Source organism: Pseudomonas sp. ICMP 561 (genome assembly GCF_002699985.1).
Taxonomy (GTDB): domain Bacteria; phylum Pseudomonadota; class Gammaproteobacteria; order Pseudomonadales; family Pseudomonadaceae; genus Aquipseudomonas; species Aquipseudomonas quasicaspiana.
Window position 1 is genome coordinate 1 of record NZ_LKBT01000018.1, and the last position, 57671, is coordinate 57671.

Consider the following 57671-nt stretch of genomic DNA (forward strand, 5'->3'; position numbering starts at 1 on the left):
CTTCCTCGAATAGGCCTTATACATAGATGCAACCGGGTAGCAGTGTTCAAAAAGCGGGTTGAAAGTAGGGGCGAGTCCATACATAGGACCGGCTTCAGCCGGGAGGGCGTCGGGATATTTACCCAATATCCTTCGCCAGAAATACCCCCCTCCCGGCTAAAGCCGGTCCTACGAGATTGCAGGCAAACACAGAATCTTCACATAAAAACAGTGCTGTCTCAGTGACATTGGGGCGATATCTAAATGTTTTCCTTACGACCACGCCTGTCCTCGAAAAACGGCTTGTCTGCCGGTATCCGGTCCGACGCCTTGGTCGTATTCACTCCTTCCTTCGCGCTGCCATCGATATACCAATAGCAATGCCGCACGGCCCGGGTGATCGCCACGTAGGCCAGCCGCAGAACCTCGTCTTTCTGCGCATTGTCGAAAGCATCGGTATCTCCGGGATTGCCTAATCCAGCCTGACGGTAAAGCTGATTTTTGTACGGCGAGTGGGTCAGATGCTGACAATCGCCCAGCAGGAATACTGCGTCAGCCTGCAGACCTTTAGCACTGTGATAAGTCAGTTGTTTAAAGCGGCGAGATTGAGGCGGCAGCGCATAATCTGCATTCACTAAAGCTTGTAACTTACTGGATAACATAGCTTTATCGCTGCTCTTTCGGTACAGCAACAGGATCGAATCACCGTCGTTGTAGTGCTCGATCAAACGCTCGGCCAGGGCCTCGTCATCTCTCTCCAGCACCGTAACCGGTAGCAACTCCTGCGCCGCACCGCTGGCTTTGGCTTTCTTGCCCGCAATGGCAGGTGCCGCGCGCACGATGTGCTCGGCCGCATCAATGATGTACTGATGACTGCGGTAATTGTCACTGAGCATGACCTTGGTGGTCGCAGGCGCAGGAAACTCCTTGGGAAACTCCATGAAGAACTTCGGTGAGCTGCCACGCCAGCCATAGATCGATTGCCAGTCATCCCCGACACACAGCAGCGAGGCATGCTGCGCGGTCCGCCCGATATGCAGATCAGACCCGCGACGCCGAATTTCACGCAAACAGGCGCGCACCCACGAAACGATCTGCGGCGAGACGTCCTGAAACTCATCGATCATCAAATGGGCCAATGGCCTGAGCTGATGATCGCCCACCAGCTTCAGGTTTTCCGGCGAGTTCTCGCCAAACAGGGCGAACATCCGGTTATAGGTCATCACTGGCGGCGTCTGGGTCAGCAAGTGATTTTCGAAGGCCTTCCAGAACAAACTTAGCGCTTCAAAGAAATAGCGGTCGGGATCGTTATTGGAAAAGCTCATTTCGGCAACGGCTGCGGGCACATCCAGCCCCAGATTTTCGATAAAACCCGCCGCCGCAACAAAGCTGTCCAGCAACGGCGCGGCGCTCAGATCGCCCTTGACCTTGTAATCGAACCCAGGCCCGGCAACGGCTGCGCCTGACAAGGATTGCAACACACGGCTACCCGCCTCATAACTATCCAGCCAAATCAAAGGCTTGCGGCAGAAAGCTTGAAACAGCGTGCGCTTGATGACCCACTCCGCCCAGATCGGCAATTTCGCTCCCGGGCGTTTCATCTGCTGGTCTTCGGATGGGTCAAAGCCGAGTACCACCCAGGCATCCAGCTCTGCGATATAGCCGTGCAGATGAAAGCCAAAGCCGTTGATCTCGACAGTCTGCCGCATGGGCTCGACGCCTTTGATGGGCCAGGCCCTGGCACGAATCCACAAGTCTTCGATGGTGTCGCACAGCTCTTCATCGCGTTTGGCCGACAACTCGGTGACCGTCACCCGTTTCTGTACATCGGGGTGGTCGCGCTCCAGCTCCTTGAGCTGCAGCGCCTGGCGGTACAACGGTGCCATCACATCGCGGAAACGTTCGTTACTGGCATAGAGGTCGCGATAACACAGGTTCAGTTGCTGACGCTGAGCGTCATTGATGCGCAGATCAAAAGGATTGCTGTCCGCACCCTCCTCCAGTCCCGCCGTGGATTGAGCGCCGAGGTTTTCAAAAGCAGTGAGCTTCTCAAGGCCCGGCATGCTGCGCACCAGCGGCAGAATCCGCGAGTGAAAGGTACGCACCACGTCCCGCGCCTGCTTCTGGTCCAGACTCAGACCCCAGCAGGCAAATATCTCGACCAGTTTATTGACGAAGTCCTTGCGCGACTCGCGGGTGAAGGTCACCACGGTCATGGAGTCCAGTTCGAAACCCAGGTAATGACTGAGCAGCAGGATGCGCAACACCAGCGAAGTCGACTTGCCCGCGCCCGCCCCGGCGATGACGTAAGTCGATGGCGTGTCACTGAAGATCATCTTCCACTGCGCAGCGCTGGGTTGCGCATGGGCGGGTAACTTCTGCCCGACGTCGGCCTTCATGCGTTTCTTGATGTCCGCGCTCAGCGGCAGACGCCAGTCATCGAACAAATGATCATCGACTTTCGGCCCACGATGCTCATTCGGACGCGTGTCGCGGATTACCAGAACCTTGCGGCCCTCTTCGATACCGTCCAGGTGCCCCTCGGCGTAGCCCTCTTCGACACCCTGCAAGTGACCGTTGAGGTAACCGTCGGCATGGCTTTGAGTCCAGGACGGTGGATGTTGCGCGCCCAGACGATTCAACCCGCGCCCCAACAGTCGCGAGAGCAAGCGTTTGATCAGAGACAGCTGGTTGGGTGGCGTCAGATCGGATTCGGTATGGGCGGGAACATCAACAGGCAGATTGTCTGGCACGCAGGCTCCAGGGCACAGGTAAAACAAAAGTGGCCTATGGTCGCGCGATTCGACTTTCAGCTCCAGTAAATGCTTTTCGATCAGGCAATTAGCCGATCAAGTGCAGGTCAAGTAGAGAATAACTGCCACCTTAAATATCGAATTAACAGATAGCTTAAAGCGAGTATTTACGCTTTTTATCGATACATATTTGATCAATCATGGCTGCCATCGATAACCGAACAACGTTCAGCAGCCCGGGCCTACAATCATGCCCGCTTCTGCACAGGAGGCCACACCATGCTGCAATTACGACCTTTCAACACTCTGGGCGGCGCCAACCACGGCTGGCTGGACGCACACCACCATTTCTCGTTCGCTGAATATTACGACCCAAAACGCATGAACTGGGGTCAACTGCGAGTCTGGAACGATGACGTGATTCAAGCCGGTACCGGCTTCCCGAAACATCCACACCGGGACATGGAAATCATCACCTACGTTCGTGAAGGTGCCATTACTCACGAAGACAGCCTTGGCAATAAAGGCCGAACCGAAGCAGGCGATGTCCAGGTGATGAGTGCCGGGACCGGTGTCGCTCACAGCGAGTACAACCAGGAATCGACAGCGACCAAAATCTTCCAGATCTGGATCATGCCGAATGAAACCGGCGCAGCGCCTTCCTGGGGTGCCAAACCGTTTCCGAAAGGTGATCGCGAAGGTTTCGTGACCCTGGCAAGCGGCAAATCGGGTGATGACGTAAGCCTGCGTATTCGAGCGGATGCACGTCTGGTGGCCGCCAACCTGAAAGCCGGCGAAAGTGCCGAATACCAGATGGATGCCGGTCGACGCGCTTACCTGGTACCGGCGACCGGCAGCATTGAGGTCAACGGTTTACAAGCGAACGCCCGGGACGGCGTTGCCGTTGAAGACGAGCGCGTACTGCGAGTGACGGCTATCGAAGACAGCGAAATCGTACTGGTCGACGTGGCTTGAGTAATCGCTGCACATGAAAAAGCCCGGACTCTCGCGAGTCCGGGCTTTTTTGTGGAAAGTTTCAGCTTGAAACGCAGCCCCGTAGGACTGGCTTCAGCCGGGAGGGCATTATTTCTGGCGAACGATAATTGCTGAATGTACTGGCCCCCTCCCGGCTAAAGCCAGTCCTACAGATCACCTGAATGCATCAGGCAATCGCGGCATCCACCAGTACCTGAGCTTCTGCTACCAGACGCTTGAGGTGCTCTTCACCGATAAAACTCTCGGCGTAGATCTTGTAGATGTCCTCGGTACCCGATGGCCGCGCAGCAAACCAGCCATTTCCAGTCATCACTTTCAAACCGCCAATCGCCTGATTATTGCCTGGCGCATGGCTGAGAACGCTCAGGATCGGCTCGCCCGCCAGTTCCGTTGACTTGACCTGATCCGGCGACAGTTTGCCCAGCGCCGCTTTCTGCTCAGGGCTGGCTTTGGCTTCGACGCGTGTCGAGAACGGCTCGCCCAGTTGCTCAGTCAGTGTCTGGTAAATTTCGCTGGGATCGCGACCTTTACGAGCAGTGATCTCTGCAGCCAACAGCGCAGGAATCAGACCGTCCTTATCAGTGCTCCAGACCGTGCCGTCCTTGCGCAGGAACGACGCACCGGCGCTTTCTTCGCCGCCGAAACCCAGCGAACCATCGAACAGGCCTTCAGCAAAGAATTTGAAGCCGACTGGCACTTCGTACAGGCGACGACCAAGACGCGTAGCGACACGATCAATCATGCCGCTGCTGACCACGGTTTTGCCAACCGCTGCGTCCGCACGCCAGCCCGGACGGTTCTGGAACAGATAGTCGATAGAGACTGCCAGGTAATTGTTAGGAGCCAGCAGACCACCCGTTGGGGTTACGATCCCGTGGCGGTCGTGATCAGGATCGCAGGCAAATGCAACCTGATACTTGTCTTTCAGGCCAATCAGGCCCTGCATGGCAAAGTTGGATGACGGGTCCATACGAATGCGGCCGTCCCAGTCAACGCTCATGAAGCGGAACGTCGGATCGACGAACTGGTTGACGACATCCAGATTCAGACCGTAGTGCTCGCCAATAGCCGACCAGTAACGCACCCCGGCACCGCCCAACGGGTCTACGCCCAGGCGCAGACCTGCGTCGCGAATGGCGTCCATGTCGATGACGTTCTTCAGGTCAGCCACATAGGTATTCAAATAATCATGACGATGGGTGGTGTCGGCACGCAGTGCTCGTTCGTGAGTGATACGGCTGACGCCCTGAATTTTTTCCGCCAGCAGTTCATTGGCCTTGGCTTCAATCCACTTGGTGATATGGCTGTCTGCCGGACCGCCATTGGGAGGGTTGTACTTGAAGCCACCGCTTTCCGGCGGGTTGTGCGACGGCGTGATGACGATACCGTCTGCCAGGCCGGATGTGCGGCCACGGTTGTAGCAGATGATCGCGTGGGAAACCGCCGGGGTTGGCGTGTATTCGTCACCTTCGGAAATCATCACTTGCACACCATTGGCGGCAAGGACTTCCAGTGCGCTGGCAGCGGCCGGCGTGGACAAGGCGTGTGTATCAGCCCCCAGAAACAACGGTCCGTCGATGCCGTTGGCCTGACGGTACAGGCAAATCGCCTGACTGATCGCCAGAACGTGCCACTCGTTGAAGCTGAGTTCGAACGAGCTGCCACGGTGGCCGGAAGTGCCAAACGCTACGCGCTGGGTCGAAATCGATGCATCAGGCTGGCCGGTGTAATAAGCGGTAACCAGTCGCGGAATATCGACCAGCAACTGAGGTGGTGCCAGCTTGCCGGCGAAGGGACTGAGACTCATACAACCTCCATGAAAAGCAGAATAGAAATAATGCTGGCTGCTGTACGACACAAGAAAACGATCAGCGGCGCGGCAGTTTACTGGCAGTTGGACCTTGTTGCTCGGCTATCGATCCCTAAGTCGTTGAACGTTCATAGCTGCCACCAGCGCGGGAGTAACTGACGCACCTTCGGCTCGGCAAATCGATCATCGATCAGCATGACCACGCCTTGATCCTGCTGCCCTCGAATCACTCGCCCCGCCGCTTGCACGACCTTTTGCACCCCTGGGAAGAGGTAGGTGTAATCGTAGCCCGCGCCGAACAACACAGCCATGCGTTGCTTGATCTGCTCATTGACGGGGTTGAGTTGAGCCAGCCCCAGCGTCGCAATGAATGCACCGATCAATCGCGCGCCCGGCAAGTCGATGCCTTCGCCAAACGCGCCACCCAGTACGGCGAAGCCGATGCCCTGACTTTCCAGGGTGAAACGATCGAGAAAGCCCTGACGATCACTTTCGCTCATGCCTCGCGCCTGCTGCCAGATCGGGATTTTTGGATGGCTTTGCTGCATCAAATCCGCGACTTGCTGCTGATAATCAAAACTGCTGAAGAACGCCAGATAGTTGCCCGGTCGAGCCTGAAACTGTTCAGACAAAAGCTCCACGATGGGCGCCAGTGACGCCTGACGATGGGTGAATCGTGTGGAAATACGACTGATGATCTGCACGTCCAGCTGTTCGCGACTGAAAGGCGATTCCACATCAATCCACGCGGTATCCGTGGGTAAACCCAACAGATCAGCGTAATAGTGGCGCGGACTCAGGGTTGCCGAGAACAACACGCTGCTCCGGGCCGCTGTAAGCCTGGGTCGAATGAAACGGGCAGGCACTACATTGCGCAGGCACAATCTGGAATAGCTGCGCTTGCTGCTCAGCGCCCTTTTGCTGATATCGAACACAAAATGCTCGTCGAACAACTCGGCGATGCGCACAAACGCAATCGCCTCAAAATAAAAGTTTTGCAGCGCGCCATTCATTGCATGAGGGTGATCATTGAAATAATCCCCCATGGATGCGACGCACAGGTTCAGGCTTTGCAGAAATTTGCCCGGGGTTTCGGCATAGGCCTGATACGGAGCAACCTGCTCCTTGTGCAGCGCATTCCATTCACGATTCAAGCGTTGCAGGGTTTTCTGCAACGCTTCGGGTGCCGTCTGGCGCAACGTGCTCAGGTTCTGCTGATCCAGGCTGGCGCTGTACATCTGCCTGGCTCGCTCGACCATGTTGTGGGCTTCGTCAACCAACACCGCAACGCGCCACTGATTGAACTGGCTGAGCCCGAACAACAAGCCGCTGAGATCGAAATAGTAGTTGTAGTCAGCAATCACCACGTCCGCCCAGCGCGCGATCTCCTGACTGAGGTAGTACGGGCAGACCTCATGAGCAAGTGCCACATCACGCATACCGGCCTGGTCCAGCCACGGAGCGTACAACGCAGCACTGCGCGCCGCCGGCAAACGGTCATAAAAACCCTTGGCCAGCGGGCAGGAATCGCCATTGCAGGCTTTATCCGGATGCTCGCAAGCCTTGTCCCGGGCGACCAGCTCCAGCACGCGCAATTTCAACTCCGGCGCACTCGTACGGATCACTCTCAACGCATCCAGCGCCAGCTTGCGGCCAGGCGTTTTGGCGGTCAGGAAGAACACTTTGTCCAGCTTCTGCGTCGGCGCAGCCTTGAGCATCGGAAACAAAGTGCCAATGGTTTTACCAATACCGGTGGGCGCCTGCGCCATCAGGCAACGGCCGGTGCTGACCGCCTTGAAAACCGATTCCGCCAGATGACGCTGACCGGTACGGAAACTCCCGTGAGGAAATTTCAGCTGGTTTAACTGTTGATTACGCCCACTGGAGTGCTCCAGCTCCTGCTCTGCCCAGCGCAAAAATATGGCGCAATGTCGCTGAAAGAATGCCTGCAGGGTCGGCGCGGTAAAGCGCTCACGAATTAACGTTTCCTGTTCGGTGACAATGTTGAAATACACCAGTGCCAGATTGACTTCGTCCAGCTGCAATTGCTGGCAGAGGAGCCAGCCGTAGACCTTCACCTGCGCCCAGTGCAACTGCCGGTGATTGTCCGGCATCGTTGACAATTCGCCGCGGTAAGTCTTGATCTCCTCCAACTGGTTCAGTGCCGGGTCATAACCATCGGCCCGACCACGAATCCTCAGTTGCTGATATTCACCCGACAGTGAAACCTCTGACTGATAACCGGGACCGCGTCGCGCCGCAACACTGCGATGCCCCGCGATGCCTTCCTGTGCGGTAGGAGATGGCGTGAAGCGCAGATCAAGGTCGCCTGCTTTGGCGGTGAACTCGCACAGCGCACGCACCGCGACAAGATAACGAGCCTGATCAGCGGGATCAGGCGCCAGGGAGCGCAGCTCTTGAGTGCTGATCCCGGTTCCTGTTTCAGAGCTGATGGATGAAGAAATGACGGTCACAACCTGAAATGCCGGTACTGGATGGGCATACAGATAACAGCACCGGTTATATCTGGCAAATACAAATGGATCGGCGGGGCCTGGATGATTCAGGTTATGCAAGGATCTTTGGGGATTGCTCTATGCCCTGGCGCAGCGCAATTCCCCAAGCAAACACTGGACTGTAGGAGCTGCCGAAGGCTGCGATCGCGGTTTATCAGGAGAAATGCTTCGCAGCCTTCGGCAGCTCCTACAGAAAATGCATTTCAATCCAGCAGTTTGCACGTTGTTTGACGAGAGCCGCCCCGGTGTCACTGACACCGCGCTGTCGCGCAGCAAACATTGGATCTGTAGGAGCGCACGAGCACCGCGAGGCCGCGATGGCGGTGTATCAGACAGGACGCAATCGCTGCCTCGCGATGCTCGTGAGCTCCTACAGAAAATCATTCCAGGTCAAGTGATTGCATTTTGTTTGATAGGAGCAGCTTCAGCCGCGAGAGCGTTTCACGGCCAGGCGACCGCGCGGTCAACGCCCCGAAAGCACCTCAACGACATTGCTACCCGTTTGCGGGTCGACGGTCATGACCCCTCTCTTGTCGGGATCGGAGGCGCGCACCCGGGCAATGATGGAGGTCGGGTCGTTGAAATCCACGCGTTTTTTGCGGTACAGGCTCTGCAAGCCTTCAAGGGTCAGCCCGCTTATATCAACCAGCCATTGCAGAACCTGATCGGGTGCGGCCATGCCCTGCAAGGCTTTATGCAAGTCCGGCAAGGCGACCAGCATGCCGGGATGCAGACGCCGCAGGAAACCCTCTAGCTCTCGCCCTTCATTGACGAAAGGCGAAAACAGCAGGCAAATCAGCTGTGCTTCGCTGACCCCAAAACCTTCCTGCGCAAACGTGGCCGCCAGCTCGCGACGGGACGCAATGCCCTCCTCGCTGGCATAGGCGCTCATGGCCTGATCGATCAGGCGTTGAGGCATGCCTTTACTACGCATCATTGCTTTGGCCAGTTGCAAATACTCCTCGACACCCTCGGCATAACTACGCCCCTGGACATACTGCACTTTCAACCCGCGCATGTGCGCCATCAACAACGGGTTTGCGCAATCGGATTCACTAAAACTGAATGCAAGGTCCTCAAAGCGGAACCCCAGGAATTCGGTCAGCAGCTTCCAGTGCTCTTCGGCATTGCTGACGATCAGGTCAGAGATGGCAATGAATGCTGGCGCCCCCGCTTTGTTTGTAACGCTAACGGGAGCGATCAACTGGTCCCCTGCCTCATCATTTGTCCCGTACAGCTCCTGCTGGTAGGACTGGCTGATGCTGCCAACAACACTCAACATCGTGTTGAAATTCTGGTTTCCCGAATCGCTGAAACGATGCGCAGTACCGGGCGCCAGGCGCATGACCCACGTGACGTACTGTTTTTGCTCCTTGCGCGAATCGCCACTCACCACCGCATCGACCCCGCCGCCCCAGGTGGTAGCCAGCTCAAAGAACTCGGCGATGCCCAGGTAACAGCTGTTGCAGAACGTGGTCCGGCCGTCCCCGGCAGAAACATGACCATTGACCAGCATGTCCGAACGATTCTGCTCCCGTCCGGCACGGGACATGGGCACATCGGGCTCAAAGACTCTGACCACCTGATGATCAACCTCCAGCAGTTCCACTCGAGGGTCGTCATGCAGAAACAGTGCTGAATAGGTCCGCTGGATATTCTCCATGACTGCCGGGGTAATGCCGGCATGGCGCATGTTGGCGACACGCAGGTTGAAGGTGGCAGGTGCGCGCCCGGCAATGCTCAACTGGGCGGCTCGCAGCAGCGCCACGGTATAGGCGCTGTCCTTGCCGCCACTGAAGGGCACCAGCACATTGAAACTTGAAATACGCTCAATGCCGCCTGCGGCCACGATCAATCGCTGAATCAGCAACTGCAGCGCCGTGCGCTCTGCTCGTCGAAAATAACCCAGCAGCCGCTGCAGCACTTGCTGATAGACGTAGTTCATCGCCTGTTCGTGAATGGAGCTCATGCTGATGCACTCCTTTGCATTCCCCAACGAAGTGCGTTGCAAGAAAGGAGTTTAAAATCGGACAGCCTTGAAAAATCATAATTGACCATGACTCATTCCCTGAGTGGTAAAAGCACCCAACTATTATCGATATTAATTTGGTAATTACAAGATGTGAAACAGGAATTAAAGAGGCGGGATTAGTGCGTTTAAGTTTGCAAACATTAAACGTGTTAGTTTAATTTTCTGTTTATAAAATTTTATTATTGAGGTGCTTCATAGAGCCTTTGCGCAAGGCCGCGGTGCTGCAATGGCAGCCTTGAGGGCGTCATTTCACTCGGGAATGCGGTGTCTCAGGGCTGCTGCCTTCGCGAATGAATTCGCCCCCACAGAACATCGGGTTTCAAACCATGCACTTGCGAGTTTTCGATAAGCAGGTATTCAACTCCAGCGAGACGCGACAGATAACACACACTCAAACGCATAAGCATTGCCGCGCTTTCGCAGATTCGTTTAATGATTGCCTGCACATACGAGCAATAGCGCACTGAATGTTTAAACGCTGTGAAATAACGCTCGCATTAAGGACTAAAACCAAATATCACACAGCAAAATGCCCTCCATCGTGGAGGGCATTTCAAGGGTGAAGCAACCAGCGTGATCAGGCCTGAGGCTCTTCCACTTCCAGCACTGCACGGCCACCAATCGGGCAACCATCCATGTAGCGGTGCGCCTGAACCACATCACTGAACGCGAAAACCCGGGTTTTAAGGGGTTCCAGCACACGGTCGGCCGTCAGCTGATTGATGTCACGCAGCGCACGTTGCAATGCCGCGTCATCCTGAGTGATCCCCAGTTCCGGCTTGCCCGTGAAGTTACCCAGGCAATGTACGAAGAACTGAATGTTTTTCTGGAACGCTGCACAGGCCGGGAATGGCGTCTGATTACCGCCTTGCAGGCCGTACAGCACCAGACTGCCACGAGGAGCAAGCACATCGCCCATGATCGACATCTGTGGACCGCCCAGACCGTCGAGCACGACATCGACACCGCGATTGTCCGTGTACTTGTTGACGGCCATCAGAAGGTCCTGCTCTTCGGTGACCACGACTTTGTCGGCGCCCAGAGACAACAGGTACTCGCGAGCGTCGTCGGTCTTGGTGACCGCGATCACTTTCAAACCCAATGCCTTGCCCAACTGCACAAACGAAGGTCCCGCACAGTGGCTGGCGTCTGTCACCAAGGCTGTTTGCCCAGGCTTGATCCGCGCCAGATCAACATATGCGAAGTACGCTACGAGCAACGGCGTGTAGTGCACGCTGGCCTCAATAGGGGTCAAAACATCGGGATAACGCGTCAATGAAGTACGCGGCATAACGATGGTTTCACCGTAAACCGGATGCTGATTCGGATCGGCCGCAGGGAAACTGGCAACCTTGTCACCGACCTTCAGGTCATCGACGCCCTCACCCACTGCAGTGACAACACCGGCCATTTCCTGACCGATACCTGCGGGGAGCCGTGCCTGTGAAGGCGCCAGGTTCTGCCGCCATAGCACGTCGTACCAGCTGATACCGATCGCCTGGACACGTACCTGAACCTCGCCGGGTGCTGGCAACGCGACCGCATGCTCTTCGATCTTGAGCACCTCGGCTGGACCAAACTGATGAAAACGGATCGTGCGGGACATTTCGAACCTCGCCTAGAAAACCTTGATGCCATGAACTCTATCCGGGCTCTGCCGGTAACACTATCAGTGGCTATTAATAGTCGACATGTCTGTCATCGATTGTCATAGGTTTCGCATGGATATTCCCAGGCCAATCGTCAAACGCTCATGGGCGGCCATTGTTCGCATGTCAGCCGGACAATGCAACCCGCAGCGTTGCCGGGCGTCTGGCGCGCCGAAAATTTATGAATGCGCAAAGGTAGCGTTTGCTCGTACTATTCACGCCCGAGATGTGTCAGCTAGATCCACCCTGCTTCACCAGACAGCTGCAAGTGTTCCGCTGTTTGCACACCATCGCATTGATCAACGGCCGAGATCTCCCGCCATGAACCGCAACGACCTGCGTCGCGTCGACCTCAATTTGCTCATTGTCTTTGAAACCCTGATGCATGAGCGCAGCGTGACGCGTGCGGCCGAAAAGCTTTTTCTCGGCCAACCGGCGATCAGTGCTGCCCTGTCGCGCTTGCGTGGCCTGTTTGACGATCCGTTGTTTGTGCGCACAGGTCGCAGCATGGAGCCAACGGCTCGGGCAACAGAGATCTTCGCCCTGCTCTCGCCAGCCCTTGATTCGATTTCCACAGCCGTCAGCCGCGCTTCGGAGTTTGACCCGGCGACCAGCACCGCAGTCTTCCGCATCGGCCTGTCGGACGATGTGGAATTCGCCCTGCTGCCGTCCCTGCTCAAACGCCTGCGTTCCGAGTCACCGGGTATCGTGCTGGTCATCCGCCGGGTCAACTACATCCTGATGCCCCCACTGTTGGCGTCCGGCGAGATATCCATCGGCGTCAGCTACACCAGCGACCTGCCGGCCAACGCCAAACGCAAAGTCCTGCGCCGCAGCAAACCCATGCTGCTACGCGCCGACACCATGCCCGGCGCATTAAGCCTCGAAGACTTCTGCTCCCGCCCCCACGCACTGGTTTCCTTTGCAGGGGACTTGAGCGGCTTCATCGACGAACACCTCGAGAAGCTCGGCCGCAAACGCCACGTCGTCCTCGCTGTCCCGCAGTTCAACGGCCTGGCCACCCTTCTCGCCGGTACCGACATCGTCGCCACAGTGCCCGACTATGCGGCCGCTGTGCTGACTGCCGCTGGCGGAGTAAGAGCTGAGGCACTGCCTATCGAGACTCAAACCTTCGAACTGCACATGGCATGGCGTGGGTCGCAGGATAATGATCCGGGTGAAAGGTGGTTAAGGTCGCGGATTCAGATGTTTTTTGGGGATCCTGAGAGTCTTTAGAAGTCTCAGGACAGGCTATTTATCTGATTATTTCTGACTTTTCATAGACCACGGAGCTCGATTCACTTCCAGTGCATTGCTATATTGGGGGCATATCTGAGGGCATGCTTGGGATGGTTTGAAAAGGATGCCCCCAGCCTTAGGCTGAACAATCTTTGTCTCGAAAAATCACCTGCGACAGTTCCCTACCTTCGTTGAATACTCAACGTCGAGACAAAAGTCTCTCCAGATTAGGCACCAGGCGTTTTATCAAGCCTAAAGTACTGCCGCCTGATGTTAGGTAGCGGCCCCTGCCATATAATCGACTTTTGAGTTTCGGAGCACGGACAAAAATATCGGGACGTTTTGATATTTAGCAGCTTGGGCTACCAAACCCCGAGACGGGAAAATCCAGCATAATCAGTGTGTTGACGTAGCCAAAATGGCGAAAGCATAGAGATTCTAACTCTCGGACATGTTACATGTCGGCAATTTCCAACTATAAAATTTTTCTTTAAAACAATCAGATACATATTTATAAGCTCTACAACACAGCACTTGTACTGCCCTATAAATCGCATTCTCTCGCCCTTAGGCACCTTGTTTCGGAACGTCATTTGCGTGGTCATCAGGCGGGTCGTGGCTAAAACTACGAACTCCGCATAGCGACCAAGCGAATGTCACGATGTTCGAACCTCTTAGCGAGTTTTCTATTAGGTGCTGGCGCATTTACACCAGATTGACATAATGCAGACCGGCCATCCGGCCGCATGCTTCTTTCTACACAGGTACACCCATGGCGCTTGAGAGTGATCGCCGGCTTACAGAGGGTCCTTGGAATGCCCGGTACAGCCAAGATTTGATAGAACATCTTCCCGTCGGGCTATACATCTGCAATCAAGATGCCGTCGTGGTCGCCTACAACATAAAGGCGGCGGAAATCTGGGGGGAAACCCCAGTCAAAGGTGATCCAGAAGTGAAATTCTGCGGTTCCCACAAGCTTTACATGGGCGACGGCACTTATTTGCCCCATGATCAGACACCAATGGTCAAGGTCCTTGCTACCGGCGAGCCGGCCCTGAATTTAGATGTCATAGTTGAACGACGTGACGGCAGCCGGCGTAATGTTATGGCAGACGTTACTCCTCTATTTGATGAGTACGGCATTCAGATCGGTTTTTTGAACTGCGTACAAGACGTCACTGTTCACCGCCAGCGCGAGGAAGAGCGGATCAGGATGGTAAGCGATCGCTTCCAGGCCCAAAAGATGGAAATCGTTGGGCAGCTGACAACCGGCATTGCCCATGACTTCAATAATATGCTGACAACCGTAACCGGCTCGGTAAGTCTTGCGGAGCACTACCTCAAGAACGACAAACCAGAGCACGCTGAGAAACACCTCGGCAACGCTATACGCGGCGCTCAAACCGCAGGGGCTATGACTGCTAGGCTTATGGCTTTTTCGAGACGCCACGAACTGAGTTCACAGGTGCTCAATGTGAATCCGTTGATCCTATCGTTGATCGAACTTGGTAGGGGCAGCCTGGGATCAAAGGTCAAGTTTGCAACTGAGTTAGCATCCGATCTTTGGCTGATCAATGTGGATCCGCATCAACTCGAAAGCGCCCTGTTTAATCTGATGATCAATGGCAGGGACGCCATGCCGACCGGTGGGACCATATCAATCCGTACCTGCAATCTTGAGGTCAGCGAGCTTATGGCTGCCAAAGGTGCCCTCCTGATTACCGGGCAGTCATGTGTCCAAATCCAAGTATCCGACACAGGGACGGGAATGCCGGCCGGTCTCATTGAGCGGATTTTTGAGCCTTTCTTTACAACCAAAGCAGAGGGCAGAGGAACAGGGCTTGGACTGTCCATGGTCTATGGATACGTCATTCAGGCAGGCGGGTTCATTACCGTCGACAGCGAGGAAGGCAACGGCACAACGTTCTCGCTGTTTCTACCCAAGGACAGTCACCCAGATGCCGCTTGAGTAATGAGACCCAGCTAAATCCCACGTAATAAGCATCGGTAGGCGCACCCCGGAAGGGGCTCTACCGATGCGCTACGTAATAGAAAAATCTTTAACCCATTGATCTATATAAAGCAACTTGCTTGTCATCAGTTACTCTCGAGCCCGCCTGTTCAGGCCGAACGGATCTCTGCCATCTAGTAACCCCTGATGAGTGGCCGCAGCGGGAATAGCGGTGACACCAACATTGGTCTGCTCCACATGAAAGTCATCATCTTCTATTTTATCGACCGGCCAGAAAGAAAATGTCAGTTGGAGATTTTTTCCTCTACTAGGGTAGCTTCCTATCGGAGATGTTCTTCAAGTAGTTAGAAGCCTGAATGCACGCGGACTAAATCGGCCGCCCGATGTGCAGCACACACCGGGTGACCAAAGTTTATTCAAGGACGAATGCCAACTTCGGCTTCTTGCGCTGTCCACGGTTTGACCTGCTCGCTGAGTGTCAGGCCCAAGCCCGGACGCTTAGGAACCAGCATGCGGCCGTCACGGGTTTCCAGGCGCTCGTTGAAGAGCGGCTCAAGCCATTCGAAATGTTCGACCCACGGCTCGGTGGGGTACGCAGCCGCCAAGTGGACGTGTAACTCCATGGCAAAATGCGGAGCCAACATAAGTCCCGCTTGCTCGGCCATTGAGGCGACCTTAAGGTAAGGGGTAATGCCACCTACTCGTGGTGCATCGGGCATCAGGAAGTCAGCGCCGCGATGCTTGATAAACTCGGCGTGCTCGGCAACGCTGGTAAGCATTTCACCCGTGGCAATAGGCGTATCGAATTGTTGAGCCAGAGCAGCGTGGCCCTCAGCGTCATAGCAATCCAGCGGCTCCTCAATCCAGATCAGGTTGTACTCTTCGAATTGGCGGCACATTCGCTGGGCAGTCGGGCGGTCCCATTGCTGGTTGGCATCAACCATCAGAGGGAAGTTGTCTCCTAGATGTTTGCGCACGGTGCTGACACGCTCTATATCGATGGCACAATCCGGCTGTCCGACTTTCAGTTTGATACCACCAATGCCCTTTTCACGTGACAGATCAGTGTTCTTCATCAACTGGTCAAGCGGAGTGTGAAGGAAACCGCCCGAGGTGTTGTAGCAGCGTATCGAATCACGTTCTGCGCCAAGCAATCGGGCTAGCGACAAGTTGGCGCGCTTGGCTTTCAAATCCCACAGTGCCACGTCGAAGGCACCAATGGCCTGAGTGGACATGCCGCTGCGGCCTACCGACGCACCGGCCCAGCAAAGTTTGGTCCAAAGCTTGGAAATGTCACTTGGGTTCTCCCCAATAAGCGCCGGGGCGATTTCCTTGGCATGGGCGAATTGACCCGGCCCGCCTGCACGCTTGGAGTAGCTGAAACCAAGGCCACGGTGACCATCAATGGTTTCGATTTCAGCGAACAGGATGGCGATCTCGGTCATCGGCTTTTGCCGTCCCGTTAGCACTTTGGCATCGCTGATGGGGTTGGCCAGAGGCAGAATTACCGAAGATACCCGAACCCAGGCAATACGATCCTCGTCGGAGGACTTGATAGATTCTTGTTGTGCAAGCATGGAGCTCTCCTTAGCAGTGATGAAGTCTTGAAAGAGATCAAGTGCGCAGAATCTCGTCGATCGCACTCTTCTTCGGACGCATGGCGCTGTAGACCTGCCAGATGATGAAAACCAGCGCCAGACCCAGGAACGAGGCAGCGATGGGGTTGGCAAGAAATGCCAGGAAATTGCCATCCGACAGCATCAGTCCACGACGCAGGTTGGTTTCAGCCATAGGCCCCAGAATGAAACCGATAATAAAGGGTGCTGCGGGCATGCCCGCCTTGACGAAGCCATAGCCAAGGACACCGAACAACAAAATCGACCAGACATCGAACAGGCGGCTGGACAAGCCAAAAGCTCCGACGACACAGAGCACCAGAATGATCGGCAGCAAAATGTGTTTGGGCACATCCAGCAGTTTGATGAACAGGCGCAGGCCGTAGAATTCCATGAATAGCATCATGAAGGTGGCGACGATCAATGCAGCAAAGATCGTGTACACCAGCGGACCCTGACTGATAAACAGCAGCGGCCCTGGCTGGATACCGTGTATCAGAAAACCGCCCAGCATGATCGCGGTAACGGTGTCACCGGGAATACCCAGAGTCATCAAAGGCATCATGGCGCCGCCGATACCTGCGTTGTTAGCCGTTTCACTGGCTACCACCCCACCGATGTTGCCTTTGCCGTAGGACTCTGGATCCTTGGCGCGCTTCTTGGCGATGATGTACGCCACCAGGTTTGAAGTGCCCGCACCAATGCCCGGCAAAATGCCAATTCCCAAGCCTATTAGCCCCGAGCGAAAAGCATTGGGAATCTGCTGGCGAAACTCTTTGAGTGAGAAGCCGAAGCCTTTGATGTTTTTCATGCTCACAGAGCGTGCCTTGCCCTGCTTGGCGTGTCGGCCGTTTTCCGCAAGCTTGATAATCTCGGCCACCGCAAACATGCCGATCATCACCGTGAGCATGGAAAAGCCACCGTTCAGTTCAGGGAAGCCGAAGGTGAAGCGGCGGATCGCTTCAACCGGAGCGATGCCCACAGTAGAAACGGCAAAGCCCAATGCGCCTGCGAATAATCCTTTGGCCATGGACCCCGCAGACAGCGTGGCGATCAGGGTCAAGGAAAACACCGCGATCGCAAAATATTCATGAGGACCGAAACGTAAAGCGACCTTGGCCAGCTGCGGAGCGATGAACATTAGCGCCGCAATACTGAACAGGGTGCCCAGGAAGGAAAAGACGATGCCAATGCCCAGCGCCTTGACGCCATGGCCCTGCTCCATCAGCGGCCCACCATCGAACACCGTCGCAATTGATGAAGGTGTCCCGGGAATCTTGAGCAAGATCGCTGAAATGAGACCTCCCGAGGTGGCACCGATAAACAGCGACACCAACAACGAAAGACCGGCCTGAGGCCCCATGGTAAATGTCAACGGCAGACACAGTGCGACGGCCATGGTGGCAGACAGACCGGGCACGGCACCGAAGACAATGCCCACGGCCACGCCGATGGCCATCAGCAACATGATATTGATTGAAAAAACAGCACCGAAGCCTTGCTGCAACAAGTCGAGCATGCTCGATACTCCTAGAAGTTCATCAGGCCAGCGGGCAGCATCAAATCGAAGGCCTCGCGAAACAGCAGGTAGATGACGGCCGAGGTCGCCAAGGCGATCAGGGCGTAAGTGACGTGTCGTACCTTATGGTCGTGCGGCGTCAACACGATGAACTGCAGATAAAGATAGACCACGGTCATGATCGGAAAACCGACCGGGTTCATCAACGCGATATAGCCCACGATCAGCGCTAGCGTCTTGACCACGGTTTTCACATCAATGGCAGTGTTCGTCTCATCTGCGTCGACCTGAGGGAGGTTGTCCGCCGGTGCTTGAGGTGTGGAAAAAGCACTGACGAGTTGTATGACAGCAAGGAGGCAGAGCATCCCCGCCAACAGCGCTGGAACGAAAGCCGCATCGATACCGGAGTGAGTCGGTAGTTTGAGCGTCATCAGTAAGTAGGCTAGCGCGGTGCCAAGCATCGCAGCGCCGATAATCAGCTCTTTTTTCTTGCAAGTAGCCATCGGAAAACCTCGGTAAATAATCCACGCGACACGGGCTGGCGATAAGGCCAGCCCGTCTCAGGTCTCACTTGGTGCGCAGAGCATCCTTGAATTGCATGAAGTCATCGCGGGTCTTGGCGAGGATTTTCTTGGATTCTTCGGTCCCGTAGTAGGCAACCGGCTGCTTGAACTTCTTCAGTTCCTCGGCATATTCGGGGATTTCGCTGATCTGTTTCATGATGTCAGCCATCTTGCCCACAATCGCTACGTCAGTGCCCTTCGGGAACGCTACGACATAAGGTTTGTCGATGGTGAAGTCGACACCTTGCTCCTTGAAGGTCGGGACATTACCCAGCATAGCGTTGCGTTCGTCATTAGGCTGGCCCAGAGCGACCATTTGCCCGCCGTTGACGTAGTCCTGTACCGAGCCGTAACTGATGGCGCCGAGGTCGATGCGCGCGCCAAGTAGCGCGACAACTTTCTCCGATACGGTGCCGGCATCAACCATCTTCAGTTTGACGCCGGTGATTTTCTCGAACATCAGGCCCTGAATGTGTGAGAAGTTACCCATCTCGGTGCCGTAGGTAACGCTTTCTGGCTTGGCCTTGGCCTTGGCGATCAGGTCCTTGACGCTGGTCACTCCGGATTGAGTAGAGGCCACGAATACCGCGCCCTTGTCGACCCCGGCGATGCACGAGATATCAAACGCTTCGAAGCTGTCATCAGAGAGCCCCGCCACTTCGTTAACGATCAGTTGCCCTGGATGCGTGAAGAGGATCGTGTTCCCGTCCGCTGCCGCACTTTTTACCTGCTCAGCCGCCAGCGTGCCACCGCCTCCGGCAACGTTTGTCACCACCATGGTCTTGCCGGTGATCTTGTTGAAATACTTAGCCATCATGCGTGCGTTGAAGTCGGTATCGCCGCCGGGGTTGGCGATGACGACAACTTGCACCGGGCGAGTTGGCCATTTCACATCTGCTGCGAAGGCCATGCTGTTTGAGGTGATAGCACCCATGCCAACAAGTGCAGAAAGGAGAGAGACGCGAAGTGTTTTTATCATTGGAATGCTCCGATTTTAAAAAGCTGACCGAACGTGTGGGCTCGGCGAAGTTGTAACTCTTTATGTCGGCACACCGAATTACATACGGGTGACCGCTATTAGGGGTGGGTGCATTAGGCGTTCAAGGCGTTCCCCGTCATTGCGCAGGTCGCTACTGCACAAATCAGAAACAGTGAATCGACCGCTGATAAATGAACGCACAGTGGCCCGCGAACTGCTGGTTGGCAAAGACCTGTGTGTGGAGAATTGGAAATGCTGAGCGCCCTGCTCTGCCGGGCTTTGCAGCCAAACGACGGCATGGTCTGGGCGTGAACATAGATGGGGAATCAAGGAATACTGCGTGCTGCTTTCAAGACGCGCGACGAGGGTCGTCAGCATGATCTGAGCCTCAATTATTATTATTTTTTGTCATATGTTGTCATATGACTTGAGCTTTTCTACCAAGCAGCCGTACTGCTGTCAATGTGCGATCGGCTGGTGATAAATACCTTTCAACTGTCTGTCGTGAACTCCGATCATAGAAGCGCTATGGCTTCAGTCCCAGAATTGAAGACATTCAGGCACGAATAACTTCAGGTCAGTTAAAAGATGTGTTTTTTTGAGTCGTACGATAACTTACCCGTCTCGGACTATCCCAGCTCATGCTGACCAGGCGAGCAGGCGTCACCGGTCAGCTTCGCGGAGTCGAAAACAAAAATAACAACGTGTTCGATCATTGGAAGATCAAGCCATATGCCTGAAACCAAACCGGGCCGGGTCCGTTACTCGATCCTGCTGATGCTGTTTTTTGTCACATCAGTGACGTTCGCCGACCGCTCCAGCCTGTCCATTGCCGGTTCTGCCTTGCAGGCTGATTTAGGAATTGACGCGCTGACCCTCGGCTATATTTTCTCGGCGTTTGGCTGGGCCTACGTGATCGGCCAGATTCCTGGAGGCTGGCTGTGCGACCACTTTGGTGCGCGTCGGGTGTACGGCATCGCGCTGTTCAGTTGGTCGCTATTTACCCTGATACAGGGGTTTGTCGGCGTGTTACCGCTGAGCTGGACAATCGTCAGCCTGTTCCTCCTCAGGATGGCGGTGGGCTTTGCCGGCGCCCCCTGTTTCCCAGGTAACGCCCGGATAATTGCCGCCTGGTTTCCAAGCGCAGAGCGCGCCACGGCAACGGCCATTTCCAGTTCAGCGCAATACTCTGCCACGGCGATCTTCGCCCCCTTGATGGGCTGGGTCGTCCAGGCCATGGGCTGGCAGTACGTGTTCATCGTGCTCGGTGGATTTGGTCTGCTGTTCAGCATCCTCTGGTTCAGGGTCATCCATGGGCCACGTGAGCATCCGACGATCACCCAGGCCGAATTCAGCCATATAGCATCCGGTGGCGGATTGCTGGACCTTGAGCCTCGCGTGGGTGATGCCACCGAATCGCAGTGGCGTTACCTCAAGTTGCTACTGAGCCACCGAACGCTGATAGGCCTTTACCTGGGCCAGTACTGCAACAATGCGATCACCTATTTTTTCCTGACGTGGTTCCCCGTTTATCTGGTGCAGGCGCGCGGCATGACCATCCTGTCCGCCGGTTTCTTCACCGCCTTGCCAGCGATCAGCGGTTTCGTGGGTGGCGTCCTGGGAGGTTTGATATCCGACGGTCTGCTGCGTTGGGGCTATTCCCTCACACTGGCCCGCAAGCTCCCCATCGTCTGTGGCCTGCTGCTGTCGAGCAGCATGGTGCTGTGCATTTACGTTCAGAGCGACGCAGCCGTGGTCGGGCTTATGGCCCTGGCATTCTTTGGCAAAGGCTTCGGCTCGCATGGCTGGACGCTAGTCGCCGATACCTCGCCGCGCCAGATCATCGGCCTCTCGGGCGGTCTGTTTAACACCTTCGGCAACTTGGCGGCGATCACTACGCCAATTGTGGTTGGTTATCTGGTCAGTCGCACCGGCTCGTTTGATTCGGCGTTGGTTTACGTCGCGGCCAACGCTCTGCTGGCGGTGTTTTTCTATCTGGTTGTGGTGGGCCGTATTTACCGGATTGATCTGGAGAATGGGTCGGGCGGTTCGGCCGTCAAGGATTGAACTCATCGGTTTTCATTTTGGGCTAACAATAAGAAGGAACGTGTCATGAGTCATGTGAGCGAAGCATTGATACAAGCACTTGAGCAGGTAGTCGGCTCACCGGGCCTGATCCAGGACCCAGAGCGCATGCAGAGCTATTTGAGTGACTGGCGCAACGCCTACTGTGGCAAGGCGGCGCTGGTGGTGCGTCCAGCCAGCACCGCTGAGGTCGCTGAGGTCGTACGTTTGTGTCGAGAAGCCGGCGTGGCGCTGGTACCCCAGGGGGGTAATACAGGATTGTGCGGAGGCTCGATTCCGGACAATTCGGGCACTCAGGTCGTGTTGTCACTGACGCGCATGACCGCGATTCGCGCCATCGACGCGGCCAATGAAACCATCACTGTAGAAGCCGGGGTAATCCTGCAACGCTTGCAGGAGGCTGCCACTGAAGTGGGCCGCCTGTTTCCGCTCTCGCTGGGCGCCGAAGGCAGTTGCACTGTTGGTGGCAACCTGGCGACCAACGCAGGCGGGACCGCCGTCTTACGCTATGGCAACATGCGTGACCTCACCCTGGGGCTTGAAGTGGTGCTCGCCGATGGGCGTGTGTGGGATGGTTTGCGCGGCCTGCGCAAGGACAACACAGGTTATGACCTCAAGCACCTGTTCATAGGTTCGGAGGGAACGCTGGGAATCATCACTGCTGCCGTGCTCAAACTGTTTCCCGCAGTGCGCAGTCTGACCACTGCATGGGTGGCGTTGCCAAGCCCACAGGCAGCGGTCGACCTGATCGGCCGCATGCGCACATTGTGTGGCGATCGCCTGACCGGATTTGAACTGATGTCGCGGCAAAGCGTGGAGTTCGTTCTGCAGCACGTGGCGGGTTGCAACGATCTGTTCAACGAAGTTCACCCCTGGTACGTATTGATAGAGCTCAGTGACACCCTGATTGACGCGAATCTGGGCCAAATGCTGGAAGACGGGCTGGGCGAAGCGTTAGAACAAGGTGAAACACTAGACGCCGTAGTTGCCAGCAACGAGGCCCAGGTCGCGGCACTGTGGGCATTACGCGAAGGCATATCGGAAGCCCAGAACCATGAAGGCCCTAGCCTGAAACACGATATCAGTGTGCCCGTCAGCAGCATTCCCGCATTCATTGAGGCAACTGACCGTAAGCTCAAAGAGGCTTTTCCGGGCGTGCGAATTGTCGCTTACGGGCACGTCGGGGACGGCAACCTGCATTACAACATCAGCAAACCTGTGGGCACAGAAGATGTACCTTTCAAAGCCCATGCCGACGCGATCATGCACGTCATTTACGATGCAACAGTCGCGTTTGCAGGCAGCATCAGCGCCGAGCATGGTCTCGGACAAGCCAAGCGGGACGCCGCTCAGCACTACAAGGCGCCGCTGGAACTGGAACTGATGCGAACCCTCAAGCAAGCCCTTGACCCGGACGGTTTAATGAACCCCGGCAAACTGCTGTAACACCGGGGCCCGGCCAAAAAGCTTGGGGGTGAGATGACGTTTCAAGCTCTTTTATGAAACGTTATCTTCCCCCAAATCAAACCTATGACTGCTGCAACCGAAGAGGCGGCCAGCACGCTGAGCTTGGCGGAGGACAGTAATGCAGCATCGGAAAACGCCAACGATGCAATAAAAATAGACATAGTGAAGCCAATCCCTGCCAGCAGACCAACTAGCCCTACTCCACTCCACGTCACACCATCAGGCAACTTGCAGATGTTCAGTTTGACCAGAGCAAAGCTGGCCAGCATAACGCCCAACGGTTTTCCAAGCACCAACGCCAGCATCACGCCCATAAACACCTTCTGGGAAAGCGCCTCATCCAGATTGGCGCCCGCAAAGCTCACCCCGGCGTTAGCCAGTGCGAACAGGGGCATGACGCCAAAAGCCACCCAAGGGTGCAACCCAACCTGGATTCGCTGAACGGGTGGCAGCACTTCGCGCTGCGCGTGGCGCAATTGCTTGAGTGGTTCTGCGACGGCCTGCGGATTATCTTTGGCCTGAGAAAAGCGGTCCATTAACTCATGGAAGGTCCGCCCGATTGTTTCCAGTGGACGCTCCGTTGCGGGCTTGGAGTTCACCGGGGTCATGAGCCCAAGGATCACTCCCGCCAGCGTTGGATGAACTCCAGTCTTCAGCAGGCCAAACCAGACGATGGCACCCGGCACAACATAGGCATATGCCTTGCCTATGCCCATTCGCTGTAAAACCAATACCAGCGCCAAACCGCCCAACGCGACTACCAGCCCTAGATAATCCAGGCTCTCGGTGTAAAAAATCGCGATGATCAAAATCGCGACGATGTCATCAATAATGGCCAGTGCCAACAGCAGAATCCGCACGCCACTTGGGATAGATTTCCCCAGCAAGGCGAGTACTCCGACGGCAAAAGCAATGTCAGTCGCGGTAGGCACAGCCCAGCCAGCACTCGCCTCGCTACCGTGATTAAGCAGCGTGTAGATGATCGCCGGCATCATGACACCGCCCAGCGCCGCCCCTAAAGGCAGTGTCGCGAGTTTCATATTCGCCAGTGCGCCGTCCTTGATCTCTTGGCGGATTTCAGCGCCAACCACCAAAAAGAAGATCGTCATCAGGCCATCGTTCACCAGAAAATGAAGTGAGCGGGAGACGCTGAAATCACCCACCCCCAAGGTGACCTGCGTGTGCCAGAAATGCTCATAGGATTCGGCGACCGGACTATTGGCCCAAATCAGCGCCGCCAAGGCCGCGAGCAAAAGTACGATCCCGCTGACCGCTTCAATATGAGAGAACCGCTCCAGCGCAGAAAACGCACGTTCGGTTAAAACCTGAGGACGGGGAATAGCTGCAGAGGCCGAGTTTTTTTCAGACACGATAACGCTCCGTTGGCGGCCCGACCAACGTTTGAATTTAACCTGCGCAGTGCCGTATGCAACAACGCACCCAGCGCGATCATAAGAAGCTGGTGGATGAGATGCAAATTGCCATGGCTCAACGGGCCCTGTGTGGCATGGCTTATCCGGCGAGCGCTTACCGCCTCTGCAACACCCATGAAAGTCGCGACACAGGTTACGTAAACCACAAATCCGCTTCGCAGATCGACTCAGGCTGTAAGCTGGTTTACCTACGCGTCCTTACAGTGGAAGACCTGTTCGATGAATTCTTCGCCCCCATCCCCAGAGATGGGTGCGCCGCTACTGAAAGTGGATGTGCGCCTGATGAAGACGCTTGTCAGCCTTTCACACACTCCGAAGCTTTCCGGAAGCCGTGCGTCAAGCATGCGGATCGTCTACTCAAACACACCAATAGCGCGCTTGCTCTGCAAGAGGTTAAAAACCAACTTCGGCCCAACCGTTGGTGGTTTAGCTACTGTCTGGCCTGGCGCGACGCTGATTCATCCGCAGAGGTCTGGATAAAGCCACGAGCCAACTGCTGATACAACTCAGGCCCCATTCTTGAACTCACTGCCTTTGCGATCAGGGCGACAGCCATAAGGCTGATCACCATAGAATGGCTGTCAATCATCTCCATGACGATGATCGCGGACGTGATAGGCGACTGGGTAACAGCAGCCAAAAAACCGACCATGCATAGGGCGATCATGGGCTGCGCAGCCAGGCCGAACAGATCAGCGACGTTTGCACCTACGGCGGCACCCACGGCCAGGGCCGGGGCAAATATGCCGCCGGGAATGCCCGAGAAATAAGTCACCACCGTGGCAAGAAAACGCGTGATTAGGGCGTGCCACGGCAGGCTGATTTCGGAGGCAATGACATGGGACGTGATGCCGTAGCCACTGCCAAAAGACATGCCACCGCTTAGCCAACCCAATATCGCCACAATCAAGCCACAGATACCAGCGAACCAGACAGGATGCCGGGCGCGCCACTCCCAGACTACAAATCGACGATGTCGCTGAGGCCACAGCAGCATTCGGCTGAACAACCCGCCTAACAGCCCGCAGCCGACACCGATCGCCATCACTGGCAAGACAATATCGACATTGATGCCCTCTATGTCGAAATGACCGAAATAGTTGTAATTACCTTGCAAGGCAATTGCGACCATCCCCGACAGGATTATGGTACTGAGCAGCACCCCGCTGGTGCGGGTTTCCAGCTTGCGCCCCAGCTCTTCCACAGCGAAGGCGATGCCGGCCAGCGGGGTGTTGAACGCGGCCGCAATACCTGCCGCACCGCCGGCCAGAATGAGGTCCTCAGCGCGAATGATCCGGGCGTTGGGCAAGAACCGATGAAAGAAATGCATGATCGAGGCCGCGACCTGCACGGAGGGGCCTTCGCGCCCAGCCGAAAAGCCTCCAGTCAACGCCAATGTGCCGAGCCCTATCTTGGCGAAGGCTATCCGCAGCGACACCAGACCGTCCACGCACTTGCCCTGATGAACCAAGCGTGTCGCCGCAATCACCTGCGGGATTCCACTGCCCTGAGCACCGACAAAGAAACGTGTAGTGAGCCACACCACCAGCATGCCGATCAGTGGGGTGTAAATGAAGGGTAGCCACGGCCGCTCTGCAGCCTGTTGGGCAAATTGCGCCAGTGCCATATCGGCTAAACGAGCAAACATAACTACCAGCAGGCCCGCCATGGTTGCGGCCGCCCAAAGCGTAATACGAGTGCGCCAGCGCATCGATGCGAAACGACGGCGTATCAGTATTATCGGTTTGATCACTCGATGGCTTCCAGTTGCGGTTCAGCACTATGTGTTAGCAAGACTACCCAATTAAACGTTCACGTCCAAATCCCCAGCGCCGATGTTTGCACGCCTATGCTACCGAGACCGGACAGCTTTACGGTTCTCGCTACACACCTGCGCAGACGTTGGTTAGCAACTCGCCAACCTATTTACTGGCATCAAATCCAGCGCAATGACGCTGCATAAAGCCATAACAAGACGGGGCACTCCCAATGAGAGCAACGCCGCGCTTCACCCTTCTGGCCGGTACGGCAACCCTGGCAGTCGCAACCACCGTGGCACAGGCTGCATCGGTTTTTATCAATGTACCCGCCAGTGCCACAAGCGTGGTTTATTATCCGATCGGGGTTGCCCTTTCACACATCTACGGTGAAGCAATACCGAGCGTGGAGAGTTGGCTTTTGCCCTCGGTGATTCGGTTGCCGACGCAGGGCCTGCTGTTGGGTGAGGCCCGGGTCCGTGGGGCTGGCGCGGGCATGGAGATCCCGCCAGACGCACAACTTCAAAACGGCAGCTGGCATTACCAACGTCAACTATCGCCCCTGCAGCCGCTCAAACTTGCTCGCACGCCGGAAGCTGGTGACTTCCAGCTGTGTTTCGATGGCACCTGCCACTTGATGAGCGAATGGGTAGGACTACCCAGCAGCAGTGACGCGTCAATAGAGCTCTGGAGCTGTACGTAGGACCAAAGCCGCGTCTGCGACTCACCTGACAAAAAAACGGTTGGATAAAAAGCGTGCATTAATCTGCATTAAGAAAAATTTAGTTTAAAGGACGGGCTGACCGGCCCAAAATCCTGTCGCCTTTAGAAGGCATGCCATGATTGCATATTGCCTGAGTAGCCTTTTAGCACTGCGCACGCCGCATGATTTCTTATTCAATCATCAGCTCGAATGTTCAGCGTTCTGACGGACATAAACGATCGCTTACCAGACCTGTGACCGCAGCCTGGTTTACCTCATAAAGTTGTTCTCAAGGGTGGCATGGCTTCGCTCCAGAGATTGCAACTGACACTGATCCCCCGATTGCTCGGGCGGACAACCCACACCCTCGGCATCTGACAGCCGATTGATTGTTCGATCCGACCGGGGAACCAAATATCTCGTTCTACCCTCGGAACAGCGGGCATCAATACAAATGCACGCAATGCGTGCCCTAACCAAGGAGGCTCTCATGGGTCAAAATCCAAAGGATGATCTACCCGTCAATCCTCAGCCCGTCAGTGAGGACGGCATCCCTGCTCCCAGCGGAGCCGCTAATCTCATTGATACCGACTACGTCATCGGCCAGGACAACATAAAGGGTGACTTCTCCTTTTCGCTCGATATCCATGGCAAAGTTTTCATCATTTCAGCAGCCGCAATATTGCTGTTCGTCATTCTGACATTAGCGCTACAGAATGAGGTCGAACCCCTTTTCAGCTCCATCCGCAACTGGCTGACCGGGCACCTTGCCTGGTTTTTCATGAGCGTGGCGAACGTGTTTGTTGTGCTGTGTCTGGCGTTGATTGTTTCCCCGTTGGGCAAGGTTCGCCTGGGCGGAAGAGACGCCAAGCCAGACCATACTTACATTGGTTGGTTTTCAATGCTCTTTGCCGCCGGCATGGGTATCGGACTGATGTTTTATGGCGTTGCCGAACCTATGTCGCATTACGCGGCGTCAATGGGTGGTGTCACTCTCGATGCGAATGGAGTTCGTACCGACTGGGCTCCGCTGGCAGGTGCTGCAGGCGATATGAAAGGGTCCGCCGACCTGGCGATGGCCTCAACGATCTTCCACTGGGGACTGCACCCTTGGGCGATCTACGCGATTGTCGCCCTGTCCCTCGCTCTTTTTTCTTACAACAAGGGCTTGCCGCTCTCAATACGCTCGATCTTCTATCCATTGCTGGGCGAGCGTGTCTGGGGATGGCCAGGGCATATCATCGATATCCTCGCGGTTTTCGCCACGCTATTCGGATTGGCGACCTCACTGGGGATCGGCGCGGAACAGGCCGCTGCGGGGATTGAGTACCTGTTCGGTATCAAGTCCACGAACCTGAGCAAGGTAGTGCTGATCATTGGCATCACAATGGTCGCACTATGGTCAGTGTTGTCAGGTCTGGATAAAGGCGTGAAGCTGCTGTCCCAGATCAACATGGGTTTGGCGCTGTTGCTGCTGCTGTTCATTATTGTAGTGGGCCCGACCCTGGCAATTTTCAGCGGGTTCTTCAAGAATCTGGTGACCTACGCAGAGTACCTTCCGGCACTATCCAACCCTTTCGGAAGAACTGACACCGAGTTCACCCAAGGCTGGACTGCCTTCTATTGGGCCTGGTGGATCAGTTGGTCGCCCTTTGTCGGGATGTTTATCGCCCGTGTCAGTCGTGGTCGAACAGTTCGAGAGTTCCTGGTCTCAGTGTTGTTGGTACCTACACTCGTTTCAGTATTGTGGATGACGACGTTCGGCGGAACGGCGATTGACCAAGCTACGGTCCAAGGATTTGTCGGTGTCAAGGATGCCGTCCTGGAGCTCAAATTGTTCGCAATGCTTGGGCATTTACCGCTCAAGGACATCACCTCGTTTCTGGGGATTATCCTGGTCATTGTCTTCTTCATTACGTCGTCTGACTCCGGGTCCCTGGTGATCGACACCATCACAGCTGGTGGCAAAGTCGACGCACCTGTTCCACAGCGCGTTTTCTGGGCAGTCATCGAAGGCGTGATCGCCATCGCTTTGTTGCTCGGTGGTGGTCTGGTGGCACTGCAGGCGATGGCAGTTTCAACCGGTCTGCCCTTCGCGATCGTGCTGATGCTGGGGTGCATTTCACTGATCAAAGGCCTGATGTCTGAGCCTCGATCGTGATACCTGACAGGGTGAGTTGACAAAATCTGAAATTAATTCGTCTGCGAGACGCGTAACTCTGCAAAGGAGTTGCGCTTTCGCGGGACACTATTGAGGGTCGCATGCTCCAGGAAACTATCGATTTTTTCATAAACTACCAAATCTTGGGCATTGCATTAGCCAATTGGGCCTTAGCGATTTTGGTGTCAACCATAAGCTTCATGTGCGCCAGGACTGTGATTGGATTTTTCCTCAAAAAACTTCACTCGAAATCATCGCAACCCACCGCTCATATCAGCCATATCACGGTTGAAGTATTGTCAGGGACCAGCAATACACTTCTACTGCTCGCATCCTTATTGATAGGTATCGGCGTACTGGATTTGCCTGAGCGCTGGTTGGGCAGAGTGAGCAGCCTCTGGTTTGTAGTGGCGGCGCTGCAAGTTGGCTTATGGGTGAACCGGGCTATTGCACTCGCACTCTCCCGGTACTTCAGACGTCACGGCACCCATCAGACGTTCGAAGGCAGTGCGCTGGCAACGCTGAGTCTGTGGGGGGCAAAAGTATTTCTATGGGTCATCGTCGTGATGTCCATGCTTTCAAACGTTGGCGTAAACATCACTGCCTTCGTCGCAAGCCTTGGAGTGGGCGGCATTGCAATCGCACTGGCGGTGCAGAATATATTGGCGGATGTTTTTGCGTCACTGTCTATTGCTGTAGATAAGCCTTTCGAGATTGGCGACTTTATTGTTGTCGGTTCGCTGTCCGGTACCGTGGAGCACGTAGGCCTGAAGACGACGCGCATACGCAGTCTGGGCGGCGAGCAGATTGTGATGGCCAATGCAGAGATGATTGGCAGTACGATACAAAACTACAAGCGACTCCAAGAACGTCGAATTGTATTTGAGGTCGCACTCACCTATGCCTGCTCCCCCGAACAAGCCAGAGCAGTGCCTAAATTGATTGAAAATATCGTCGGCCATCAGGACAAGGCCAAATTTGATCGCTCACACTTACGAACCTTTGGTGAAAGCGCCCTTGAGTTCGAGACGGTCTACATCGTACTCGACCCAAGTTACAACGTTTACATGGATGTCCAGCAGGAAATCAACCTTGGGATACTGGAGGCCTTCAACGAACTGGGTGTCACTTTTGCCCACCCTTCGCGCACGATTCATGTGGCTTCAGTCCCCAGTGAAAGCACGCTCGCTGTCCGTACCGACCACGCTGCTTAACTAACGCCGTTACTGCTGCAGTTGCCGCGCACTGTTTTCTTTTTGCTAACTGGACGGCCATAACGATATGGGAGACTACGGATCTGCATGGCAAAAAGGCTTGATCAAGCGTAGCAGTAGATCAATCCCACAGCGTCCCGATGGGAGTAGATGGGGAGTAATGGTTAGCTATCTGCGCCTGCAGCAACTCGGCAGTAGCAAGGGCATCGGTTAGTGCGTGATGCGCATGGTAGTTTGGCAGGTTATAGCGCACGCGGCTGTCAGCAAGCCTGATCGAGGGCTGAGGACGACGAAGAAGCCTGTCGAGCCATCCCGGTTTCTGTCTATGCATTCGTGCTTCCAGTTGCATGGTGTCAATGACCGGAAACTGCAGCCCTTCGCCGAGGTAACGGCGAAACGCCTGATCAAGAAAGCCTCGCTCAATATTACGGTAATGCACAACCATCACCTTCCCTGCCATCGTACCCAACAGGGCGTCCACAACCTCAGTCAGCGGGGGAGCCTGCAAAATATCGGTATGGGTTATGTGGTGGAAGGTGATTGATTGGTCACTCAGCTCTGAGGGAGGCTTAATCACCCGATAAAATGCCTGACCACAACGTACACGTTGCAAGCTGAACGGCATCAGCCCGATGCTGACAATGCTATGGGTCTGCGCATTGAGGCCGGTGGTCTCCACATCCATCGCCAGCAGTTGCACTTGTTCTATGGGTGTCTTTGCGTCAACGGCGCCAGCTTCATAGAAGCTTCGCACGCAAGGATTAATCGTGTTCTTAGCCAATGTTTGAAACCTGTCGGCCCAATCCACAGTTTCAGGTTTACTGACGGAGCGGCTATCCATCATTGCGACTGACGCCCTTTGCCCGGATAGCGAAACCGCAGAAAATTCTGCGCATTGCTCAACACCTGAAACGCCTCTTTAAGGTTGTGCCTTTCACTGGTCGAAAAGCGCTCCGGCTCGATGTAGTTATCCGGCGTCGCACCCTGCTCCAGAGCGTCTGCTTGATGCCGGATGCGGACCATGGACAAAAACTCCAATGCGTAACGCAGATGCTCCACTGCATCGGGCTGTAAACGCTGGGTCGTGCTGATTGCATCAAGGCGATCAAACGAGTTCTGTGCCGTACTGCCGCATGCCAGAGCGTGGATGCGTATGAGGTCGGTAAGGGGCGCTGTTCCCCTGCCCTTCAAATTGATAATTCTCTTCTGCTGGCCGTCTGTTTCCACTACAAAAGTACGGAAGAATCCCAACGGCGGAGTACGGTTCAGCGCGATCCGGGCCATTGCGTTAAGAAATCCGGGATGGGTGCTGGATTTTTCCGCACACAACTGCTTGAGCTCGTGAACGAGATCAAGCTGGCCATAAACTCCATCGAGATCGAAAAAAATACTGCTGTTAAGCAGCGTCGCAGCATTTGGTTTTTCGATCCATTGCTCAAAGTAGGCCCGCCAGACCCGTAACGGCTGCCGCCACTGATCATTGGTGGCCATCACCCCACCCTTGCAGTAGCTATAACCGCACGCTGCGAGGCCATCACTGACGAATGTGGCCAGACTGTGAAAATAACCGTCATGCAGAACGGGGTCGAACCGATCATCCAGCACCAGAGCGTTGTCCTGGTCGGTCACCAGCAACTGTTCATCTCGAGCCATCGAGCCCAGCACCATGAAGCAGTAAGGTACTGGCGGCGGGCCCAGTTCTTTCTCCGCCAATTCAATCAGGCGCTGGGTAAAGGCCCGGCCAATACCTGAAATGGCGCTGCCAATCATGTGCGCCGTCGCGCCGTCCCGCACCATCCGAATGTAGGTGGCGCGAAGATCGCGGAGCAACGAGCGCAGTCCCGCAACAGACGTCTGATTGGATATGCGGTTGACCAGGTACAAGCTACTCTGGGACTCGTAACGGATGATATCCGACAGATTAATCAGCCCTAAGGTACGGCCCTTGTGCACGACTGGCAGGTGATGAATATTACGCCTCAGCATGACCAGCATCGCCTCGAACACCGAGTCATCTGCCTGTATTGCTACGGGATCGCTGGACATGACTTCACTGATGGATGTAGATACCCCGCTTCGCCCCAAGGCAACCACACGGGTACGCAGATCACGATCAGTGACGATACCGACCATCTTTGCTGCTTCGCCTTCACCCGCAGCCATAACCACCACACAAGAAACACTTTGTTCGGTCATGACTTTAGCGGCGTCATGCACCGAGGTATCGGATGCGACCCAAACCAGAGCACGAGAAATCAAAGCGCGACTTTTGAGCTGGATCAACTCGCTTGCACGGCCTTGAGCATCGACGGCGGACTTAAGTCTGGAATGGCCTTCAGCCTCAACGAAATCGGCAAAGGCATCGTGTTGCGCGCATAACTGGGCGAACACCTCTGAGGGAATAAAGTAAATCAGGCTGTCTTCCAGGGCCCGGGCAGGAAAGCGAACTTTGTTGCTGCGCAGCAAACCTGCCTGGCCAAAGATGTCTCCTTCAACAAGTCGGTTATAGAGCTCGCCATTTCTGCGATAAACCTCCACTGCCCCGCTGCGCACGTAGTGCAGGTCCTCAATGACCGCTCCCGCCTCAAGGATATCGCTGCCGGCCTTGAAATAGCTGACTTCAACGCGCTGGGCGATAGCATCCAGCGATGCCTGGGGCAAGGTATCGAAAGGTGCGAAGCGTTGAAGATGGTCGCGAATCTCCAGTAACTCGATTTGCATGGAACCTCAAAGTTGATGAGCAAGGTGGGCTCTGCGAAGTACCCAGGCAGTATTAGTGCTCCAGTCATGCGCCACCAAATCACATGTCAGGGAGATGTTCAACCAACCCATGCCCGTGTGAAGAAGCCCGCATGGGGAACCGACGTAATTGCTGTATTTCCTGGTAGCCAGCAACGGGTCGTCTTGTCATGGGCATTTGTGTAACATGCCCCGCTGGGTGTCACCGCAAATACGCGGCATGGCAGGTTTAACTTAGCGCAGGTCGGGCCGCCGCGCGGGGTTATCGCGCCTATGAACCTGGATCCCTCGCGTCTTGAAAAAGACCATAGTCATCGTGCAACACTAGCTGCGCTGGCTTTTCTCACCCGTTTTTTCGCTGCCGAATCCGCTGGCGGCCTGATTTTGATGGCGGCTGCGTTTGCCGCGCTCGTCGTCGCGAACTCCTCATGGTCTGAAGCTTACTTTTCAACCCTGCATATCAAACTCATTGGTCTCTCGATCGAACATTGGGTCAACGATGGATTGATGGCTATTTTCTTCATGCTGGTTGGCCTCGAAATCAAGCGTGAAATGCTCGTGGGTCAGTTATCCAGCTGGAGCCAGCGCGCACTTCCAGGCTTTGCCGCACTGGGAGGTATGCTCTTACCGGCATTGATCTACATTGCAATCAACTGGGGAAATCCTGAAACCCTGGGTGGTTGGGCAATTCCTGCGGCAACGGACATCGCCTTTGCGTTGGGCGTTTTGTCCCTGCTGGGCAAGCGCGTTCCTGTCTCTTTGAAAATTTTCCTGTCTGCTCTGGCGATTCTTGATGACCTTGGGGCAGTCGTTATCATCGCACTGTTCTACACCAGCGGTTTATCCATCAGCATGCTTATGGCTTCGCTGGTCGTGATTGTTTTTCTGCTCGTGCTCAATCGTTGCGGCGTGAAGAGGCTTTGGCCTTACCTGATTGCGGGCGGTTTACTGTGGTTTTTCATGCTCCAGTCCGGCATTCACGCGACGTTGGCGGGAGTCATTCTCGCGCTCTGCATTCCGCTGGGTGATTCGAACAACGAGCGCAAGTCTCCACTTCTCTATCTGGAGGAAAAGCTGCATCCGTGGGTTGCTTTCGCCGTCGTGCCCGTCTTTGGTTTTGCCAATGCCGGAGTGTCTCTTGCAGGCATGTCACCCGGTAATCTGATTGATCCAGTGCCGCTGGGTGTAGCTTTGGGGCTTTTGCTGGGCAAGCAAGTGGGCGTGTTCGGTTTCTCCGCGCTGGCCATTCGTTCAGGTCTGGCAAAATTGCCGGAAGAATGTGGTTGGTTCCATCTATACGGCATAGCACTGCTATGCGGCATTGGCTTCACGATGAGCCTTTTCATCGGGGCACTGGCCTTTGCCGGAAATCCACTCCTGGTAGATGAGGTAAAGGTCGGTGTGTTACTCGGCTCAGTGCTTTCCGCTGCTCTAGGGGTTGCAGTTCTTCTCAGCGCCAGGCCGCTCCTGTTGGAGCCTGATATCAACCGGTCAGGCAGCCACGGACCCGATCAGCTCGATAAAGTAAGCGGCATATAGTGACCAATTGAGGTCTTCCAGATACAGGATCAAGTCTTCTGGCTACCCTGAAAGCGGCGGGGTTACTGCCCCGTCGCCAGTACCTTGGTCACACTTCACATTTCAAGCGCGTCAGCCAGTTCGATGCCGGGCTACCTGCGGAGCTTCGCAGGCTGGTGTGGCTGAGAATGAGCTGACCAGCTCTGGTGCTCTTTGTCTGCAAAGTGTCGTGCTCATCCAGTACACGACGGCGCACTGAATACCAGCCACGACTACCGAGGCCCGTTTCAGAAATCTCTATTCGCGATCACGCGTACATCCAGTGTGAATGGGGGGCAAAAATGGGGGCATAATTCGTTTTTTTAGGAGGCAATTACCGCCCTAGAGCCAAGTCAAAATGTTTTTTGGGGATCCTGAGAGTCTTTAGAAGTCTCAGGACAGGCTATTTATCTGATTATTTCTGACTTTTTCATAGACCATGGAGCTCCATTCACTTCCTTTGGATCGCTACAGTGGGGGGCACACCCGAGGGCATGCTTTGGATGGTTTGAAACGGATGCCCCCAGCCTAAAGCTCGACAATCCCCTTCACGAAATATCACTCGTGGCTGTTTCCAGCCGATGAAACGAACGCCCCCTCAGAAACGCTCTATCAACAAAACTTTTCGTAGCAGCGCACTGGCAAATAGGCGCATTGAGCAATACCCTGCCCGTACCGACCCAACGTAACGAGCTGAAACATGTCAGGGATTGCCATATTTGAAAGCCCACGTTGGCTACGAGATCTTCTGCGCTTCTTACCGCTGAAGAGCCAATTCGTCCTGTCAGGCAACATCCGCGACCTGCAGGCCAGTGAAGTGGCGCCCGGTACGGTGACTGCGCAGAGCTTCAACCAAACTCTCTGTAATGCCCTGCTTGATGCCGGCTACACCCAGGTTATCGCCTGGGATCCGGTGTCCGGTTTCCGGACAATCGACAAATCCGGCTCCACCCCTGAAGTCGGCCAGACGTTGCTTCAGGAGCTTGGCCTGACTCCGGTAAATGGCGCAGCACCCGCTGGTATCGATCTGCTGGGCACCACCCTGCCACGTTTGGTGGGTCGTGCTGGCGAACCTATCGCGCTGATCATCGATTTCGCCTCACGTCTAGTGGTTCGCAACGATTCGCTCAGCGCTGCTGAACACCAGCTCTTCACCCAGGCCTTGGTGCAATCCCATCAGGCTCGCAGTCGTCCGGCCACAGAGCTGCGCAAACCGTTCTTCAACACCCTGCTATGGCTGGTGGAAAAAGAAGGCGATTTGCCTGACTGGTTGCTGGTCGACAACCCGCGCCTGCGCCACATTCCCGTGTCCAAACCCGATCAATTGTCCCGCCGTGCATTGGCACCGGCCTTGCTCAAAGGGCTCAATGGCAGCCAGGGCGCAAGCGAAGTGGTCATGCGTCAGGCTGTGGACGCCTTAGTTCAGAACACCGAGGGATTGCTACTGCTCGATCTCAGTGCCATTGCGCAACTGGCGCGGGTCGAGGGTGTAGCCATGGAGCAGATTGCCGATGCGGTGCGCCGCTATAAAATTGGTGTCACCGAGGATCCGTGGCTGAAGATCGACCGTCAGCGTATCCGGCATGCGGATGCGCTCGTCCACCAGCGAGTCAAAGGCCAGGAGCATGCGGTGACGCACATGCTCGACATCGTCAAGCGTGCCATGACAGGCGTCGGCGCCAGTCGCAAGGGCAACCGTCCACGGGGCGTAGCCTTTCTCGCGGGGCCGACCGGCGTAGGCAAGACCGAACTCGCCAAATCGATTACAAGCCTGCTGTTCGGCGACGAAAGTGCATATATCCGCTTCGACATGTCGGAATTCAGCGCCGAACATGCCGATCAACGCCTTATCGGCGCACCGCCCGGCTACATTGGCTATGACGTCGGCGGTGAGCTGACCAATGCTATCCGCGAGAAGCCGTTCAGCGTGGTGTTATTCGATGAAATCGAAAAAGCTCACCCTCGGATTCTCGACAAGTTCCTGCAGATCCTCGACGACGGAGTGCTGACTTCAGGCCGCGGTGATCGGGTGTACTTTTCGGAGGCACTGATCGTGTTCACTTCCAACCTGGGGATCTATCGCCAGGGTGACAATGGCGAACGCGTTGCCAACGTTCTGCCGGGCGAAGCCTTCGAGCAAGTCCAAGACAAGGTGCACAGCGAAATCGACCGATATTTCAAGCTGGTGCTCAACCGGCCGGAAATCCTCAATCGAATCGGCGAGAACATCATCGTCTTCGACTTCATTCGCGAAGGCGTTGCAGTGCAAATCTTCGAACAGATGGTCAACGCCACCTTCGACGACCTGCAGGGACAGAACCTGTTTATCGAATTGGCCCCCCAGGCACGCCAGACACTACACAACCTCTGTCTGCAGGACCTGTCAAACGGTGGCCGGGGCATACGCAACCAGTTAGAGGCACGCCTGCTCAATCCCCTGTCGCGGGCACTGTTCGATCAGGACGCGCAATCGGGGGAGCACTTCACGATCACCGAGTTGGGCATCACCGGACTGAAGATGGAACGTCGCTGAACATGGACCTTAGCCTGTCGCGCATGCATTTTCCGGTCACTACCCTAGGCCCAGGGCGGCGTATTGGTATCTGGTTCCAGGGCTGTAGCATCCGCTGTCCAGGCTGCATCTCTGCCGATACCTGGGGGCCTGGACATCGACGCTTGTCGCTGGAGCAACTGCTTGAACAGATAACCCCCTGGCTGCACGAGGCCGAAGGAATCACCATTTCCGGAGGGGAACCGTTCGACCAGTTCGACGCCTTGCGATCACTACTCGAAGGCCTTCGTCGGCTCAGCGAGCTCGACATTCTGGTCTACAGTGGCTTCACCCTGGAGCAACTCGATGAGTCGTTGCTCCAGACCAAGGGTTTGATAGATGCCTTGATCAGCGACCCCTATATCGAAGCACTCAGTCAGACCATGGCTTTGCGCGGCAGTGACAATCAACGCCTGAGCCTGCTCACACCACTGGGCCGGGCACGCCTGGGTCATTACGAACGCCTGCTCGAACCCACCGACAAGGCGCTCGACCTGATGTTTGACGAAAGTGGCAGCGTCTGGATGGCCGGCATACCACGACGTGACGACCTATTGCGCTTACGCGATCTTCTGCATGAGCAAGGCCATCATTTACAGATCAGCGCACACGCGTCGCGACGCCGCTGAGTGGAGTACACCCCATGATACGTTTCTGCCCCAACTGCAAAACCGAACGCGCCCTCGAGGAAATGTTCTGCGAAGGGCTCATTCAGGAACGCACCTGCGGCTGGGACCTCGCTGGCGAACCCATTCATGCCGCCGGCTGGCGGCCGCAAGCCGTCGTCACTGAGGAGCCCCTCCCGCAGGTCAACCCTACTCAGGGGAATGCCCCTGACCTGCTCTGCAAAAATGGGCACCCGATGGTCGATGGCGACCTGATGTGCCTTGAGTGTGGCAGCTCACCTGCGCAAGCAACGTCCTACGACGCCCAGCCAGACAGCTGCGAACCAGAGGCCCCCACCCAAACCCTGATCGATGGCTGGCGCCTGATCCGTCAGATCAGCATCACCGACGGTGTGCGAGAACGATACCTCGCCGAGCACGAGGAAACCGCACGACAGGCGGTCCTGACCTTGTATCGAGCCGGCGCCGAACCGGACCCGGCGATCTATGATGTGATCCGTCGACTACCACGCGAACACGTACCCGAAATCATTGCCACCGGCCGCTGGGATGACCGTGCCTATGAGGTCATTGAAGAACTCACCGGCGGAACGCTGGCAGAACTTGGCAGCGTAATTCGCGACAGCGCCAGCGTGCACCACGTGGTCAACGAATTGGGCCTCGCGCTGCATGCTTTCAACGAGGCCGGCCTGCGCCATCGTGACCTGCGCCCAGCCAGCCTGCTGGTACGTTCCCGCGAACCGCTGGACCTGGTCATCAGCGGCTTCGGCTCGGCACGCCTGTCCGAGTTCGACCTGGACATCGTGTCGCCACTGGAAACCAGCCGCTACATGGCGCCCGAAGCCATCGCAGGCGGCGTTGCGGCTGCCTCGGACTGGTGGAGTCTGGGCATGATCCTGCTCGAGCAACTGACCCAGGGCGCCTGCTTTGACGGCATAAATGCCAATGCATTTCTTATTCACGTGCTGGCCAACGGAGTACCGATCCCCGACGAACTCGACCCGCGCCTGAACCTGCTGCTGCGAGGTCTGCTGGCACGCGACCGTCATCAGCGCTGGCAATGGCAGCAGGTCAAAGGCTGGCTCAACGGTATTGCGGTCGAGGCTCCGGCCTCTTCCGTCCAGCAAACGGACGATGGTGAAGGCGCCACCCTACTGCTGGGCGATCGCCGCTTCCACAAGGCAGGCGTATTCGCCCTGGCGGCAGCACAGGCGGATAATTGGCAACAGGCTCTGGACCATTTGCTTCGCGGTGTGATCGTGACGTGGGCCGAGCAGGTCGGTCTCGCCTCTTCCCTGGTCGCCGGTTTGCGTCAGGTCGTTCAGCACGAAGGGATTGAGGACGACTTCCGTCTCATGCTGGCGCTGAGAATCCTCAATCCAGAAATCCCGTTGATTCATCGTGGCGACATCGTCACACCAGGATGGCTACTGGAGCACCCACTGGAAGGCTACCGCCTGATCAGCGGATCGGTCCCTGACCTGCTTGAGCAATTGCAGACCGACAACTGGTTGTCGCGTCTCAAATCCCGCGCCGAAAACGTACGTCAGCGTGCCCTGCACCAACACATCGAGTTGGTCGAAGAGCAACTGCGGATATTCCTGCTATCGACCTCGCGAGCCAAGCTGTCCACGCAATGGCAAGAGCGCCAACGCCTGTTTCCAGACACCGACCATCCGGGACTGAGCTCTCTGTCGGAGCGCCGGGTGATCGCCGAAGAAGACCTGATCGTGCTGCTCAGCGCGGCGATCAGTCAGTTTCGTTCCGGGGCCTCAATCGTAGAGGCCGCCGCCGAGCTGGCCAGGGCTGCCGATGTCGGGTGGTTCGACTCCGAAGCGGCGACCCAACTGCTGTTGCATTCGCGACTTGAGCTGTACCGAAGTGTCGATGAGCGCATCCAAGGCTTTGCCCGTTGTGGCGTGCCGGTAGTGGACGAGTGGGCCGAGCAGTTCCGCCTGGAGCGACGTATGCCATTGGCCCAGGCACTGGTTTTGCTGGCCATCCCGCCCAGTCATTGGCTGGAACCACAGAAACAACAGTACGTCTCTCAGATCCTCGACTTCTTCGAGAAGAAGGTGGTGACCGCAGTGATGCGCGGGCCACTGGTGCGTATGAGCATCGGCAAGACCACCGCACGGGTCGACATCCGTGAGCTGAACAGCGAGCGCAGTCCGGCCGCGGCTTTGCTCGATCACCTGCTGCAACGTAATGCCCGGGCAGTGAACCTAGACCCAGAGAGTTTTCAGCTCAACGGCCAGCTGGAATCGCGCATGCATGCCCTGTACCGGCAAAGCGCGCTGTACAAACGCGACACCGGCATCGACGGCCTGTACCTGGGCTTCCCTTTCCTGCTCAATCGCGACCCTCGCGGCACCACGCGTACGCGGATTATCCCGCTGCTGCTGTGGCCGGTGAAGCTGCTGCTGGAGCTGGGCTCTCGTGGTCACGCCGCCTTGGCGTTCGACAGTGAGCGTGAGGAAGTGCGGCTCAACCCCGCGCTGGAAAGCGTGCTCGGCGCCGAAACATGCAAACGCTGGCGCAAGATCGCCGATGAGCTGCTGGGCCGCTCGTCAATTCGTGCGGCGGATGTGATGGACGCCTTCGGCATGCTCGCCACCATTCGCTCACGCGCCCTTGGCAACCTGCCCGCCAGCACCGTGGAGATCGCGCCCTACCAAGACGAGCTGGACTGCGCGGCGGTGCTGTTTCACGTGACCTTCATGGGGCAAGCCATCGGAGAAGACCTGCGCCAACTGAAAACCCTGTCCCCCGCCGGTACCGGTCTGGAAACGGCGTTGCGCCTCAAGACTGCCGACGAAACCGGGCACGAGGCACCGCCAGGCGAGCTGCAACGCTACTTCACCGTGGCCAGCGATCCCTCCCAGGAAGCGGCCGTGATCCAGGCCCGACAAAGCCCGGGACTGCTGGTCGAGGGACCGCCCGGAACTGGCAAGAGCCAGACCATCGTCAATATGGTCGCCGACGCCATCGGCCGCCAGCGCAGCTTGCTTATCGTCTGCCAGAAGCATGCGGCGCTTGAAGTGGTGTACAAACGCCTGGTCGCCGAAGGCCTTGGCCAACGCATCGTCATGCTCAATGACGTCAACCGCGACCGAGAGCCAGTCATCCGCGGTATTCGAGAACAACTGGAAAGCCTGTTCACGAACGGCAGCCAGGCTCAGGGCTGGCAGCGCCAGCGCGAACAGGTCGCGGCTCGCATCGAGGCCCTGGAGGGTGAGCTTGACCGCTTCCACCAAAGCCTGCATCGCCTGGATGAAAATACCGGCCTCAGTTATCGCAGGCTGCTCGGCGAGCTGATTGAATTGGAATCAGGCCCTGCCCCGCTCGAGTTTCCGGCCCTGCGCCAACGCTTGGCCTCCCTGGACCTCGCTAGCCTGACCCGCTTGGAAGAAAGCTGCGCCCCTCTGATTCGCCTGTGGTTGCCCGCACGCTACGAAGGCAGTCCATTGGCCCAGTTACAGTCGTTCGCGGCCGACCGGGCCACTTTGCAGACCTTCACCGACAATCTGCACAGTTTCACTCAGGCCGAAAACAACCGTCAGGCCACGTTGCAAGCACACCCCGCCAGCTTCGAGATCGATGACCCCACGCCGTACCGCAACTGGATGACGACCCATGTCACGACCCTGCTAGGCCTGAAGCAAGAGCAACGTCTGCGTCTTGCGCGCTGGCTGCCGCTATTCCGTAGTCGCGAAGAGGGCCAGCGCCCACGGGGCGAGTCGATTCTCGGTGAACTGCAGCAATTGGATCAGCAACTCGGCCAACTGGATCAGGATCACTACGTCCCCGCCTTGTCACCGGCACTCTGCCTGCTCGAAAACAAGGCCCTCAGGCATCTGGATCAAGACTGTACCAAGGTTATGGCTGCCCGATCCTGGTTGGCGAACATCAATCCGCTGCATCTACTACGTCGCAAGCGACTGCGCAACTTCCTACAGGGCCAGGGGGAAAGCCGTGTTATTGAAGCACTACCAACCCTACAGGCAGCCATCCGCCTTGAAAGCCAGTGGCGGCCATTGCGCACCGAGCTGAGTACCCTGCACCAGGCGTTGGAACTGGAAGCTGTGAGTAAGCAGGCTTGCCTGGAATTGATCAGCTTCGTGAAGAGCGACATCCGCCACCTGCTGGAAATCCAGGCACTGGCGCTGGCCTTAGCGCAATCGCCTCGCGCCCGACAGGCCGACGAGGCGGCCCTCGCTGGTGACAAACAGCACCTCGAGGCGCTGCTCAGTGATCTTGATGCTTCGCTCATGCGCCATGGCGTACGCCAATCCAGCCTCGAACAACTCAAGACTCTCAGCGACTGGCTGGGGGATGAGTTGGTGAGACAACTGCAGCACGCCGTCGAACACAACCTGAGCAATCAGCTGAGCCTTGATCGTCTGCGTGAGGCACTGCCCTTCCTGGCCGCCTATCAGTCATTCCGCGGGCGCGCCGGTCAGTTGACGACAGCCGACCTAGAATTGCTCGCACTGCTGCGCCAACGCCAGGAGCAGTTGGACAGCATTGCACCCGAGCAACTTGAAGCCGAAGTGCGGCGCCTGCTCAACCGCGAAGCCCGCCTGGGCTGGAAACACCGCGTAGAGCAAACCAATCCCGAACTGCTGCTCAGCCAGGACGAAGCCCGCGCCAAAGTCGTCAGCCTCGCGCAAGCCGACGCACAGATGCGGCTGCTCAATCGTGAGCTGCTGGCCAAAGACATCAACCTCGATAACCTGGGCAATCGCAAACAATGGGAGGATGTTACCCGCCTGACTGGCAAACGCTCGCGGCGCCTGCGTGAATTCATCGAACTGGGTAGTAACCTCGGTTTGATGAGCCTGCGTCCGGTGTGGCTGATGAACCCGGACGTCGCCAGTCGTGTACTGCCGCTCAAGGCAGGCCTGTTCGATACTGTCATCTATGACGAAGCCTCGCAGATGCCGGTTGAGTTCGCCCTGCCGACCCTGTTCCGCGGTCAGGTCACTGTTGTCAGCGGCGATGAAAAGCAAATGCCGCCGACGGCATTCTTTTCCAGTCGCATCGAAAGCGACGAAGCCGAAGTGTTTGACGGCGACGAACCTGATGAAGACGCGGATGAGGAACAGCGCGAAGCGTTCGAAGACACTTGGAACCGTCGTGAGATCAAAGATTGCCCCGACCTGCTGCAGCTGGCGCGCAACGCCCTGCCCAGCACCACATTGCAGATCCACTACCGTTCGGCCTACCGTGAACTGATCGGCTTTTCCAACGCCTCGTTCTATGGCAATCGCCTGAACGTTCCGGTCCGTCACCCGCAGGCGAATATCCAGCGCATTAAGCCGCTGGAGCTGATCCAGGTCGGCGGGCTGTATCAGAACCAGAGTAACGCCCAGGAAGCCGAACGGGTCGTCGAGTACCTGAGCGAATTGTGGCAGAAGCCCTACGACCAGCGCCCTTCAGTGGGTGTCGTCACCTTCAACCGCAAGCAGGCTGACCTCATCGAGGAGCACTTGGAGCAGCGTGCAGAGCAGGATGAACTGTTCCGTGCCGCCTACGCCCAGGAGCGCGAGCGCAGCGAAGACGGCGAGGACATGTCGGTGTTCGTCAAGAACGTGGAGAACGTGCAGGGCGATGAACGCGACATCATCGTCTTCTCCTCCACCTTCGGGCGCAACAGCCAAGGCACGTTCCGCCGTAGCTTCGGCGTACTGGGGCAGACAGGGGGCGAACGACGCCTGAACGTGGCGGTGACCCGCGCGCGGCGCAAGGTGGTGATGATCACGTCGATGCCAATCGCCGATATTTCGGACATGCTAAACACGCACCGCGCGCCCAACAGCCCGAGAGACTATCTGCAAGGCTATCTGGAATATGCTCGCGCGCTTTCCTCGGGCGAATTCAGCAGCAGCACCAAGTTGCTGGAGCGCCTGCAGACCGACCGCAGCAGCCAGCGTCGTGAGCAAGGTCAGCAAAGTGATGGTTTTGTCAGGCTGGTCGGTGAATTCATTCATTCCCTGGGATGGCAGGCGGCTCCCGCCAGTGAAGGCGACGCTTTCGGGCTCGATTTCGCCATCGAGAATCCTGGCACGGGCCTGTATGCCATCGGCATCGAGTGCGATGCGCCTTGCCACAATCTTCTGGAACGTGCCCGCGCCCGGGAAATTTGGCGCCCATCCGTGCTGCACCGCGCCATCCCGCACATCCATCGTGTGTCGTCGCAAGACTGGTATCACAGCGGCGACAGGGAACGTTCACGGCTGCGTGAAGCAATCGAACAAGCCATGCAAGTCGAGCAGCCGCTGCAACCCGGCCCTACTTCAGTTGATACGGAAATCTGCCAATGAGTGGTCCCAAGGTCGTTCGCATTGTTACCCGCGAAGAAATCATCGCCATTTGTGAAGGCCACCTGCAACGCCTGGAGCGCGCCGTGAATCGCTGGCAAACACAGGCCACGAGGCTTGGTGAGCTCAGTGAACAGGAGCGCTCCGCCTCCCTGGAGCGACACGCTCGCCTTCGCGCTCTGCTGGCAGAAGACCAATTGACGGAACTGCAGAAGGCCGTACCAGTTGAAATCGAGCACCTGCGCCTTGATCTGGAGAACCGCGAAGAACGCGCGATCATTCGTACCGCCGAGCGACGCCAACGCGACCGACGCGTCCAGGAAAACGCAAAAACCCTGCTTGATGCTTTGCAAACTAACCCCGAAAGCGTCGATCAAGCCTTGCTGGAGACCCTCTCACAATTGGCCAGCGGCGCCAGTCGTGAAGATGCCGAACGTCTGCTGGCCGAGGGTTTCGCCCACTTGAGCAAGGCAAACGAGGAGCCAACTCTGAGCGATACCCAACGCGCCCTGGCGCAGCAACTCAAGGTCGACGAACCCGAGGTTTCCCTGCGCGAATGGATTGCGGCCCGGGAACCGGATGCAACGCGCGACGCACGGCTGCTACGCATTGACCGCCACATCGTGGAGCTGCAACTGTTGCAAGGTGCTGAATGTGCCGCGCCGTTCCTCTTGGCACTGGAAAGAGCTGAAACGGAAACCGATGCCAAGCGGCGCAACCTGCTGTTTGACAGCCTAGTACTCGACCTCGCCGCGTCCACCCGAAACTTCCGACGCCAACGCGAGTGTCTCGAACAACTGCAGGATCTGGCCAGCGAAGTCAAAACCTACACAGGCATCGAACACGCGACCCTGCTCGATCATATTGGCGCTTTTACAACCGACACCGAGCTTTCGATAACCATCGGATTGATCGAGCAGTGTAAAGCGCTTATCGCTTCCCACTTACAGGACCAGGCCGCCCTCGCCCGCCGCGAAGCCGTGCTCGGCGGCTTGGCTAGCCTCGGCTACGAAGTACGCGAAGGCATGGCGACTGCCTGGGCGCAAAATGGCAAGGTCGTGCTGCGCAAAACCGCTACTCCCGGCTACGGAGTGGAAGTGGGTGGCAGAGCCGACAATGGCCGTCTGCAGGTTCGCGCCATAGCCCTCAGCAGCGATCGCGACAAGGCGCGGGATCGCGACATTGAGACCATCTGGTGCGGCGAATTCCAGCGACTGCAGGACTTATTGAAAGACAAAGGCAGCGAGTTACTCATTGAGCGTGCGCTTTCGGTAGGCGAAGTCCCACTTAAAGAAACGAATATTTCCGAGCCGGGCGTAGAAACAATTACTGCTCAGCAAAAGACACTTCATAAATGAACCGCTAACTACAGGCGCCTTGACCTCAATCGAACTCCAGCCCTTGAGGGTGTCCTTCCTGGAAACTGAACGTCCAAGACAGGGTGAGTCTTTGGCCGATTCTGCTGAAAAAGCCCGAATTTAAGGCTGTAAGAAGGCGACGTTGGCCCTCGTTTCAGAACCTGGTCACCACGTTGCGTGGCTTTCCGGTTCTGCATTGACCGTTGCAGCTTGGTTAATAGGTTAATTTGAGGGTTTTTGCTGATTCCGGGCGTACCTATCCCGTGGTCAGCGGCCCTTGTGAGGTCAGTTTCGCCAGTGGTCTTAAATTCTGTACCGCAGCGGCCAAGGTAAATTCATCGTTTGCACCGCTCATTCCTCGTAGCCTTAATCGATCCAGTTTCAGGATTCGTTTGAGATGAGCGAACAGGACACTACATTTTCATGGCTAGATGCTCTGCCCCCAAGAACTCAGAGCATCAGCTCAACAACAGACTCATCGCTCAACAAACGGCAGCGGTGCATCAGTATCACGACCCACCGCGAACACATTCAAAGTCATCGCCACCAACGAGTAATACCCGAACACCCCGACAAGCTCTACAAGGCCAGGCTCTCCGAACACCTGAATTGCGTTCGCATACAAATCCTCGTTAATCCGACGCGTCTCGTACAGTGACTTGCACAGGCTGTAGACCAACTCTTCGTCCTCGCGCGCAAATTGCGGGACTACTTGTAGTCGCAGTGCTTCAATAACAGAGTCTGTGACTCCCGCCGCACGTGCGATCGGCTCATGAATTTGCCACTCGGCCTGCGACTGCCACCACGCTGCGGTGAACAGTATCGCCAACTCCGTGAGGCGCAACTCGAGTCGCGTGCCATATCGACAGAACGCTCCCAGTTGCTGGGCATGACTGGCCAGTTCGGGACTGTGGATCCAGGCCAGAAAAGGTCCATCCAGGTTGCCCCTCGGGCCCGCAAGAATGTCCTTGAGTACCGAACGCTGGGCTTCATCCATGGATGCTTCAGTCAGTTCGCTCAGCCGCGATTGAATGACCATTACGGTATATCCTCAGAGACTTTTCAACATAAGGTGCAGCGCACGCTTGAGTTTGTCAGCAATCTCATCATGGCGGCCTGCTTTAATTTAGCATGTAGCTTGAGCGCGGGATGGAACGACGCTTCTCACCATCAATTTCAGGAAGCAGCGGCTGGAACAAACTGGCATCGTCTCGCGCAAGGTCATTTCGTTTTCGCCTTTGGCGGTCCAGTATGAAATCACTCAACTAGGTCGAACACTGCAGCAGCCATTTCGCGAACTGCATAAGTGGACGCTTGATAAATTGCCTGATGTTGAAGCTGCACGGTTGAAGTTTGACCAGGGCGCAGAGGTAAGTTTGAGTCAGGCACGGGATTGAATCATCGCAGCGATCAGTGGGTGACAGTTGATCAAGTAAAATGGGCGCCCCGCCCTGCGTAAGCCTATCCGACACCGCCGTTTAAATGGAAACACTTACCTTCATTTACGTCCCATGAAAAGACGGGTATCTCATTAGATTGGAGAAAATAACTCTACAGTGAAACAACCTATAGACGGTGAACCCTTCGAACGCTCGGGGCCTCATATAGGTTGTCGACCGTTCAGGAGTTTGCAACATGCAGAAAATCACTAAAACGCTGGTTCTAATCTTGTGCATTACCGGAGCCATGTCTGGGTGCTTTGACAATTCGGACAGTGACCAGGGAACAAAAAGTAATCCCGATAACGGCTCATCGGTAAGAATGGAGCAACACTAAGCAGGCGCTCCTCTTAAGTTCATCATTTGATATTCAAACAAGGATGAACGTATGTCTTCGTTGAAAATAGCAATCTTAGGTACTCATTGTCCGGCGAAGTGCATCCCTTCGGCCGTACGGAGATGAGCCCGTTTTGCGCCAGCTCTGCGGAGAAGGAACCTTCGATTTGACCGGGTTCATCGAATCCGTCAAGTCAACCGGTTACAACGGGCCTTGGGGTGTGGAAATTCTCTCGGAGAAGTTCAGAAAGAAGCCTTTGAAAGAGCTCGCTAGCGTGTCGTTCGCTGCGTCAATGAGCGCGCTAAGCGCCAGGCCGTAATTCAAGTTATGGAAAGCGAGGTAATGCCAGCGGGGCTGTCCTGCTGGCGCACATACATGACCGCACGACGCTATTTTAATCCAGCGCCCCACGCTCAGCCCGCAACACGAGTTCATCCACGACACGTCGAACCTTCGGTAGCAGGTGACGTGTTTGTGGCCAGACCGCATGAATCGCCACATCGGCCGTACTGTATTTTTCCAGCACCTGAACGAGTCGCCCAGCCTCAAGGTGGTCTCGAACCAGAGAGTTCGGAATCTGACAGATACCGTGCCCAGCAACCGTCATGGAAACGATGGCGTCACCATCACCCACTTCATGGGTGCCCGGTGGAGTAATCCGGATGAGTTCACCATTTGCATTCTGGACACTCCAACTCATCCGCTGTCCGCGACGGAAGCTTACGATACAACTGTGGTGCTGAAGGTCCTCAACAGATTCAGGACAGCCGTGTTTCGCAAGGTATCCGGGCGACGCGCAAATGATCTGCTTCTGCACCGTCAGACGACGTGCAACGAGGCCACTTGAATCTTTCAATGTGCCAAAGCGAATACTGAGATCGATGCCCTCTTCGATCAAATCAATGACGGCATCGCTGAAGGTCACCGTTAATTTGAGATCGGGATTTGCGTCCAGAATTTCCAAGAGTACCGGTAGCACAACGCTGCGGCCGTACGCTGCTGGCAGATCGACCCTCAAGCGCCCACTGGGTGTTTGTTGGTGACTGGTCAGCGACGCCTCTGCTGCCAGGATTTCGTCGACAGCTGCCGAGCAACTCGCAAAATAGGCCTCTCCGTCCACGGTTAGCCCAGAGCTTCGGGTGGTGCGATGGAAGAGTTTGCAGCCAAGCCGTTCTTCAAGCTTCGCAATGCTTTTTCCCACTGCTGACTTGGTGATGCCCAGCCGATCGGCAGCCTTGGTAAAGCTTCCTGTGCGTGCGGCTGTCACGAAGATCAGCACACCACTGAGGGCCTGTTCAATCTGCGCCATTGTAGACTTTTACTCCCTTCTGCAAGAAAGAATAGGCGGTCTTTCTATCCATAGCTCTACCTTAGCCTGTTCCCAAAGTGTTTCCTACCCATTGGGATTTGCAGTTTCTGCACCCGAACGTTCTTCGTGAACGCTTCGTCCAGGCAAGTTAAGAGGACATCACCGCGTTCCACGATCGCAGGTTACCTGCAAACAAGTAGAGAAATACTCAACTCTGTTGCTACTGAGAGCGCCTTTATCAACCTAGAAGATACGGGCAAAGTCACATCTTGAAATATCCATTCCCTGCGAGTCATTGCCGCAACAGGAAGTGGCGAGCACCCATCGCCTTCTTTCTCTCAGGCCCGCGTTAAAGCGCGACGACTCCAACTCAAAAATACACAGGATGAAGACTATGCCTTTAGCTTTATGGGCGCTGGCCCTCAGTGCATTCGGAATCGGAACGACTGAATTCGTCATCGCAGGGCTTCTGCCCCAAGTGGCTGCAGATTTCAATATTTCCATCCCCCAGGCCGGTAATCTGGCAACCGTATACGCCTTGGGCGTATTCGTAGGCGCACCTCTGCTGATCATTCTGGGTACCCGCATTCCTCGTAAACCTATGCTTCTGCTCCTCATGAGTTTGTTTGTCATCGGCAACTTCGTCACGGCAACAGCAAGCGACTTCGATATCGCACTGCTGGGTCGGTTAGTGACCTCTTTGACTCACGGCGCATTCTTCGGCATCGGTGCAATCCTCGCCGCCGACCTGGTTGCGCCGAACAAACGCGTTCAGGCCATCTCGTTCATGTTCTCCGGCTTGACGGTCGCCAATCTGGTAGGCGTTCCGGTCGGCACCTGGCTGAGCCAGGTGATGAGCTGGCGCGACACCTTCTACGCGATCACGATCATGGGTGTGCTGGGCTTCATCGGCGTGTTGATGCTAATACCCAAAATCCCTAACCACGAGCGCCCTCAGATCAAGAAAGAATTCGCAGCGTTTGCGAACCCCCGCGTCTTGCTCGCGATGGGCATCACCGTCTTTGGCCCGGCAGCGTTCTTTACTTCAATCACCTACATCGCACCGATGATGGTCGAAATAGCAAGGTTTGACCCTGGTAGCGTGACGTGGCTGATGGTTGTCTTCGGTCTCGGCCTGTTCGTTGGCAACATCCTGGGTGGTCGTTATGCCGACAAGGCTCTGATGCCACTGCTGTACCTGACGCTGGGTGGCCAGGCAATCGTCTTGCTGATCTTCAGCCTGACCGCTCACAGCCAGATCATGTCGGTGGCCTGCATACTGCTCATGGCAGGTTTTGGCTTCGCAACCGTCTCCCCTATCCAGAAACTCGTCATGGACAAGGCCCGAGCGGCGGGCGCTCCGACCCTGGCATCTGCGGTAAACATCGGCCTGTTCAACCTCGGCAACGCCATCGGTGCTTGGGTGGGTGGCATTGTGATCGCTGCCGGCCTGGGCCTGGCTGCCCCTAACTGGGCAGGTGCCATTCTTTCAATGATTGCGCTCTTGCTAGCTTTGGCATCCGGGGCGCTGGACCGTAAGCACAGTAGCCGGTGAGTTGGCAGGACGAGAATATGTGCCGCAAATGCCCGTCCGGGCCACGGATGCCAAGCCAAGCTATTGATGTCTTGTCCATATAGCTTGCTTAAGCACCCGAAAAGCGCCTGACACCGTGTGACCGTTTATACGGCTGTCACTTGTTCGCAATGGCCAGGCTGGGTTTCAGGTTGATTTTCTCCAGCATGAAGGTAAAACAGTCACCATTCATCCAGCACAGAATATGGAGGGCAGCTTGTCAGGTAAAAAATGGATTCCAGCGGTCAGTCAGCGTTTTGAAGAGTCCATCTGGCGAACGGCCAACTGGCTAAATGAGCCGAACCATTGCCTCGCCTATTCAGACGACTCATTGGAGGTGGTGACTGATTTCCAGACCGATTTCTGGCGGGTAACTCACTACGGATTCATACGAGACAGCGGGCATTTTCTGGGGTTTAAAACCACGGGTGGCTTCACTGCTCAAGTGAGGATTAACGCCGAGTTCCGCGAGCTTTATGATCAAGCCGGGATTATGGTCAGGCTCAATGAGCAGACATGGGTCAAGGCCGGGATTGAGTTCAACGATGGAAATCCGATGATCAGCAGCGTGCTCACCGTAGGCAGATCAGACTGGGCGCCCGGCTCCTTTACAGGAGACCCCGACGACTTTTGGCTTCGTGTGACCGTTTCCGATGGCGTGCTGCGCTTGCAGTATTCAACAGATGGCGTGAGCTGGCCATTGCTAAGACTTGCCCCCTTTCCAGAGGCGGAAAGCTATGAGGTTGGCCCTATTTGCTGCACCCCGCAGCGCGAAGGGTTAAAGGTAAGATTTTCCGAATGGTCTTTGACGCCGCCCTTGGGGCGGGATTTACATGATTTAAGCTAGCTCCGACTTATGTGAGCGCAGACTTAATCTGTAATGCCGGGCTCGGCGCGTGTAGAACCTCCGACCTTCGGTCAGTGATCGCGAGCAAACTGGCAATACCAGCGTCGAAGGGTTCATACACCCTGCTCAGGAGATGCCAATGAAAAGCTTAATGACTCCACTGGCCTTGCTGCTTGGTATGACGGGCAGCCAGGTAATGGCTGACACCGCGTCGAACCCCTTGGTCAGTGAGCGCTGGCAGTCCCGGCCGTTGATCGTCGTGGCACCCAGCGCGAGCGACGCGACCTGGCTTGAATTCCAGCAAGAGCTGATGAAACCTGCCAACCGCGAAGCCTTTGTCGAACGGGAGATGGTGCTGTATTCCGTGGTCGATGGCGTCGGCAAGCGCAACGATCAGGCTCTGGACCCAAAGGCCACGTTGGCGCTGCTCAATACACTGGATGTGAAGTCCGATAGCCCGACACGTCTGCTCCTGGTGGGCAAAGACGGCGGTACAAAAGTGGACCAGTACGCGCCGCTGGACATCAAGGCGATTTTCGCGACCATCGACAAAATGCCGATGCGCCAGAATCGCTAGCTTCGTGCACTCTCAGCTTGTGGAAGTTGGAGCTGGCCGCCTCCAGTGGGCCAGCAATCAACTGAATGCCACTGTATCTCAATGACCAACAACCACTTGCCCGGACTGCCTGTCACCTCCTGCAAAACCATGGACTCGGGCTCGGGATGCAATGGCCAGACTTAGCAGTAAAAGCACCAATAGAACCCACGGAAAAGAGCTCACCCCCCATTGCCCAAGCAACACACCCCCCAGTAATCCGCCTCCTGCAATAGCGCTGTTCCAGACCACAACGTTCATCGAAAGCGCAACGTCAGCGCCCTCACCTGCCGAGTCGGCAAGCGCGGTTTGCAAAAGCGTGGCAGCGCCACCGAAAGTCAGGCCCCAGATAAATACCCCGACGTAAATGGCCGCAGCTGTGTTTGAAAACAAGCCAAGCAATACCGAAACCGCTGCGAAGGTTACGAGGCTGACCAACACGGTTGTCCGCAGATAACGATCAACCAGCCGTCCCGTTACCCATATGCCCGCCAACGCGGCGACGCCAAATGTGAGCAACACCAGATCCACATCATTTGCCAGCCCGGCCTCGGCGACGAAGGGCGCGATATAGGTGTAAAGAATGTTATGAGCCAGCATCCAGGTGAACACGACGCCCAATACAGGGCGCACACCCGGCGTAAAGAACACCTGACGGAGCGCCATGCGCTGTGACGAAGACTGGCCGGGATAGTCCGGCACGTTGACCAATACCCAGACGATCAACACCAGCGTCATTCCGGACATCAATCCAAATGCCATGCGCCAGCCCATGAAACTACCCAGCCAGGTTCCCAAAGGCACGCCGAGCGACAACGCGATGGGCGTTCCCACCATGGCAACCGCCAGCGCGCGGCCTTGCAACCGGGGCACAACCATCCGTCGTGCATAACCTGCGATCAGGCTCCAGGCCAGACCCGCAGACACCCCGGCGAAAAACCTCGCGACCAACGTCAGCCAGTAATTTGAAGACAACGCAGTGATGGAGTTGAAAATCAGAAAGCCGACAATCGTCAACAGCAGGACCGTTCTACGACGCCAGCTTTGTGTAGCGATGGTCAGCGGAATGGCTGCCAGAAGTGAGCCCAACGCGTAAACAGTCACCATCTGCCCGGCAAACGATGCCGATACTCCCAGGCCACTGCCGATCTCGGGCAGCAAACCGGCCGGCAACGTCTCAGTCACGATGCATATGAACCCCGTCATCGCCAATGCGAGTAACGCCCCAAGCGGAAGCTTTTCGCTTTGTTTCTGATCTGCAGTCATTCGAATCTCCCGACTAATATACTGATCGGTATAAATATAGGGAGAAGCTACGGGATGGTCAACGACTTATGTATCGATTAGTATTTAAGTAGCTTCACTCAACTACGTCTGAAGGAGATCCGGCATGGCACAGATGGGACGTCCACGCACGTTTGACCGTGACGTGGCAATCACGCAGGCGCTGCATTTATTCTGGGAGCATGGCTACGATGCGACATCCCTCAGTCAGCTCAAGGCCCACATCGGCGGAGGCATCACTGCGCCTAGCTTTTACGCCGCCTTTGGCTCCAAGCAGGCCCTGTTCACTGAGGTCATGGAGCGCTACCTCACCACCCACGGCCGGGTGACCGACAGCCTGTTTGATGCCGCCCTGCCGCCCAGGGAAGCAATTGAACTGACCCTGCGCCGCTCGGCGAAAATGCAGTGCGAGGCCGATCATCCCAAAGGGTGTCTGGTGTCGTTAGGACTGATGAGCGCTTGCTCGGACGAGAGCAAGGCCATCTCCGAACCGCTCGCACGGGCAAGAAACCTGAACCGTGCGGGTATCGTTGCCTGTATCGAACGCGCCATTAACACAGGCGAATTGCCCGCGACGGTGATGCCGGAAACTCTCGCCGCCGTGTTCGACAGCTTCATGTTGGGCCTCTCGACGCTGGCGCGCGACGGCGTTCCACATGCCACACTGGATGCCGCAGTGACTCAGGTGATGGGGCTTTGGGATAGCTTGCGCATCGTTGCCGAGGAATGAAGGGCCGCAGCCAAGAAGGATGTTGTTTATGCGTCATTGGAATTATAGATATCTTGCGTTAGCGCTATTCCTGTCGGGATTGGCTTTCTCCATATACAAAACATTTCAGGCAGAAGTTGTTCCTATCAAAGAGTATCAACGGGCACGAGCCGAACTCGCCAACATCATCCCACCCGCGGGTGACAGGTTAGGGGATCAGAGTAGTAGCTATCAAACTTACCGGGCGTTCAGCCGCTACGACTATACAAGTGTTCAATCCAAAGAATGGGTCTCATCATTTTTTACGCACCAACTGGAGTCAGCAGGCTGGCTAACGAACCTATATGGCAAAGAAGGAATATTTTTTTGCAAGAACGGACTCAGGGTCGACCTGAGCTACTCGGCTACTCGGCTACCCGCGAGACTCGATATTCCTTAGGTTTCATGCTGGGGGACCAGCCCGGCGAAAGTGACAAGGGCTGCCAAGGCGCCGGATAACGTAGCCTTGAATCTTTTTTCTGTTTGCTTCACCTCCTTCCCGTTGGAAACAAGTGACGTAGAATCCTGGTACATCCGAAATACGATGGATCCTCACACGCCTCCAATCATTAGTTCGAGCTCGATACAGTGACGATTGAATCCTGCAAGTCTCTCTTTCTTACCTCCCTTACTGAGCCAGATGAGGGAGGTCTTCAGTTGGTCGTTCGTGAAGGTCAAGAATGCAGATCCCCTGAGGAAATTGCCAAAGCCAAAGCTTTACAACCGGATCTAAGCTCGCTTTTGGAAAAAGCCACCCTGATAAGGCACGGTCCAGGCTGTAGAGTCTTCACGTTACATTGGCCAGGCTACATATCGTACGCAGTCGAAAATGAAAGCTACTCCCTTAACTGCACCACAGATGAAAGAACGGGGAAGCTGTTCAGACTCTATAGCAAATCAGCCTATCTGGACTATTTAGCGAAAGTGACCTTCGCAAGCGACGTTTATCCCGGACCGTTTAAACATTGGGCTGTCGTTTGTGAGGACCACGTTGTCAATATCGCATCGTGTGACGAACCGATTATTGCCATCCAGACTATTTAGACTGCGGCGTCAAATTGACCCAAAGTGTGCTGACCTACTGCTCGATGGAGCCACTATGTACATAGTCCACGATTCCCGCTCAGACGAAATCCTCAGGCTTGAGCACCTACTGGAGGGGTTCAACTATACCGTCTGGCTCAACACTTACGGGCCTTTTGAGCTGAACACAACGCTTGAGGAGCAACTGTCCCATTCCATTGGTAACGAAGTAATCATTGGCAGCCATTCCAGCGTGACGCCAAGCGAAGCCCGCAGCGAGATTACAGAGCGATTGCTGCACTTGGGAGATGAAGGTTATGGCCCGATAGATCTAACCGCAAAGCACGCAGAAATCCTGAACCTTCTTGAAACCCTATTAAAGAATATCAACCTCGACCACGCCAACACCGTCACTTCGTTTTGGCTCACGAAAGGCCATCCGGCGTACCCGGTATTCTGGGAGTTTTCGTTTGATATCATTTCCGACGGTAAACGATTGATTCTAATGGGTAGCAGCAGCGACTAGCCTACGAAGGCTTGGCTTTCGGACGCCACATTGGATGCCGCAGTGACTCAGGTGACCGGTACTCGCGCAGCGTACGGATCTCAAGAATTGATTGTCGTTTGCCCCATACCATACCGGGTATCACCTCCCACGCCCGCTTTTCGATAAACTTCAGCTTTCGTCTGTCAGTGAGAGCGTCCATGTCTACCAAGGTCATATCCAGAGCAGCCGAGCAAGCCGCCTCACTGGAGAGCCGTATTCGTGGCCGGTATGAACAGATGTCAGCGGTTGAGCAGAAGCTGTCCGACGTAATCCTCGCTTCGCCCGGCCACCTGGCGATGCAGACTGCGACTGAGCTGGCGATCAGTGCCGGTGTTTCCAAGGCCACTACCACCCGCTTCTTCCGCGCGTTGGGCTATGACTCGTATGAGAAGGCTCGCCGAGATGCGCGCAAAGCCAGCACTGGCGGCTCGCCTTTATATTTGCAGCATCTAGGTGAAGATGACCACGACCCTCAGACACTGATTCAGCATCACCTGAATCAGGAAGTCACCAACCTGATCAAAACCTACGAGTCCCTCGCTCAGGCAGATCTGTTTCAGATCGCACAGGCCATCGCCAAAGCCCGTCGAGTCGTACTGATCGGTTATCGCCACAGCCAGACCATCGCCGTCATGTTTCGCAGCAACCTCATCCAGGTCCGCAGCGACATCCTGTTGCTTCCTGCACCCGGCGATTCTCTGGCCGAGTACCTCGCAGGGCTAGACGAGCGCGACGTAGCCATCTGTATTGGCTTGCGCCGTCGTGTGCCGCAGCTTGAAAGTGGCATGGCAGCAATGAATGCCCTCGGCGTACAGATTCTGTATATCTCTGATGTGCTGGCCGGTAAGCCTGCGAAGCTGGCGAAGTGGGTCATACGCTGCCACACCGAGGGCACCCTGATGTTCGACAGCAATTCGAGCATCGCAGGTATCACCAACCTCCTCTGCTCGCTGGTCGGCAGGGAGCTGTCCAGCGAAAAATCGACGCATCTGGCCAACGCCGAGATTCTGCATCAGGAACTGGGCGAGCTGGAATAGATCCCGATAGCGACCTATACGGCACCATAACGGGACGGCCGCGCACCAGCGCGGGGCGAGCCACCCTGGTGCCAAAGCTCATGACCATCCGTACAAGAAACACTGGTTTCATGATTTTATCTTTTGAAACCATTGTTTCTTAAGGCTTGCTGATCTTCTTTCAAGTCCGCAAGCAACGCTGGCACAGAAACTGCGATACCCCTTTGGTCTTCATACCGAACCAAAGGGCGCCATCATGAAAAAAATGTTCCCAGGTATACCGTTTGTTCTGGCTGCAATGACCTTCGGCGCCACGCTGTACGCGACAGTGGCTTCTGCCGATACACTCGATGAAATCAAATCTCGTGGCACGCTGACCGTAGCGATCGACCCAACCTTCGCCCCTTATGAATACACCGATGACAGCGGCGCGATCATCGGCTACACCCCGGCGATCATGGCTGAGGTGGCGAAGACCCTGGGCGTAAAAGTCGAATACCAGAAGATGGCCTTCAGCGGCATTATCCCCGCGCTGATTTCAGGGTCAGTGGACGCCGAAGGCTCCTCCCTGAACGTCACCGCCGAGCGCGCGAGCAAAGTGCTGTTCGTGGCGCCGTTCGGTAAAAGCGTCAACGCGGTCATGACCCGTGCCGATGACAAGCGTCTGGACCCCGCCAGCCTGAAAATCGAAAGCCTCTCCGGCTTGAGCGCAGCGGTTAAAACCACCTCCGCGCCGGAACAACTGGTCAAACAATTCAACGTCGAACTCAAAGCCAAGGGGCTGGCACCGATCAAGATCGTCGGCGTCGACAGTGTCGATCAGACCCTGTCAGCGTTGATGACCAAGCGGGCCGATTTCATCCTCGACGACATCACCGTACTGGGCAGCCTGCGCAAGCAGCACCCTGAAAACCTGCGCCAGGTCGGCGAACTGGGCGACAGCCAGTGGATCAGTTGGGCTACACGCAAAGATGACTTTCGCCTGAACAAAGTCATCAGCGATCAGATCATCGCCATGAAGAACTCCGGCGAATTGCAGAAGCTGCAACAGCAGTATCTGGGTGTGACCTTCGATCTGCCTTCCAGTGACTTCATTCCTGCCAAATGAGAACCCACATGTCCTCCCCTTTCACCCAAGTCCATGTACCGGCCGGGCACGGTCGCACGTTCGAAGTCCGCAGCGGCCAGTTCATCACGGTAATCGACCGGGACGGCCAGCAAGCCGCCGACTTCGTCGCCATCGTCAACGGTCAGCCCGAGCAATATCTTTCGCCCACCCACACCCGTCGACGTTTGAACTCGCTGTTTTTTGCCATCGGCGACAGCCTCTACTCAAACGCCGATGAGCCTTTATTG

General features: G+C 56.0%; 36 protein-coding genes and 3 pseudogenes (1 of these 39 running past the window's edge). 22 read left to right on the forward strand and 17 right to left on the reverse strand.

Annotated features, from left to right (window positions below; all coding sequences use genetic code 11):
- Positions 1-239: 239 nt before the first annotated feature.
- The gene (locus AO242_RS15035) at positions 240-2732 is read right to left on the reverse strand and encodes a UvrD-helicase domain-containing protein (RefSeq protein ID WP_176560633.1); all 2493 of its coding nucleotides are present in this window, start codon (positions 2730-2732) and stop codon (positions 240-242) included.
- Positions 2733-3011: 279 nt separating this feature from the next.
- Between AO242_RS15035 and AO242_RS15040 the strand changes: the two genes are divergently transcribed.
- Positions 3012-3707, forward strand: coding sequence for a pirin family protein (locus AO242_RS15040; RefSeq protein WP_027898526.1), 696 nt, complete (start codon positions 3012-3014; stop codon positions 3705-3707).
- A 187-nt stretch (positions 3708-3894) separates the two neighbouring features.
- Here the strand turns inward: AO242_RS15040 and pgm are convergent, their stop codons facing one another.
- The 4 genes from pgm to AO242_RS15060 form a co-directional block, all read right to left on the reverse strand.
- On the reverse strand, positions 3895-5535 hold the full coding sequence (pgm, locus tag AO242_RS15045) for a phosphoglucomutase (alpha-D-glucose-1,6-bisphosphate-dependent) (protein ID WP_099269344.1): 1641 nt from the start codon (positions 5533-5535) through the stop codon (positions 3895-3897).
- A gap of 131 nt (positions 5536-5666) precedes the next feature.
- Positions 5667-7967: an ATP-dependent DNA helicase gene (locus tag AO242_RS15050; protein WP_099269396.1), complete on the reverse strand. Its 2301-nt coding sequence runs from the start codon at positions 7965-7967 to the stop codon at positions 5667-5669.
- Positions 7968-8517: 550 nt separating this feature from the next.
- Positions 8518-10023: a hypothetical protein gene (locus AO242_RS15055; protein WP_099269345.1), complete on the reverse strand. Its 1506-nt coding sequence runs from the start codon at positions 10021-10023 to the stop codon at positions 8518-8520.
- Positions 10024-10663: 640 nt separating this feature from the next.
- Positions 10664-11692 (reverse strand): zinc-dependent alcohol dehydrogenase family protein, encoded by a 1029-nt coding sequence (locus tag AO242_RS15060; RefSeq protein ID WP_099269346.1) that lies wholly within the window; start codon positions 11690-11692, stop codon positions 10664-10666.
- A gap of 364 nt (positions 11693-12056) precedes the next feature.
- Here AO242_RS15060 and AO242_RS15065 point away from each other — a divergent pair, with 364 nt between their 5' ends.
- Positions 12057-12971 (forward strand): LysR family transcriptional regulator, encoded by a 915-nt coding sequence (locus AO242_RS15065; protein WP_099269347.1) that lies wholly within the window; start codon positions 12057-12059, stop codon positions 12969-12971.
- Positions 12972-13746: 775 nt separating this feature from the next.
- The gene (locus tag AO242_RS15070) at positions 13747-14943 is read left to right on the forward strand and encodes a two-component system sensor histidine kinase NtrB (RefSeq protein ID WP_257153442.1); all 1197 of its coding nucleotides are present in this window, start codon (positions 13747-13749) and stop codon (positions 14941-14943) included.
- Between the two features lie 419 nt (positions 14944-15362).
- Here the strand turns inward: AO242_RS15070 and AO242_RS15075 are convergent, their stop codons facing one another.
- The 4 genes from AO242_RS15075 to AO242_RS15090 all read right to left on the reverse strand — a co-directional run bounded on the left by AO242_RS15075 (position 15363) and on the right by AO242_RS15090 (position 19623).
- A complete protein-coding gene (locus tag AO242_RS15075) occupies positions 15363-16523 on the reverse strand; it encodes an L-talarate/galactarate dehydratase (RefSeq protein WP_099269348.1) in 1161 nt (386 codons plus the stop codon).
- A 37-nt stretch (positions 16524-16560) separates the two neighbouring features.
- A complete protein-coding gene (locus tag AO242_RS15080; protein WP_099269349.1) occupies positions 16561-18081 on the reverse strand; it encodes a tripartite tricarboxylate transporter permease in 1521 nt (506 codons plus the stop codon).
- An 11-nt stretch (positions 18082-18092) separates the two neighbouring features.
- Positions 18093-18584, reverse strand: a complete 492-nt coding sequence (locus AO242_RS15085) for a tripartite tricarboxylate transporter TctB family protein (RefSeq protein WP_099269350.1) — start codon at positions 18582-18584, stop codon at positions 18093-18095.
- Positions 18585-18648: 64 nt separating this feature from the next.
- On the reverse strand, positions 18649-19623 hold the full coding sequence (locus AO242_RS15090; RefSeq protein WP_099269351.1) for a tripartite tricarboxylate transporter substrate binding protein: 975 nt from the start codon (positions 19621-19623) through the stop codon (positions 18649-18651).
- A 732-nt stretch (positions 19624-20355) separates the two neighbouring features.
- On the opposite strand from AO242_RS15090, the gene AO242_RS15095 reads away from it, so the two are divergent.
- Together AO242_RS15095 and AO242_RS15100 are read left to right on the forward strand one after the other, a co-directional pair.
- Positions 20356-21690, forward strand: coding sequence for an MFS transporter (locus AO242_RS15095; RefSeq protein WP_099269352.1), 1335 nt, complete (start codon positions 20356-20358; stop codon positions 21688-21690).
- 45 nt (positions 21691-21735) lie between these two features.
- Positions 21736-23154, forward strand: a complete 1419-nt coding sequence (locus AO242_RS15100) for an FAD-binding oxidoreductase (RefSeq protein WP_099269353.1) — start codon at positions 21736-21738, stop codon at positions 23152-23154.
- 41 nt (positions 23155-23195) lie between these two features.
- Here AO242_RS15100 and nhaA (AO242_RS15105) read toward each other — a convergent pair whose 3' ends face one another.
- A complete protein-coding gene (gene nhaA / locus AO242_RS15105; protein ID WP_099269354.1) occupies positions 23196-24545 on the reverse strand; it encodes a Na+/H+ antiporter NhaA in 1350 nt (449 codons plus the stop codon).
- A gap of 493 nt (positions 24546-25038) precedes the next feature.
- Positions 25039-26361 (reverse strand): chloride channel protein, encoded by a 1323-nt coding sequence (locus AO242_RS15110; RefSeq protein ID WP_176560634.1) that lies wholly within the window; start codon positions 26359-26361, stop codon positions 25039-25041.
- A gap of 236 nt (positions 26362-26597) precedes the next feature.
- Here AO242_RS15110 and AO242_RS15115 point away from each other — a divergent pair, with 236 nt between their 5' ends.
- The 3 genes from AO242_RS15115 to AO242_RS15125 all read left to right on the forward strand — a co-directional run bounded on the left by AO242_RS15115 (position 26598) and on the right by AO242_RS15125 (position 30443).
- Positions 26598-27068 carry a DUF1850 domain-containing protein gene (locus AO242_RS15115; protein ID WP_099269355.1) on the forward strand — a complete coding sequence of 157 codons (471 nt, stop codon included), beginning with the start codon at positions 26598-26600 and terminating at the stop codon, positions 27066-27068.
- Between the two features lie 490 nt (positions 27069-27558).
- Entirely contained in the window at positions 27559-29229 is a 1671-nt protein-coding gene (locus tag AO242_RS15120) for a BCCT family transporter (protein WP_099269356.1), read from the forward strand.
- Positions 29230-29330: 101 nt separating this feature from the next.
- Positions 29331-30443, forward strand: a complete 1113-nt coding sequence (locus AO242_RS15125) for a mechanosensitive ion channel family protein (protein WP_099269357.1) — start codon at positions 29331-29333, stop codon at positions 30441-30443.
- A 121-nt stretch (positions 30444-30564) separates the two neighbouring features.
- On the opposite strand, the gene AO242_RS15130 is transcribed toward AO242_RS15125, so the two are convergent.
- Both AO242_RS15130 and AO242_RS15135 read right to left on the reverse strand, forming a co-directional pair.
- A complete protein-coding gene (locus AO242_RS15130; RefSeq protein WP_257153443.1) occupies positions 30565-31287 on the reverse strand; it encodes a 3'-5' exonuclease in 723 nt (240 codons plus the stop codon).
- On the reverse strand, positions 31284-33164 hold the full coding sequence (locus tag AO242_RS15135; protein ID WP_099269358.1) for a DUF294 nucleotidyltransferase-like domain-containing protein: 1881 nt from the start codon (positions 33162-33164) through the stop codon (positions 31284-31286). Before AO242_RS15135 ends, AO242_RS15130 begins: the two co-directional genes overlap by 4 nt.
- 291 nt (positions 33165-33455) lie before the next feature.
- Between AO242_RS15135 and nhaA (AO242_RS15140) the strand changes: the two are divergent.
- The 5 genes and pseudogenes from nhaA (AO242_RS15140) to AO242_RS15160 form a co-directional block, all read left to right on the forward strand.
- Positions 33456-34631 (forward strand): annotated as a pseudogene (gene nhaA, locus AO242_RS15140) (Na+/H+ antiporter NhaA); the annotation flags it as partial.
- An 808-nt stretch (positions 34632-35439) separates the two neighbouring features.
- On the forward strand, positions 35440-37272 hold the full coding sequence (locus tag AO242_RS15145) for an AAA family ATPase (protein WP_099269360.1): 1833 nt from the start codon (positions 35440-35442) through the stop codon (positions 37270-37272).
- 2 nt (positions 37273-37274) lie between these two features.
- Positions 37275-37919, forward strand: coding sequence for a 4Fe-4S single cluster domain-containing protein (locus AO242_RS15150; protein WP_027898533.1), 645 nt, complete (start codon positions 37275-37277; stop codon positions 37917-37919).
- A 14-nt stretch (positions 37920-37933) separates the two neighbouring features.
- Positions 37934-44242 carry an AAA domain-containing protein gene (locus AO242_RS15155; protein WP_099269361.1) on the forward strand — a complete coding sequence of 2103 codons (6309 nt, stop codon included), beginning with the start codon at positions 37934-37936 and terminating at the stop codon, positions 44240-44242.
- Positions 44239-45597, forward strand: a complete 1359-nt coding sequence (locus tag AO242_RS15160) for a hypothetical protein (protein ID WP_257153444.1) — start codon at positions 44239-44241, stop codon at positions 45595-45597. Before AO242_RS15155 ends, AO242_RS15160 begins: the two co-directional genes overlap by 4 nt.
- A 256-nt stretch (positions 45598-45853) precedes the next feature.
- On the opposite strand, the pseudogene AO242_RS15165 reads toward AO242_RS15160, so the two are convergent.
- Positions 45854-46018 (reverse strand): annotated as a pseudogene (locus tag AO242_RS15165) (IS5/IS1182 family transposase); the annotation flags it as partial.
- Between the two features lie 54 nt (positions 46019-46072).
- On the reverse strand, positions 46073-46636 hold the full coding sequence (locus tag AO242_RS15170) for a carboxymuconolactone decarboxylase family protein (RefSeq protein ID WP_099269362.1): 564 nt from the start codon (positions 46634-46636) through the stop codon (positions 46073-46075).
- Between the two features lie 145 nt (positions 46637-46781).
- Here AO242_RS15170 and AO242_RS15175 point away from each other — a divergent pair.
- A pseudogene (locus AO242_RS15175) lies at positions 46782-46994 on the forward strand (winged helix-turn-helix transcriptional regulator); the annotation flags it as partial.
- Positions 46995-47767: 773 nt separating this feature from the next.
- On the opposite strand, the gene AO242_RS15180 reads toward AO242_RS15175, so the two are convergent.
- Entirely contained in the window at positions 47768-48682 is a 915-nt protein-coding gene (locus tag AO242_RS15180) for a LysR family transcriptional regulator (protein ID WP_099269364.1), read from the reverse strand.
- A 394-nt stretch (positions 48683-49076) separates the two neighbouring features.
- Here AO242_RS15180 and AO242_RS15185 point away from each other — a divergent pair, with 394 nt between their 5' ends.
- From AO242_RS15185 to AO242_RS15195, 3 genes are all read left to right on the forward strand, one after another.
- The gene (locus AO242_RS15185) at positions 49077-50237 is read left to right on the forward strand and encodes an MFS transporter (protein WP_099269365.1); all 1161 of its coding nucleotides are present in this window, start codon (positions 49077-49079) and stop codon (positions 50235-50237) included.
- A gap of 286 nt (positions 50238-50523) precedes the next feature.
- On the forward strand, positions 50524-51102 hold the full coding sequence (locus tag AO242_RS15190) for a DUF1349 domain-containing protein (RefSeq protein WP_373562225.1): 579 nt from the start codon (positions 50524-50526) through the stop codon (positions 51100-51102).
- Between the two features lie 139 nt (positions 51103-51241).
- On the forward strand, positions 51242-51679 hold the full coding sequence (locus AO242_RS15195) for a DUF4174 domain-containing protein (protein WP_099269367.1): 438 nt from the start codon (positions 51242-51244) through the stop codon (positions 51677-51679).
- 78 nt (positions 51680-51757) lie between these two features.
- Here the strand turns inward: AO242_RS15195 and AO242_RS15200 are convergent, their stop codons facing one another.
- Complete coding sequence (locus AO242_RS15200) at positions 51758-52963, reverse strand: MFS transporter (protein WP_099269368.1); 1206 nt, start codon at positions 52961-52963, stop codon at positions 51758-51760.
- 124 nt (positions 52964-53087) lie between these two features.
- On the opposite strand from AO242_RS15200, the gene AO242_RS15205 reads away from it, so the two are divergent.
- From AO242_RS15205 to AO242_RS15235, 5 genes are all read left to right on the forward strand, one after another.
- Positions 53088-53711 carry a TetR/AcrR family transcriptional regulator gene (locus AO242_RS15205; RefSeq protein ID WP_099269369.1) on the forward strand — a complete coding sequence of 208 codons (624 nt, stop codon included), beginning with the start codon at positions 53088-53090 and terminating at the stop codon, positions 53709-53711.
- A gap of 1117 nt (positions 53712-54828) precedes the next feature.
- Entirely contained in the window at positions 54829-55278 is a 450-nt protein-coding gene (locus tag AO242_RS15215) for a hypothetical protein (RefSeq protein ID WP_099269371.1), read from the forward strand.
- 179 nt (positions 55279-55457) lie between these two features.
- Complete coding sequence (locus AO242_RS15225; protein ID WP_099269373.1) at positions 55458-56336, forward strand: MurR/RpiR family transcriptional regulator; 879 nt, start codon at positions 55458-55460, stop codon at positions 56334-56336.
- A gap of 235 nt (positions 56337-56571) precedes the next feature.
- Complete coding sequence (locus AO242_RS15230) at positions 56572-57423, forward strand: transporter substrate-binding domain-containing protein (protein WP_099269374.1); 852 nt, start codon at positions 56572-56574, stop codon at positions 57421-57423.
- 8 nt (positions 57424-57431) lie between these two features.
- A protein-coding gene (locus AO242_RS15235; protein WP_027898547.1) for a DUF1989 domain-containing protein crosses the window boundary here: on the forward strand, positions 57432-57671 show its 5' end (the start). The gene runs 378 nt beyond the window's last position; 240 of the gene's 618 nt are visible here — the first part of the coding sequence; its start codon is at positions 57432-57434; its stop codon lies off the right edge, out of view.

What these genes read in the sequence shown, in the direction of transcription:
- AO242_RS15100 (WP_099269353.1), top strand. Translation starts at nt 21,736, where the DNA reads ATGAGTCATGTGAGCGAAGCATTGATACAAGCACTTGAGCAGGTAGTC.
- AO242_RS15060 (WP_099269346.1), bottom strand. Translation starts at nt 11,692, where the DNA reads ATGTCCCGCACGATCCGTTTTCATCAGTTTGGTCCAGCCGAGGTGCTC.
- AO242_RS15200 (WP_099269368.1), bottom strand. Translation starts at nt 52,963, where the DNA reads ATGACTGCAGATCAGAAACAAAGCGAAAAGCTTCCGCTTGGGGCGTTA.
- AO242_RS15225 (WP_099269373.1), top strand. Translation starts at nt 55,458, where the DNA reads ATGTCTACCAAGGTCATATCCAGAGCAGCCGAGCAAGCCGCCTCACTG.
- AO242_RS15170 (WP_099269362.1), bottom strand. Translation starts at nt 46,636, where the DNA reads ATGGTCATTCAATCGCGGCTGAGCGAACTGACTGAAGCATCCATGGAT.
- AO242_RS15205 (WP_099269369.1), top strand. Translation starts at nt 53,088, where the DNA reads ATGGCACAGATGGGACGTCCACGCACGTTTGACCGTGACGTGGCAATC.
- AO242_RS15070 (WP_257153442.1), top strand. Translation starts at nt 13,747, where the DNA reads ATGGCGCTTGAGAGTGATCGCCGGCTTACAGAGGGTCCTTGGAATGCC.
- AO242_RS15080 (WP_099269349.1), bottom strand. Translation starts at nt 18,081, where the DNA reads ATGCTCGACTTGTTGCAGCAAGGCTTCGGTGCTGTTTTTTCAATCAAT.
- AO242_RS15095 (WP_099269352.1), top strand. Translation starts at nt 20,356, where the DNA reads ATGCCTGAAACCAAACCGGGCCGGGTCCGTTACTCGATCCTGCTGATG.
- AO242_RS15180 (WP_099269364.1), bottom strand. Translation starts at nt 48,682, where the DNA reads ATGGCGCAGATTGAACAGGCCCTCAGTGGTGTGCTGATCTTCGTGACA.
- AO242_RS15195 (WP_099269367.1), top strand. Translation starts at nt 51,242, where the DNA reads ATGAAAAGCTTAATGACTCCACTGGCCTTGCTGCTTGGTATGACGGGC.
- AO242_RS15125 (WP_099269357.1), top strand. Translation starts at nt 29,331, where the DNA reads ATGCTCCAGGAAACTATCGATTTTTTCATAAACTACCAAATCTTGGGC.
- AO242_RS15075 (WP_099269348.1), bottom strand. Translation starts at nt 16,523, where the DNA reads ATGCTTGCACAACAAGAATCTATCAAGTCCTCCGACGAGGATCGTATT.
- AO242_RS15150 (WP_027898533.1), top strand. Translation starts at nt 37,275, where the DNA reads ATGGACCTTAGCCTGTCGCGCATGCATTTTCCGGTCACTACCCTAGGC.
- AO242_RS15130 (WP_257153443.1), bottom strand. Translation starts at nt 31,287, where the DNA reads ATGATGGATAGCCGCTCCGTCAGTAAACCTGAAACTGTGGATTGGGCC.
- AO242_RS15145 (WP_099269360.1), top strand. Translation starts at nt 35,440, where the DNA reads ATGTCAGGGATTGCCATATTTGAAAGCCCACGTTGGCTACGAGATCTT.
- AO242_RS15185 (WP_099269365.1), top strand. Translation starts at nt 49,077, where the DNA reads ATGCCTTTAGCTTTATGGGCGCTGGCCCTCAGTGCATTCGGAATCGGA.
- AO242_RS15155 (WP_099269361.1), top strand. Translation starts at nt 37,934, where the DNA reads ATGATACGTTTCTGCCCCAACTGCAAAACCGAACGCGCCCTCGAGGAA.
- AO242_RS15115 (WP_099269355.1), top strand. Translation starts at nt 26,598, where the DNA reads ATGAGAGCAACGCCGCGCTTCACCCTTCTGGCCGGTACGGCAACCCTG.
- AO242_RS15055 (WP_099269345.1), bottom strand. Translation starts at nt 10,023, where the DNA reads ATGAGCTCCATTCACGAACAGGCGATGAACTACGTCTATCAGCAAGTG.
- AO242_RS15230 (WP_099269374.1), top strand. Translation starts at nt 56,572, where the DNA reads ATGAAAAAAATGTTCCCAGGTATACCGTTTGTTCTGGCTGCAATGACC.
- AO242_RS15120 (WP_099269356.1), top strand. Translation starts at nt 27,559, where the DNA reads ATGGGTCAAAATCCAAAGGATGATCTACCCGTCAATCCTCAGCCCGTC.
- AO242_RS15040 (WP_027898526.1), top strand. Translation starts at nt 3,012, where the DNA reads ATGCTGCAATTACGACCTTTCAACACTCTGGGCGGCGCCAACCACGGC.
- AO242_RS15065 (WP_099269347.1), top strand. Translation starts at nt 12,057, where the DNA reads ATGAACCGCAACGACCTGCGTCGCGTCGACCTCAATTTGCTCATTGTC.
- AO242_RS15090 (WP_099269351.1), bottom strand. Translation starts at nt 19,623, where the DNA reads ATGATAAAAACACTTCGCGTCTCTCTCCTTTCTGCACTTGTTGGCATG.
- pgm (WP_099269344.1), bottom strand. Translation starts at nt 5,535, where the DNA reads ATGAGTCTCAGTCCCTTCGCCGGCAAGCTGGCACCACCTCAGTTGCTG.
- AO242_RS15215 (WP_099269371.1), top strand. Translation starts at nt 54,829, where the DNA reads ATGTACATAGTCCACGATTCCCGCTCAGACGAAATCCTCAGGCTTGAG.
- AO242_RS15135 (WP_099269358.1), bottom strand. Translation starts at nt 33,164, where the DNA reads ATGCAAATCGAGTTACTGGAGATTCGCGACCATCTTCAACGCTTCGCA.
- AO242_RS15085 (WP_099269350.1), bottom strand. Translation starts at nt 18,584, where the DNA reads ATGGCTACTTGCAAGAAAAAAGAGCTGATTATCGGCGCTGCGATGCTT.
- AO242_RS15160 (WP_257153444.1), top strand. Translation starts at nt 44,239, where the DNA reads ATGAGTGGTCCCAAGGTCGTTCGCATTGTTACCCGCGAAGAAATCATC.